The sequence below is a fragment of the Collinsella aerofaciens genome (genome assembly GCF_040910185.1).
Classification (GTDB): Bacteria; Actinomycetota; Coriobacteriia; order Coriobacteriales; family Coriobacteriaceae; genus Collinsella; species Collinsella aerofaciens_BF.
The window spans coordinates 1-57671 of the sequence record NZ_JBDGBA010000006.1; the positions used below are offsets into that span (position 1 = coordinate 1).

46 protein-coding genes (1 of these 46 running past the window's edge) are annotated in these 57671 nt (G+C 61.4%); 12 read left to right on the plus strand and 34 right to left on the minus strand.

The genetic code is table 11. The annotated features are described in order from the left end of the window. Window positions 1–305: metal-dependent transcriptional regulator (locus tag AB5Z54_RS03605; protein ID WP_368160260.1), on the minus strand; the 305-nt coding region annotated here is incomplete at its 3' end. A gap of 120 nt (window positions 306–425) precedes the next feature. Here AB5Z54_RS03605 and pepT point away from each other — a divergent pair. After that, window positions 426–1673 (plus strand): peptidase T, encoded by a 1248-nt coding sequence (gene pepT, locus AB5Z54_RS03610; protein WP_368160263.1) that lies wholly within the window; start codon window positions 426–428, stop codon window positions 1671–1673. A 336-nt stretch (window positions 1674–2009) separates the two neighbouring features. On the opposite strand, the gene AB5Z54_RS03615 is transcribed toward pepT, so the two are convergent. From AB5Z54_RS03615 to AB5Z54_RS03740, 26 genes are all read right to left on the minus strand, one after another. Then, window positions 2010–3245 (minus strand): LCP family protein, encoded by a 1236-nt coding sequence (locus tag AB5Z54_RS03615; protein WP_368160265.1) that lies wholly within the window; start codon window positions 3243–3245, stop codon window positions 2010–2012. A 12-nt stretch (window positions 3246–3257) separates the two neighbouring features. Next, window positions 3258–4541 carry a UDP-N-acetylglucosamine 1-carboxyvinyltransferase gene (murA, locus tag AB5Z54_RS03620; RefSeq protein ID WP_195503151.1) on the minus strand — a complete coding sequence of 428 codons (1284 nt, stop codon included), beginning with the start codon at window positions 4539–4541 and terminating at the stop codon, window positions 3258–3260. An 88-nt stretch (window positions 4542–4629) separates the two neighbouring features. Further along, window positions 4630–5022 (minus strand): ATP synthase F1 subunit epsilon, encoded by a 393-nt coding sequence (atpC, locus tag AB5Z54_RS03625; RefSeq protein ID WP_006235718.1) that lies wholly within the window; start codon window positions 5020–5022, stop codon window positions 4630–4632. A gap of 3 nt (window positions 5023–5025) precedes the next feature. After that, window positions 5026–6480: a F0F1 ATP synthase subunit beta gene (atpD, locus tag AB5Z54_RS03630; protein ID WP_006235717.1), complete on the minus strand. Its 1455-nt coding sequence runs from the start codon at window positions 6478–6480 to the stop codon at window positions 5026–5028. Beyond that, complete coding sequence (gene atpG / locus AB5Z54_RS03635) at window positions 6480–7388, minus strand: ATP synthase F1 subunit gamma (protein ID WP_368160267.1); 909 nt, start codon at window positions 7386–7388, stop codon at window positions 6480–6482. The genes atpD and atpG overlap by 1 nt, the downstream gene beginning before the upstream one ends. Window positions 7389–7393: 5 nt before the next feature. Next, window positions 7394–8992 (minus strand): F0F1 ATP synthase subunit alpha, encoded by a 1599-nt coding sequence (gene atpA / locus AB5Z54_RS03640; protein WP_035138794.1) that lies wholly within the window; start codon window positions 8990–8992, stop codon window positions 7394–7396. Further along, the gene (locus tag AB5Z54_RS03645) at window positions 8992–9468 is read right to left on the minus strand and encodes a F0F1 ATP synthase subunit delta (protein ID WP_368160269.1); all 477 of its coding nucleotides are present in this window, start codon (window positions 9466–9468) and stop codon (window positions 8992–8994) included. The genes atpA and AB5Z54_RS03645 overlap by 1 nt, the downstream gene beginning before the upstream one ends. After that, window positions 9458–10060, minus strand: a complete 603-nt coding sequence (gene atpF / locus AB5Z54_RS03650) for a F0F1 ATP synthase subunit B (protein WP_006235712.1) — start codon at window positions 10058–10060, stop codon at window positions 9458–9460. The genes AB5Z54_RS03645 and atpF overlap by 11 nt, the downstream gene beginning before the upstream one ends. A 15-nt stretch (window positions 10061–10075) precedes the next feature. Further along, entirely contained in the window at window positions 10076–10270 is a 195-nt protein-coding gene (locus AB5Z54_RS03655; protein WP_022094262.1) for an ATP synthase subunit C-like protein, read from the minus strand. 124 nt (window positions 10271–10394) lie between these two features. Further along, window positions 10395–11198 (minus strand): F0F1 ATP synthase subunit A, encoded by an 804-nt coding sequence (atpB, locus tag AB5Z54_RS03660; protein ID WP_022094263.1) that lies wholly within the window; start codon window positions 11196–11198, stop codon window positions 10395–10397. Window positions 11199–11201: 3 nt separating this feature from the next. Beyond that, complete coding sequence (locus tag AB5Z54_RS03665; RefSeq protein WP_022094264.1) at window positions 11202–11513, minus strand: hypothetical protein; 312 nt, start codon at window positions 11511–11513, stop codon at window positions 11202–11204. 281 nt (window positions 11514–11794) lie between these two features. Then, window positions 11795–12442, minus strand: coding sequence for a uracil phosphoribosyltransferase (gene upp, locus AB5Z54_RS03670; protein ID WP_040359658.1), 648 nt, complete (start codon window positions 12440–12442; stop codon window positions 11795–11797). Between the two features lie 123 nt (window positions 12443–12565). Beyond that, a complete protein-coding gene (glpK, locus tag AB5Z54_RS03675) occupies window positions 12566–14107 on the minus strand; it encodes a glycerol kinase GlpK (RefSeq protein WP_368160271.1) in 1542 nt (513 codons plus the stop codon). Window positions 14108–14120: 13 nt separating this feature from the next. After that, window positions 14121–14864 carry an L-threonylcarbamoyladenylate synthase gene (locus tag AB5Z54_RS03680; RefSeq protein WP_022094267.1) on the minus strand — a complete coding sequence of 248 codons (744 nt, stop codon included), beginning with the start codon at window positions 14862–14864 and terminating at the stop codon, window positions 14121–14123. Window positions 14865–15012: 148 nt separating this feature from the next. Beyond that, complete coding sequence (locus tag AB5Z54_RS03685; protein ID WP_006235701.1) at window positions 15013–15315, minus strand: helix-turn-helix domain-containing protein; 303 nt, start codon at window positions 15313–15315, stop codon at window positions 15013–15015. After that, a complete protein-coding gene (locus AB5Z54_RS03690; RefSeq protein ID WP_368144223.1) occupies window positions 15302–15697 on the minus strand; it encodes a type II toxin-antitoxin system RelE/ParE family toxin in 396 nt (131 codons plus the stop codon). The genes AB5Z54_RS03685 and AB5Z54_RS03690 overlap by 14 nt, the downstream gene beginning before the upstream one ends. Before the next feature lie 75 nt (window positions 15698–15772). Continuing rightward, window positions 15773–17023: a N5-glutamine methyltransferase family protein gene (locus AB5Z54_RS03695; RefSeq protein ID WP_368160273.1), complete on the minus strand. Its 1251-nt coding sequence runs from the start codon at window positions 17021–17023 to the stop codon at window positions 15773–15775. A 632-nt stretch (window positions 17024–17655) separates the two neighbouring features. Beyond that, complete coding sequence (prfA, locus tag AB5Z54_RS03700; protein ID WP_138113479.1) at window positions 17656–18723, minus strand: peptide chain release factor 1; 1068 nt, start codon at window positions 18721–18723, stop codon at window positions 17656–17658. Between the two features lie 748 nt (window positions 18724–19471). Beyond that, window positions 19472–26941, minus strand: a complete 7470-nt coding sequence (locus AB5Z54_RS03705) for a Spy0128 family protein (RefSeq protein WP_368160275.1) — start codon at window positions 26939–26941, stop codon at window positions 19472–19474. Window positions 26942–27060: 119 nt separating this feature from the next. After that, window positions 27061–27744, minus strand: a complete 684-nt coding sequence (locus AB5Z54_RS03710; RefSeq protein WP_368160278.1) for a hypothetical protein — start codon at window positions 27742–27744, stop codon at window positions 27061–27063. A gap of 186 nt (window positions 27745–27930) precedes the next feature. Continuing rightward, a complete protein-coding gene (locus tag AB5Z54_RS03715) occupies window positions 27931–29358 on the minus strand; it encodes a M20/M25/M40 family metallo-hydrolase (RefSeq protein ID WP_368160280.1) in 1428 nt (475 codons plus the stop codon). Window positions 29359–29430: 72 nt separating this feature from the next. Next, window positions 29431–30216: an amino acid ABC transporter ATP-binding protein gene (locus AB5Z54_RS03720; protein ID WP_368160283.1), complete on the minus strand. Its 786-nt coding sequence runs from the start codon at window positions 30214–30216 to the stop codon at window positions 29431–29433. A gap of 22 nt (window positions 30217–30238) precedes the next feature. Continuing rightward, window positions 30239–31387 carry an amino acid ABC transporter permease gene (locus tag AB5Z54_RS03725; protein WP_368160285.1) on the minus strand — a complete coding sequence of 383 codons (1149 nt, stop codon included), beginning with the start codon at window positions 31385–31387 and terminating at the stop codon, window positions 30239–30241. 9 nt (window positions 31388–31396) lie between these two features. After that, on the minus strand, window positions 31397–32323 hold the full coding sequence (locus tag AB5Z54_RS03730; protein ID WP_368160287.1) for a transporter substrate-binding domain-containing protein: 927 nt from the start codon (window positions 32321–32323) through the stop codon (window positions 31397–31399). 209 nt (window positions 32324–32532) lie between these two features. After that, window positions 32533–33426, minus strand: a complete 894-nt coding sequence (locus tag AB5Z54_RS03735) for an aldose 1-epimerase family protein (RefSeq protein ID WP_368160290.1) — start codon at window positions 33424–33426, stop codon at window positions 32533–32535. Window positions 33427–33505: 79 nt separating this feature from the next. Next, window positions 33506–34375, minus strand: a complete 870-nt coding sequence (locus AB5Z54_RS03740; RefSeq protein ID WP_368160292.1) for a hypothetical protein — start codon at window positions 34373–34375, stop codon at window positions 33506–33508. A 252-nt stretch (window positions 34376–34627) separates the two neighbouring features. On the opposite strand from AB5Z54_RS03740, the gene AB5Z54_RS03745 reads away from it, so the two are divergent. Both AB5Z54_RS03745 and AB5Z54_RS03750 read left to right on the plus strand, forming a co-directional pair. Next, a complete protein-coding gene (locus AB5Z54_RS03745; protein WP_368160295.1) occupies window positions 34628–35878 on the plus strand; it encodes an MFS transporter in 1251 nt (416 codons plus the stop codon). 45 nt (window positions 35879–35923) lie between these two features. Beyond that, window positions 35924–36370: a low molecular weight protein-tyrosine-phosphatase gene (locus AB5Z54_RS03750; protein WP_271759400.1), complete on the plus strand. Its 447-nt coding sequence runs from the start codon at window positions 35924–35926 to the stop codon at window positions 36368–36370. A gap of 140 nt (window positions 36371–36510) precedes the next feature. Here the strand turns inward: AB5Z54_RS03750 and AB5Z54_RS03755 are convergent, their stop codons facing one another. Next, window positions 36511–36840, minus strand: coding sequence for a TIGR04076 family protein (locus AB5Z54_RS03755; protein ID WP_212746010.1), 330 nt, complete (start codon window positions 36838–36840; stop codon window positions 36511–36513). Next, on the minus strand, window positions 36833–37657 hold the full coding sequence (locus AB5Z54_RS03760; RefSeq protein ID WP_368160298.1) for a PfkB family carbohydrate kinase: 825 nt from the start codon (window positions 37655–37657) through the stop codon (window positions 36833–36835). The genes AB5Z54_RS03755 and AB5Z54_RS03760 overlap by 8 nt, the downstream gene beginning before the upstream one ends. Window positions 37658–38081: 424 nt before the next feature. Between AB5Z54_RS03760 and AB5Z54_RS03765 the strand changes: the two genes are divergently transcribed. The 4 genes from AB5Z54_RS03765 (at window position 38082) to AB5Z54_RS03780 (ending at window position 43929) form a co-directional block, all read left to right on the plus strand. Then, window positions 38082–38585, plus strand: a complete 504-nt coding sequence (locus AB5Z54_RS03765; RefSeq protein WP_138340506.1) for a MarR family winged helix-turn-helix transcriptional regulator — start codon at window positions 38082–38084, stop codon at window positions 38583–38585. Continuing rightward, on the plus strand, window positions 38578–40392 hold the full coding sequence (locus tag AB5Z54_RS03770) for an ABC transporter ATP-binding protein (RefSeq protein ID WP_138340505.1): 1815 nt from the start codon (window positions 38578–38580) through the stop codon (window positions 40390–40392). Before AB5Z54_RS03765 ends, AB5Z54_RS03770 begins: the two co-directional genes overlap by 8 nt. Then, window positions 40385–42304, plus strand: a complete 1920-nt coding sequence (locus tag AB5Z54_RS03775) for an ABC transporter ATP-binding protein (protein ID WP_138340504.1) — start codon at window positions 40385–40387, stop codon at window positions 42302–42304. The genes AB5Z54_RS03770 and AB5Z54_RS03775 overlap by 8 nt, the downstream gene beginning before the upstream one ends. Before the next feature lie 533 nt (window positions 42305–42837). Further along, on the plus strand, window positions 42838–43929 hold the full coding sequence (locus AB5Z54_RS03780) for a GGDEF domain-containing protein (protein ID WP_212746009.1): 1092 nt from the start codon (window positions 42838–42840) through the stop codon (window positions 43927–43929). A gap of 43 nt (window positions 43930–43972) precedes the next feature. Here AB5Z54_RS03780 and AB5Z54_RS03785 read toward each other — a convergent pair whose 3' ends face one another. Next, window positions 43973–44851 (minus strand): LysR family transcriptional regulator, encoded by an 879-nt coding sequence (locus AB5Z54_RS03785; protein ID WP_368160303.1) that lies wholly within the window; start codon window positions 44849–44851, stop codon window positions 43973–43975. Window positions 44852–45083: 232 nt separating this feature from the next. On the opposite strand from AB5Z54_RS03785, the gene AB5Z54_RS03790 reads away from it, so the two are divergent. The 4 genes from AB5Z54_RS03790 (at window position 45084) to AB5Z54_RS03805 (ending at window position 50796) form a co-directional block, all read left to right on the plus strand. Next, the gene (locus AB5Z54_RS03790) at window positions 45084–45965 is read left to right on the plus strand and encodes an SDR family NAD(P)-dependent oxidoreductase (RefSeq protein WP_138340502.1); all 882 of its coding nucleotides are present in this window, start codon (window positions 45084–45086) and stop codon (window positions 45963–45965) included. A gap of 65 nt (window positions 45966–46030) precedes the next feature. Beyond that, window positions 46031–47287, plus strand: a complete 1257-nt coding sequence (locus tag AB5Z54_RS03795) for an MFS transporter (protein WP_195246940.1) — start codon at window positions 46031–46033, stop codon at window positions 47285–47287. 69 nt (window positions 47288–47356) lie between these two features. After that, complete coding sequence (locus AB5Z54_RS03800) at window positions 47357–48397, plus strand: Gfo/Idh/MocA family protein (protein WP_006235665.1); 1041 nt, start codon at window positions 47357–47359, stop codon at window positions 48395–48397. A 251-nt stretch (window positions 48398–48648) separates the two neighbouring features. Next, complete coding sequence (locus tag AB5Z54_RS03805; protein WP_368160306.1) at window positions 48649–50796, plus strand: Tex family protein; 2148 nt, start codon at window positions 48649–48651, stop codon at window positions 50794–50796. 381 nt (window positions 50797–51177) lie between these two features. Here the strand turns inward: AB5Z54_RS03805 and AB5Z54_RS03810 are convergent, their stop codons facing one another. Both AB5Z54_RS03810 and AB5Z54_RS03815 read right to left on the minus strand, forming a co-directional pair. After that, window positions 51178–51882, minus strand: coding sequence for a transaldolase (locus AB5Z54_RS03810; RefSeq protein ID WP_368160309.1), 705 nt, complete (start codon window positions 51880–51882; stop codon window positions 51178–51180). Between the two features lie 193 nt (window positions 51883–52075). After that, a complete protein-coding gene (locus tag AB5Z54_RS03815; protein ID WP_368160311.1) occupies window positions 52076–52903 on the minus strand; it encodes an HAD-IIB family hydrolase in 828 nt (275 codons plus the stop codon). Between the two features lie 75 nt (window positions 52904–52978). Here AB5Z54_RS03815 and rlmKL point away from each other — a divergent pair, with 75 nt between their 5' ends. Next, window positions 52979–55546 carry a bifunctional 23S rRNA (guanine(2069)-N(7))-methyltransferase RlmK/23S rRNA (guanine(2445)-N(2))-methyltransferase RlmL gene (rlmKL, locus tag AB5Z54_RS03820; RefSeq protein WP_368160313.1) on the plus strand — a complete coding sequence of 856 codons (2568 nt, stop codon included), beginning with the start codon at window positions 52979–52981 and terminating at the stop codon, window positions 55544–55546. 94 nt (window positions 55547–55640) lie between these two features. Here the strand turns inward: rlmKL and AB5Z54_RS03825 are convergent, their stop codons facing one another. Together AB5Z54_RS03825 and AB5Z54_RS03830 are read right to left on the minus strand one after the other, a co-directional pair. After that, window positions 55641–56354 carry a response regulator gene (locus AB5Z54_RS03825; protein WP_117648427.1) on the minus strand — a complete coding sequence of 238 codons (714 nt, stop codon included), beginning with the start codon at window positions 56352–56354 and terminating at the stop codon, window positions 55641–55643. Between the two features lie 4 nt (window positions 56355–56358). Next, window positions 56359–57671, minus strand: the 3' portion of a protein-coding gene (locus AB5Z54_RS03830; RefSeq protein ID WP_368160316.1) for a sensor histidine kinase. 313 nt of this gene lie beyond the right edge of the window; 1313 of the gene's 1626 nt are visible here — the last part of the coding sequence; the start codon falls outside the window, past its right edge; its stop codon occupies window positions 56359–56361.

Genomic DNA, 57671 nt, shown 5'->3' on the forward strand with positions numbered 1-57671 from the left:
CCGAGCTCCTGAACCAAAAACGTGCGGATGAGGCGATGACGGTACCAGATAGCCGTGCCAACCTCGCGGCCGCGATCGGTCAGGATCACCTTGCCGTAGTGCGATTGCTCGACAAGCTCGGATGCCTTGAGAGCCGAAACCGCTTTATTGACCGATGCCTTGGAGACGCCAAGGCGCTGCGCGATGTCGACCGATCGAACGCCGTTGGTTTCCCCCTCTTCGCTTTCAATGCGAACCATGCACTCCAAGTAGTCTTCGTTCGCCACCGTCAGATGTAGTTCGCGCGAGCTATTTGTCGTATCCATGATCTTCCGTCCCTTCTGCATTCAATGGCTGATTCTACCCCATCAAAGCGTCGCGGTATGCCGTGGCATACCGTGCTAGAGTTCTTGTTGCACACGACGACCAAGATTGGAGCGGTCTTTATGGAAAACACCACCACGAACCCCGATGTCCTCGAGCGCTTTTTGCGCTACGTCCAGATCAACACGCAGTCCGAGGATGCAAACTGCGACCAGGTACCCTCGAGCGCCGTTCAGTTTGACCTTGCCAACGTGCTGGCTGAAGAGCTGCGCGAGCTTGGTGCGGAAGATGCCCACGTGACCGAGCACGCCTATGTCTGCGCGCATATCCCCGCAAGTGCGGGCGCTGAGGACAAGCCCGCCCTGGGCCTGATCGCCCATCTCGACACCACCGAAGTTGCACCGGGTGCCGGCGTGAAACCGCACATCGTACACTACGAAGGCGGCGACCTGGTCTGCGGCACGGTTGACGGTAAGCCCGTTGCCATGAGTACCGCCAAGCTTCCCGCCCTGAACGACCTCGCAGGTGAGGACCTGGTCTGCAGCGATGGCACCACGCTGCTGGGCGCGGACGACAAGGCAGGCGTCGCCGAGATCATGTCGCTTGTCGCGCGTATCGCTCAGGACCCTTCTCTGCCCCATCCCGCACTCGGCATTTGCTTCTGCCCTGACGAGGAGATCGGCCACGGAGCCGAGCTGTTGGATATCGATGCCTTTGGCTGCAAGTACGCCTACACGGTCGACGGCGGCCCCATCGGCGAGCTGGAGTGGGAGTGCTTTAACGCCGCCGAGGCGACCGTCCGCTTTGAGGGCCAGTCCATCCACCCGGGCGACGCTAAGGGCCGTATGGTCAACGCAGGCAATCTGTTCTGCGACTTCAACGCGTTGCTCCCCTACGTGCAGCGCCCGGAGTATACGGAAGGCTACGAGGGCTTTTATCACCTTGAGGGTGTATCTGCGACCGTCGATCACGCCACAGCGCGCTATATCGTCCGCGACCATGACGCCGCCAAGTTCCAGCAGAAACTCGACCTTATTGATGCCGCCGCCTCGATGCTCAACCAGCGTCTGGGTGAGGAGCGCGTGACGGTCGAGATTAAGCAGCAGTATCGAAATATGGCCGAGATCGTTCGTGACTATCCCGAGCTTATTGATGTTGCCAAGGAAGCCTACCTTGCCTGCGGCGTTGAGCCCCAAGTGCTGCCGATTCGCGGCGGCACCGACGGCGCTCAGCTGTCGTTCCGCGGTCTGCCCTGCCCCAACCTTTCCACCGGCGGCTATTGCTACCACGGCGTCAACGAGTTCGTCCCGGTCAGTTCGCTCGTCAAGATGACCGACGTGCTCCAGGAGCTCGTCGCCCGCTTTGCATAAGCCTGGCTGCACAAGTCCAAAAGACGAATCGCCCCGTCCTCAACCAAGAACGGGGCGATTTTTTTTGCTGCAATGAGAACAGGTTGACGCACGCCAGCCTCTTAACGCAAGGAGTGTCCCAAACTGCCGGTACAAAAGGAACGTCCCCAAGTGCCAAGTGTTCCGGCAACGCCGATGTTTTGGCAACGACAGCGAGCGGGTCGCATTTGAGACAAGGTGACGTGAAGCGAAAGGGCGCTGACCTTCTGGTCGCGCCCTTGAAGTTGAACGTCAGATTGTCCAAATGCGGCCCGCGCAGCGTCGAGTCGTTACGGCGTTTGGTAAAACGCCGTAACTCTAGTAGTTGGCTTCGTAGCCGTTGCCGTCGCCGGTGGGCTCTTCGTAGTAGTCCGAATCGCTCGAATCGCTTGAGTCATCGGAATCGTCAGAGCTGACCGATGAGGTTGCGGTACCGTTTGCGTAGTCGTCAGACGTGTTGTTGTTCAGGTCGCCGATCGTAGAGCTGGAACCGTCGGAAAGGCCCATGGTGTTGGGACCCTTGGGGTCCTTGCCGGCGTCGACGCGCTCCATCATTTCCTTGAGCTCGTCCTCGTAGACAAAGACGTAGCTCACACCGTCGATCATGGTGCTGTCGTCGGCGTACGAGGGCAGGTTGGCCGAGTAGATACCGTCGACATCCATACCGCGCATGGCGTTGACCGTAGCCACGATATCCTGAACGCTCATATCGGTTACGAGCATATCGGACAGCGAATTAACCAGGCCAAAGATCTTCGTGGCATCGAAGTTATTGAGAATCTGGTTGGCAAGGGCGCCAAGCACCTGACGCTGGTGGCGCATGCGCGTGTAATCGCCGTCGGCATAGGTGTAGCGGCAGCGGGCATAGGTAAGGGCGGTGGCACCGTCCATATGCTGCTGGCCAGCGGTAATCTTAATATCCAGGTGCTCGGGGTCGTCAACATCATCGGTTGCGTTAATGTCGATACCGCCAACCGAATCAATCAGCGCCTGCATACCGTCGAAGCTGACCTCGGCATAGTGGGAAATCTGAACACCGCACAACTCGTTGACCGCCTCGACCATGGCCTCGGCGCCGCCAACGGTGTGGCAGGCGTTGATCTTCATGGTCTCGCCCTTGTACTCGACCTTGGTGTCGCGCGGAACGGAAATGAGCGTCGCCTGCTTTTGCGTGGGGTCGATGCGTGCCAGGATAATCGAGTCGGCACGATACGTATCCTCGCCCGGACGGCCGTCGGTGCCAAGAAGCAGCACGTAGAACGGATCCTTTGCCTCATCGGTGTCAACCAGAACCCGACGCAGATTGTCGGTAATGACATTAGAATCGCCGAGCTTGCCCATAATGGTGGCAAACCACAGGCCGGCAGCGGTAGTGGCACTCAGCAGCACGCCAAGCACGACAATGAGCGCGACGTGACGAATCGTGTGGCTACGACGACGTTGACGAGCGCGCTCGGAATAGCGAGCCACGTTATCGCGACTGTAGATCTTGGCCTGCGCACCAGTTGAGGGTCTTCGGGCGGTGGTATCCGCGAGGGGATTTTTATTAAACATAGGCAACCTGTATTAGTAGATGGCGGGATCGGGGACGGTAGCATGCTCGACATGCGCGCCGAGCGCCTGCAGCTTTTCGACAAACTGCTCGTAGCCGCGCTTGATGTGATGGATGGCCGAAACCTCGGTCGTCCCGTCGGCGATCAAGCCCGCTACGACGAGGGCCGCTCCGCCACGCAGATCGGGCGAGGTAACCTGTGCACCCGAGAAGCCCTTGACGCCATGAATCATGGCATGATGGCTCTCGATACGAATGTCGGCACCCATGCGCACCAGCTCAGAGGCAAACATAAAGCGATTCTCGAAGATGTTTTCGGTAATAACGGAACTGCCGTCGGCAAGGGCGGAGAGCACCATAATCTGCGCCTGCATGTCGGTCGGGAAACCGGGGAACGGAAGCGTCTGGATGTCGACCGGCTTGATACGCTCGGCACGGTTCACATGGACGCCATCTTCGACGCGCTCGCAGTCGATACCCATGAGCTCCATCTTCTTGAGCACCATGCCCAAGTGAATGGGGCAAAAACCCGTGACGTCGACACCGCGATCGTCGGCCATCAACGCACCGGCAACGATAAAGGTACCGGCCTCGATGCGGTCGCCCACCACGCGATGGGTAACGGGATGGAGCTCTTCCACGCCTTCGATAGTCACGACGGGCGTACCGGCGCCGACAATCTTGGCGCCCATCTCGTTGAGCATGTTAGCGAGATCGACGATCTCGGGCTCGCGGGCGGCATTATCGATAACCGTGGTGCCCTGTGCGCGCACAGAGGCCATGATGAGGTTCTCGGTCGCACCGACGCTGGCGAACTCGAGCGTGACGGTGGTACCGCGCAGACCTTGGGGCGCATTAGCGTTGATGTAACCGTGGGCGGTATCGAACTCAACGCCCAGGGCCTCAAGACCAAGAATGTGCATATCGATCTTGCGAGCACCCAGGTTGCAGCCGCCCGGCATGGCAATTTTGGCGCGATGGAAGCGGCCCAGCAGGGGTCCCATGACGGCGGTGGAAGCGCGCATCTTGGCAACGAGCTCGTAGGGGGCCTCCCATGAATCGACCTGAGAGGTATCAATCTCGAGCGTGTGCTCGTCGAGAACATCGATCGTAGCGCCCATGCCTTTGAGCACCTTGCCCATCACGTGGACATCGGAAATATCGGGCACGTTCTGCAGCGTCGTCTTGCCCGGCGCCAGAAGCGTTGCCGCCATGAGTTTGAGCGCGGAGTTCTTGGCGCCCGAAACGGGCACGGAGCCTCCGATGGCGTGGCCACCCTCAACGCGGATAATATCCAAGGTCTACCCTTTCAAAAAGCATGCCCGGAGTGGCTGGGCCATCCCGGGCATGATGTGTTCGCAAATGGTCGAACGCTAAATCGTTTGACTATTGGGCAAGCTTGAGCTTACACCATGCGATTTCATTATAGAGGTAGGCGCGGCGTGCATCATCCTCCGACAAATTACCCAGCTTCTCTTCAAAACCTTGAATATCAGCTTTAAGCTTGTCGGCATCGACGGTCGCCAAATCGCAAGCGCGCTCGGCGAGAACGGTCACGACATCGTCCGCAACCTGGGCATAGCCGCCGGCCACGGCAAACGTGTGGTCGACAGTGCCCATGGCCTTATCGGAAACGCGAACGTAACCGCGGTCGATCGTGCAAATCTCGCTGGAGTGAGCAGGCAGAACGCCAAACTCGCCATCCGTGGACGGAATCGACACAAACGCAGCGTCGCCCTCATAGGCGCAGCTCACGGGGCACACGATGCGGATACGCATAACCTACTTCTCCCCCATCTTGCGGGCGCGCTCGCGCACGTCCTCAATCGTGGAAGCATAGCGGAAAGCCTGCTCGGGCAGGTCATCGGCCTTGCCGTCGACAATCTCGGCGAAGGAGCGGACGGTATCCTCGACGCGGACGTAGACACCGGGGTTGCCGGTGAACTTCTCGGCAACGTGGAAGGACTGGGAGAGGAACTGCTGGATCTTACGGGCACGGTTGACCGTAAGGCGCTGCTCCTCGGACAGCTCGTCCATACCCAGAATGGCGATGATGTCCTGAAGGTCGGAGTACTCCTGCAGGAGCTCCTGGACCTTGACGGCGACACGGTAGTGCTCCTCGCCGACGATCGAGGGATCGAGAGCGTCGGAGGAAGACGCGAGCGGGTCGATAGCCGGGAACAGACCGAGCGACGAAATGCTACGCGAAAGGACCGTAGTGGCGTCGAGGTGCGTAAACGTCGTGGCAGGCGCCGGGTCGGTCAGGTCGTCTGCAGGGACGTAGACGGCCTGGACGGAGGTAATGGAACCCGTCTTGGTCGAGGTAATGCGCTCCTGGAGGTCGCCCATCTCGGTTGCCAGCGTGGGCTGGTAACCAACGGCGGACGGCATACGGCCCAGCAGTGCGGAAACCTCGGAACCTGCCTGGGAGAAGCGGAAGATGTTGTCGATGAACAGCAGAACGTCCTGGCCACGATCACGGAAATACTCAGCGGTGGTAAGGCCGGCCAGACCGATGCGCAGACGCGCTCCGGGCGGCTCGTTCATCTGACCATAGACCAAGCAGGTCTTGTCGATAACGCCAGACTCGCTCATCTCGAGGAACAGGTCGGTGCCCTCGCGGGTACGCTCGCCGACGCCGGTGAACACCGAAGTGCCGCCGTGCTCCTGGGCGAGGTTGTTGATGAGCTCCTGAATCAAAACGGTCTTGCCGACGCCGGCGCCGCCGAACAGACCCGTTTTGCCGCCACGGATGTAGGGCTCGAGCAGGTCAACGGCCTTGATGCCGGTCTCGAAGATCTCGGTCTTGGTGGTGAGCTCGTCGAAACGGGGCGCTGCATGGTGGATGGGGTAGAACTCCTCCACCTCGGGCATGGGCTTGCCGTCGACGGGCTTGCCCATGACGTTCCAAATGCGGCCGAGCGTCTTGGGGCCGACCGGCATCTTCATGGGCTCACCGGTATCGGTGGCGATGAGGCCGCGCTGCAGGCCGTCGGTCGAGGACATGGCGACCGTGCGGACGACGCCGCCCGGAAGCTGGCTCTCGACCTCGAGGATCGTGCTCAGATGACCGATCGGGGTCTCGGCCTCGACCGTGAGCGCGTTGTAGATCGGGGGCACCGCGCCGTCAAACTTGACGTCGACGACAGGGCCGATGATTCGCACGATGCGACCATCACCGGCAGTCGTCTTCTTGGTGGCTTCCTCGACCGCAAGCTTTACGGTGTTATTAGCCATTACTGTTCCTCCAATGCTGAGGCTCCGCCGACGATCTCGTTAATCTCGGTCGTGATCGAAGCCTGGCGCACGCGACTATACGTGCGGGTAAGGGTCGAGATGATCGCGGTGGCGTTTTCCGTCGCGGAGTGCATGGCCTTGCGGCGTGCACCCTGCTCGGCAGCCGCCGAATCGATCAGGGCCTGGTAGATGACCGTCAGGATATAAGACGGCACAAGCTTGCCGAGAACATGCTCGGGAGAGGGCACGAACTCGAACGTGGACGAGATGCGCTTAGGGGCGTCGGTCTCGTTCTTACGCGGACCGTGGGCCATAGCGATCATCTCGGGGTCGAGCGGCAACAGATGCTCGACGCGAAGCTCCTGATCCACGCGGTTCTTGGCGTGGTGGTAGACAAGCTCGACACGGTCAAGCTCACCGGCACGATACGCATCGCAGATATGAGAGGAGATCATGCGGGCCTGATTGAAATCGGGCTCAGAGGAGTTGCCCTCAAAGTGCATGACGACGTCTGCGCGGTCACGGAAATACGTGGCCGGTTTGCGCCCACACGCGATGATCTCGCACTCGATGCCGTCGTTCGCCCAAGAAGCGGCGAGCTTTTCGGCCGTGCGCTCCACCGTCGTATTGAAACCGCCGGCAAGGCCGCGGTCCGAGGCAATAACGACAATCAGGCCATGCTTGACGCTCTCATGCTTCTGCAGCATGGGATCGGTGCCCGAACAGGAGGCGTCGCCGGCGACCGTCAACATGACGTCGGTCAGCGCCTCCTTATAGGGCTCGGCCTGCTTGGAGCGATCGAGGGCACGACGGATCTTGGCCGTAGAGACCATCTCCATCGTGCGCGTGATCTGCTTGGTCGTGGTAACCGAGGAGATTCGCTTCTTAATGTCGCGAAGGTTGGCCATGGGGCTTAGTTCTCCTCTGATCCAGAAACATCCGAATGGTGCTTGGCCATGAACTGCTGCTTGAAGTCACCGATGACGCGCAAGAGCTCAGCCTTGGTGTCATCATCGATCTTCTTGGCGCGAACCTTGTCGAGCAGCGAGCCAAAGCCATTGTCCATGTACTCGATGAGCTCGGCACGGAAAGGCAGCACGTCGGCGATCTCCAGGTCATCCAGGAAGCCCTCGTTGCCAGCGAACAGCGTAACGATCTGCTCGCCAACCTCAAACGGCTTGTAACGCGGCTGCTTAAGGAGCTCAGTCATGCGAGCGCCGTGGGTAAGCTGCTTTTGCGTGGCCTCGTCGAGGTCGGAGCCGAACTGCGTGAAGCCGGCGAGCTCCTGGTACGAAGCAAGGTCCAGACGGAGGTTGCCGGCGACCTGCTTCATGGCCTTGGTCTGTGCGTCGCCACCGACGCGGGACACGGAAATGCCCACGTCGACTGCCGGGCGCTGGCCCTGGAAGAAGAGCTCGGACTGCAGGTAGATCTGACCATCGGTAATGGAAATGACGTTGGTCGGAATGTAGGCCGAAACGTCGCCGTCCTGGGTCTCGATGATCGGAAGAGCCGTCATGGAGCCATAACCGTTCTTCTTGGACATCTTGACTGCACGCTCGAGCAGACGAGAGTGCAGGTAGAAGATGTCGCCGGGATAGGCCTCGCGTCCGGGCGGACGATGCAGCGTCAGCGACATCTGACGGTAAGCCACAGCCTGCTTGGACAGGTCGTCGTAGATGACGAGCACGTGGCCACCGGGGTTGGTCTCGCTGGCGGGCTTGCCGTCCTCACCGTTGTACATGAAGAACTCGCCGATAGCGGCACCGGCCATAGGCGCGATGTACTGCATAGGGGCGGAATCGGCAGCGGTGGCCGAAACGATGATGGTGTAGTCAAGCGCACCGTGCTGAGCGAGGGTCTCGCGGATGTTGGCAACCGTGGAGGCCTTCTGGCCGATGGCGACATAGATGCAGACCATGCCCTTGCCGCGCTGGTTGAGGATAGCGTCGATGGCGATGGCGGTCTTACCGGTCTTACGGTCGCCGATGATGAGCTCACGCTGACCACGGCCGATAGGCACCATGGAGTCGATGGCCAACAGGCCGGTCTGAACCGGCTCGCACACCGGGGTACGGTCGATAACGCCGGGGGCCTTGAACTCGATGGGGCGACGGTGCGTGGCGACGATGTCACCCAGGCCGTCGATAGGCTGGCCGAGCGGATTGACGACGCGGCCGAGCATGGCGCGGCTCACGGGGATATCCATAATGCGGCCAGTGGTGCGACACTCGTCGCCTTCCTTGATGGAGTCGACGGCGCCAAACAGAACGGCGCCGACCTCGTCACGGTCAAGGTTCTGGGCAAGGCCGAAGACGGTCTCACCGGTATCGGAGCTCTTGAACTCCAGAAGCTCGCCTGCCATGGCGCTCTTGAGGCCGGAGACGCGCGCGATGCCGTCGCCTACCTCGTCGACCGTTGAAACCTCATGCGTATCGACCGTCGCGGAGAGGCTCGTGAGCTGCTCCTGCAGTTTCTTGGCGATATCCTGGGCATTGAGGGTTTCGGACATTAGGCTTCACCTCCGTACGAATTAGCAGAGTTTACGAGGGTCTCCTGCGCGATGCGCAGCTGCGTCTTGACGGAAATGTCACGACGCTCGCCGCGGGCCTCGAGCACCAAGCCGCCCACGATAGACGGGTCGACCTGCTCGATAAGGAATACCTTGCGGCCGAAGTCCTGCTCGCATTTCTTAGTGATGGTTTGACGCAGCTCGTCGTCGAGCGGGATCGCCGTGGTGACGGTCACGCCCACTACATCCTCGTCTTCCTCGGCAACATACTTAAAGGCAGCTGCCACCTTGGGAAGAAGGTCGAGCTGGTCGCGCTTGGACATGGTGTCGAGCACGGCGATGATCTCGGGGCTGGCAGAAGCCAGGCGCTCGATCATCTCGAGGTCCTCGAACACATGGTTCTCGGCCTTAGCGGCTTCCAGAAGGGAGCGCGCGTAGGTCTCGAGCACCTTGTCCTGATAGCGGCTAGTCGGCATTCAGGCTACCTGCTTCCTGGATGTAGCGCTCGATGAGCTTCTTCTGCTCGGCATCGTCCTCGAGTGCCTCGCCCACGATCTTGGTGGCGACGGCAACGGACAGGTCGGCAATGGAGCTCGCGGCACCGGCGTAGATGGACTTGCGCTCGTCCTCGACGGTCGTATGGGCCTTGGCGATGATCTCCTCGGCCTCCTTGTGAGCAGCCTCGATGATACGGGCGCGCTCGGACTCGGCGTCCTTACGGGCCTCGAGAACAATGTCGGCAGCCTGACGACGGGCGTCGGTGACGATCGAGTCGGACTCAGCGCGCTTGGCGATAGCCTCCTGCTTGGTCTTCTCGGCCTCGTCGAGGCTCTCCTCGATCTTCTTGCCGCGCTCCTCCATGGTCTTCATGATGCCCGGCAGGGCGACCTTGGCCAGCACGATCCAGATAATCAGGAAGGCGATAAGCGCCGGGATGAACTCCGCCATCTTAGGGATGAGGATGTCCGCACCGGCAGCGCCGTCCTCGGCGAACGCGGAAACCGGCATGAGCAGCGCGGCCGCGGACGCGGAGAGTGCGATCGCGCTCTTCTGGGATGAAAGATTCATACTTGACGCTCCGTGCTATTTAACGATCAGCGCGACAACGAAGCCGATCAGAGCCAGAGCCTCGCCGAAGGCGGAGCCCATGATGAAGACGGTGAACACGCGGCCCTGGACCTCAGGCTGACGGGCCATAGCACCCGTAGCACCCAGAGCAGACAGGCCGATAGCAAGACCAGCGCCGATAACACCGAGACCGTAACCGATAACTCCCACGATTCCTCCTTTGTCGTGCGTGTCTTATTTCACGCAGGATAACCTTTTTATAACTGCCGGGCTCCATGGGTACGGGCACCGGCGGTTTAACGAATTACCTTACCTTTAAGGCGCGAACGGAAGACTACTCCTCCTCCGCGACCTCCTCTGCCTCGGAGACATACACGGCGGTAAGGACCGTGAAGACGTAAGCCTGGATGGCGCCGACCACAAGCTCGATCGCATAGATCAGGATGAGGATGGCAAGCCAGGCTAGCGAAGGCAGGGCGCCGACGGCGTGGGCCGCGGAAACCTGCTGAAGCAGCGGCTGCATGAACATGCTCGCCATGATGGCGAACGAGCCCATGACCACGTGTCCTGCGAACATGTTGCAGAACAGACGGACGGCGAGCGTGATGAGGCGCAGGAAGGTCGAGAAAAGCTCGACGACCCACACGAGCACGTTCATCGGGAAGCTCACGCCCTGCGGGGCGAGGCTCTTGATGTAGCCGATCACGCCGTGAGCCTTGCATCCGTAGTAGATGAAGTACACAAAGGCGAAGATGGCGAGCGCGGCGGTGGAGCCGATTGCGCCGGTGCCGGGCTTCATTCCCGGGATCAGGCCGATCATGTTGTTGATCAGGATGAACAGGAAAAGCGAGCACAGGAACGGGAAGTGCTTCTTCCAGTTCTCACCCACGACGCCCTTGCCGATATCGTTCTCGACGTACTCGATGATGTACTCGAAACCGTTGACGAAGAAGCCCTTGGGAACCAGGGTCTGCTTCTTCTTGAACACGGCCAGGACGATCAGGAGCACGATCGTGGAGACGATCAGCCAAAACGAGTACTGCGTGATGCCGCAGCTCAGATCGCCCACGACAGGGGTGGAGCTGAACTCGCTGACCAGATGATTAATCTCATCAGGCAGCTTTTCAAAAATTTCCACGACTTACCTTTCGACCTCATGAGGATCTCGCAGCGCCTTGGCGACGCGAACCGTGCAGGCGGCCATAAAGGCCACGAAGCCGATCGCCTCGCCCAGGAGGAACATGCGAAATGCCTCTCCGAACAACACAAACACAACCAAGGTAAAGACGAGCAGGGCGATTGCCGAGACCGCCAGACTCACCATACCCTTGAGCATGTCCGCATTCTGTTTATCGTCAAGAACCGGCTTGAGCGTAAAGACAAAGGGAAGGAAGGCAATTGCGCCCGCGATGGCGCCTGCAACGATAGCGAGCAGATCGGCTATCTGAAACACTGGCGTCCTCACTTTCCTTTTTAACGCTTCACAGAACAGTTCCCGCCAAACATTGGTGACTATTGTACGAGCCAATCGCTAAAGTACAACCGAAAAAGCATCGGTTAATACGCACCTGTTCGTTTTCTTAAGACCTTCTTTATGCCGCAGGTACGGTAATACGTTTTTCTCGAACCCTGCAGGGCAAAACGTCCGTTAACAGGAGTGCGCGCGGTCGCCTTTTGTTCGTCCGCGCGCACCGTTTCTTCGTATTTGCAGCCGCGGCCATCTTAGCCCAGCGACTAGAGCGTGCCGTAGATGCGGTCGCCGGCGTCGCCCAGGCCGGGAACGATGTAGGCAGCCTCGTTGAGATGGTCGTCGATGGCGCAGGTATAGATATGCACATCAGGGTCCTTCTCAGTCAGCGACTTGAGGCCCTCGGGGGCCGCGACGATGCACAGCATGCGGATGTCCTTGACACCGCGCTCGCGCAGGTAGCTAATGGCCATCTCGGCCGAACCGCCCGTGGCGAGCATGGGGTCGACGACCAGGCAGATGCGCTGGTCGATATCCTTGGGCATCTTGCAGTAATACTCGTGCGGCTCGTGGGTGACCTCGTCGCGCTCCATGCCGATGTGGCCCACGCGAGCGGAGGGCACCAGGTCGAGGATGCCGTCGACCATGCCAAGGCCCGCACGCAGGATGGGCACGATGGCGAGTTTCTTGCCGGCGAGCTGTTTGAACGTGGCGGTAGTGATGGGGGTCTCGACCTCGACGTCTTCCATAGGCAGGTCGCGCATGGCCTCGTAGCCGTCAAAAAGTGCGAGTTCGCGCACGAGCTGACGGAACTGGTTGGTGCCGGTGTTTTTGTCGCGCAGGATCGACAGCTTGTGCTGGACGAGCGGGTGATCGACAAGCGTCACACGGGACGCATCGTAGGTGACGGTCATGGATTGATTGCCCCTTTCGTTGCGGCCGCAAAACGGCCTTGCTGACAAGGCGTGCAGCAATGTTGCCGCCGCACGCCATGCATTAGTTTAGCGGTTTGTTGTATCGAGCAGCCCATCGCAGCCCTACTGTGCGGTGCTGAGCGAGCGCCTGGCTGCATCACGCCAGCCCGCAAGGTTTTGCTCGCGGCGCTCGGCGGACATGTGGGGAAGGAAGGTCCTAACGATCTGGGCATTTTGCTCCAGCTCCTCCAGGTCTTCCCAATAGCCGACGGCAAGACCCGCCAAGTACGCGGCACCGATTGCCGTGGTCTCCACCGTCTCGCATTGCAGCACGGGGATATCCAGCAGGTCGGCCTGGAATTGCATGATGAACTCGTTGCGCGAGGCACCGCCATCGACGGACAGGCGCTCAATCGAAAGCCCCACGTCCTGCTCCATGGCGCGCAGCACGTCGTAGCTCTGATATGCCATGGATTCGCAGGCGGCACGTACGATGGTCGCACGGCTCGAGGCGCCGGTCAGACCGCACACAATACCGCGGGCATGCGGGTCCCACCAGGGAGCACCCAAACCCGCAAAGGCGGGAACGAAGTAGCAGCCCTCGTTGTCGCTAATCGAAGCGGCGAGTTGTGCCGACTCGCTCACGCTCGAGATGATGCCCATGTTGTTGCGAAGCCAGTTCATCGTTGAGCCGGCGGCAAAAATAGAGCCCTCGAGCGCATAGCTGACTTTGCCGTCCGCAGCGATACCGATGGTGGAGACCAGGCCATTCTTGGATTCGACGATCTCGTCGCCGGTGTTCATGAGCATAAAGCAGCCCGTGCCATAGGTGTTTTTGGTCTGGCCGGGACGGAAACAGCAGTGACCGAACAGCGATGCCTGCTGGTCGCCCGCCACACCCATGATGGGCGGCATGTTGGTCATGATGTCGCTCGCGACGCGGCCGTAGTCGCCCGAGCTCCAGCGAACCTCGGGCATCATGGAACGTGGAACGTCAAAGAGCGCCAGCAGGTCGTCGTCCCAATCGAGCGTATGGATATTAAAGAGTGCCGTGCGGCTGGCATTGGTGTAGTCGGTGGCAAAGACCTGGCCGCCGGTGAGGTTGTAGATGAGCCAGGTGTCGATGGTGCCAAACATGAGGTCGCCCGCCGCCGCGCTCTCGCGTGCGCCGTCGACGTTGTCGAGAATCCACTGCACCTTGGAGGCCGAGAAATACGGGTCAAGCGTAAGTCCCGTGCGGGAGCGCACCAGCTCCTCGCAACCCTGTTCAACCAACGCGTCGATCGCCGGCGCGGTACGACGGCACTGCCATACGATGGCGTTATAGATGGGCTGGCCGCTCACGCGGTCCCAGACCACCGTGGTCTCGCGCTGGTTGGAGATGCCGATGGCGGCGATGCGGTCGGAATGGATACCGCTCTTAAACTGAACCTCCATCATCACGCCGATCTGGCTGGCAAGCACCTCCGTGGGATCCTGCTCCACCCAGCCGGGGCGCGGGAAGCTGGTTTTGACGCTACGACGCGCCTGGGCAACGATGCAGCCGTATTCGTCGACAATGGCCGCGAGTACCGAGGTAGTGCCGCAGTCGAGCGCCATGATGTAGGAACCGCCAAAGTTAAACGAGGCATCTTCCATGCCCAGGCTGCCCAGATTCAAAGACATCGCTTACACCCTTCTATTGCATCGGGTCGGACAGGACCCGCTCGATCTCTGATGCGGGAAGTGCGCCTTGGCGCAGGATCTGGAGCCCGCCGTGCTGGAACGACACGATGGTCGAGGCGTCGCGACACGGGGTCTCACCGGCGTCGACGGCAACATCGACCCCCTCCAGGATGCGACCCTCGACGGCGGCAAAGCTTGCCGGCGAAGGCGCGCCGTGCGTGTTGGCGCTCGTGCAGGCAAGGGGACTGCCGCAGGCGCGGATGAGCGCTTGGACCACGGGAGAGGCCGAAGCGCGCAGGGCCACGGTGTCGTCGGCAGCGCGCATAAAGGTCGGCACGCAGGGGGCTGCCTTGACCACGATAGTCAGGGCTCCCGGCCAGCATCGTCGCGCGAGTACGCGGGCATCTTCCGGGATATCCACGCCATAGCGGTCGAGTGCTTCGACGCCATCGACCAGCCAAGCGACGGTTTGCGTGAGCTCACGTTGCTTGAGAGTGAAGATACGGCGATAGCCGGTGCCGAGCGCAGGAACTGCGGCGCCATTGACGGCAGCCTGCGGATCGCGCGGCCACGATGGGAATTCGCTTGTATCTTGGGGCACGGCGTCCGAGAAGGCGTTGACTGCCACGGCAACACCGTAGACGGTCTCGGTCGGAATCAAGGCCAGGCCGCCGCGGCCGAGCACCTCGGCCGTGCGCTCGACGGCAAGCCGATGCGGCTCGCGCGTTCCCTCGTATACCCGATAGACCGTCTGCATGTGTATGCCAGCCCCTTACGCTCCGGTGCAAGTTTGTTTACTGTGGGGCATTCTCGCACGAAACATTCAACCTATTTGCCCAGAGCGCATGTTGGTTTGGTGAGCGGCTCTAGTAGTCGGTGAAAGTGAGGGGGTTAATTGAAGATTTTTAGCGCGCAAGCGTAACGGTACGATCGGGAAACTCGATGCTTGCAACCAGTTTTCCGCCGAGGCTCTCTGCGTACCTGCTCAGCGTGTCGAGCCTCATCGAACCCAACTCCCCACGCTCGAGCTCGGATACACGTTTTTGAGAAACGCCCATCGACTGGGCGACCGACGCCTGTGTTAGATCTTTTAACCTGCGAATCTGAGCAAGCTTATAGGCTTCGATACGATCGCGAGTCCTCTCCTGCTCGGCGGTAATGGAGTCGCGTGTTATCCCGCGAGATTCCATATACTCATGCAGTTCCATCTCGATCGAGCCTCCTTACGTGGCGACGGTATATTTGCTCGGCCCTTGGAATGTTGATCGCATACCAACCGTTCCATTTTGCCCTTGACGATCCCGCTCGCGACTTATCACCCGCCAATAGCAATACCGCCTGGCGCTTGGGGTCAAAGGCGAAGAGGATGCGAATCACCTGCCCACCACACGACGTCACTCTCAGCTCCTTTAAATGATGAAGCTTCGAGCCCTTTACGCGGTCAACCAGCGGACGACCAAGGCTGGGACCTTCCTTCTCGAGCACCAAAAGGTCTGCATAAATCTGCTTCAGCGTAGCTTCATCCTGCTCATCAAGCCAAGGTTCAATGTAATCAAGCACGATACGGTACCGATACAGCTGATTTGACATACCTTTCTCCTTCTATAGTAGAAGTTTTACGGTATATTGCAAGGACAAATTTGCGCAAATGTCTATTTGTTCAGCTTAAATACGCTGTTTGGGCTCGGTGACGATGGCTCGGACGATGCGGGGGCGATCGGTGAGGTCGCGGACGATGCGCACGTCCGAGAGACCCGCCTGGCGGCAGAGCTCGGCGGCGGCGTCGAGGGCACCCTCGTAGAGCTCGCAGGCAAACAGGCCGCCGGCGCGCAGCATGTAAGGCGCCGCATTGAGCAGGCGGCGGAAGATATCGAGGCCGTCGGCGCCGCCCTCAAGCGCCAGGTCGGGCTCGAAGTCCTTGACCTCGTGCGGCAGCGAGCGCATGACGTCGGTCGGAATGTAGGGCGGATTGGAGACAAGCACGTCGAACGTGCCCCACTCTTCGCGGGGAATGGAACTCACCAGGTTGGTGAGGCTGAAGGCGACCTCGTCGTACGTGAGGCCAAGCGCATCGCGGTTTTTGGTGGCCAAATCGATAGCGCGCGGCTCGATATCGGTGGCGGTGCAGGTAACGTGGCCGCGGCGCTCCCAGGCAAGGGAGAGCGAAATGCAGCCCGTGCCGCAGCCGACCTCGAGAACGCGGGCGATGCGGGGCTCGGCTGGGGCAGGCGAAGCGGCATCCTGAGCTGAAGCCGTCTCCTGGTCGGCACCCTCGATGGCGATGCCGTATTCGTCGAGCTCGGGCTCGGCGGCTTCCGCGGCTTCGGCTTCTGCTGCCTGCGCGGCGGCTTCCTCGGCCTCGCGGTCGGCCAGTTCCTCGGCATAGGCGCGACTGCCCAGCACATCGCCGCCCAGCGCCGCCTCGTCGGCGGCCGTCAGGTTGGCGGCACGGCGCTCGGCGGTCGCGCGTTCGTCTGCCAGCGCGGCCTCAGCCTTGCGTGCCTCCTCGACCTCATCGTTCCAAGGCAGCTCAACACGCTGACGGGCAGCAGCCTCGGGGCTCAGCACCTCGGCATCCAGATAATTGAGGACTTCCTCGACGAGCATCTCGGTCTCGGGACGCGGAATGAGCACGCCGGGGGCGCACGTGACGTCGATCATGCGAAACTGCGTGCTGCCGGTGATGTACTGCAGCGGTTCACCTTTAGCGCGACGAACAACGGCCGCGTGCATGGTCTCGAGCTGAGCCGCGTTAAGCGTCTCGTCCATGCGCATATATAAGTCGATGCGTGCCAAACCCGTGGCAGCGCAGAGCAGCCACTCGGCAGAAAGACGGGGGTGCTCCTCGCCGCGCTCGGCCAGGTACTCCTTGGTCCACTCGAGACAACGCTTGATGGTCCAAATCTCGTTTGCCATGGGGCCCTCCCCTCTTAAGCGCCGGACGGCGCGCGAATGTCGGAGCAGATTGTACGCGAGGGCGGCACGCGGCAAGGGACGATTGGAAGCGATTATCGAGAATCAGCCCAGAATTTTGCTTGAATCGCAATCGAAGTGTTCATTCGTCGACGTCTAAATCTGCATCCGTCAAGCTTTTGGCAAGGTTGACCCAAAACTGACCAATATCTAACCAAGAACTTGCCACATCACTTGACGCGCGACGCATCAAAAAATGACACGCGACTTCTTGGACGATTTTTTGAGCATTATTTTCGATAGCAGATGAATGCCGCTAATTTCTTTGAGCAGGTAGCCGGCTTAATGGCCATCAAAGCCGATTAAATAACATCTCAAAGCAATGTACCCAACCTAGTCATTTAAGAACGTCCCCAATGACTACATCTAAGGCGCCGCAGGTTGAGCATACCGCATCCGGAGCAAGGCAACACCGCAGGTAGAGGACGGACAGCGAGCGGGTCGCATTTGAGACAAGGTGACGTGAAACGAAAGGGCGCTGACCTTCTGGTCGCGCCCTTGAAGTTGAACGTCAGATTGTCCAAATGCGGCCCGCGCAGCGTCGGCTGGTCCGCCGTTCGGTAGAACGGCGGAACCTACACAGCCTGCGCCAGCTTCTCGGCTCGCTCGGCGGCGGCGAGTGCCTCGATCACGGTGCCGAGCTGATCGCCCAGAAGGACGCCGTTGTAGGTGGAGTTGAAGCCGATGCGGTGATCGGTCACGCGGTCCTGGGGCTGGTTGTAAGTACGGATCTTCTCGGAACGGTTACCGTGGCCGATCTGGCTTTGGCGCTCGGCACCGAGCTCGGCCTGCTGCTTCTCGAGTTCCATCTCGTACAGACGGGCACGCAGCATCTGCATGCAGACCTCGCGGTTCTGGATCTGGGAACGTTGCTCCTGCGACTGCACCACGGTGTTGGTGGGCAGGTGGGTGATGCGCACGGCGGAGTAGGTGGTGTTAACGCACTGACCGCCAGGGCCGGAGGCGCAGTAGGTGTCGATGCGCAGGTCGGACTGGTTGATCTGGACGTCGATTTCCTCGGCCTCGGGAAGCACGGCGACGGTAGCCGTTGAAGTCTGGATGCGGCCCTGGGACTCGGTCTTAGGGACGCGCTGGACACGGTGCACGCCGGACTCGTACTTCATAACGGAGTAGACGCGGTCGCCCTCGACCTTGAACTCAATGGACTTAAAGCCGCCGGCCTCGCTGGGGCTGGAATCGAGCACGGTAGTCTTCCAGCCGCGCGACTCGCAAAAGCGCTGATACATCTTGTACAGGTCGCCGGCGAAGATGGCCGCCTCGTCGCCACCGGCGGCGGAGCGAATCTCGACGATGGTGTTCTTGTCGTCGTTGGGGTCACTCGGGATGAGCATGTACTTGATGTCTTCCTCGAGCTGGGGAAGCTTTTCCTCGTTCTCGGAGATGTCCATCTGGAGCATCTCCTTCTCGTCCGCATCGCTGGTGTCGCGGAGCATCTCCTTGGCGGCCTCGATGTCATCGAGCGCGCCGATATACTCGCGCGAGGCAGCGATGAGGTCGGACTGGTGTGCGTACTCCTTGTTGAGACGCGTGAACTCCTTGATGTCGGAGGCGACGGCCGGGTCGGAAAGCTTCTTCTCGAGCTCCTCGTAGGCCTTGATGATCTTTTCGAGCTTGTCGCGCATGGCGGGACTCCTTTATGTGCGTGAAGGCGAAAATCGGCAGAGTTGATGGGGCGCGCGGCGCCACTGCGGGGGTAAGCCCAGCTAGAACATGTCGATCTTCAGATACATGCGCATCCCTTCGCGTATGAGGTACATAGTTGCGGTCTAACTCATACATGATAGCGTGCGCAGGCATACCTGCATATAACCCGCACGGAATGCGACAAAGGGTCAGTCTCTTTCCTTGAATACAACTTCATCCGAACGCCTCCCGCATTCATCCGCACATATACGGATAAATTTGGGAATCCGATACCCTGAGGGCCGGATCGGCCGGCCCCGGGAGATCGGAGGACGCCATGTCCGGAAAGGGCGGGAAGGGCGCCGCGAGGGCGGTCCCGAGGACCCACGGCAGGCTCACCGGGTACGAGCGGGACACGGTCCAGAGGATGCTGAAGCGCAGGGTTCGCTCGGCCACTTCCTCGAGAGGTTCAAGGGCGTATCGACCCGCAGGCTCCACAGCTGCCTGATGTGGTTCAGATGGCTGCGCGAGGCCGCACGCGTCGGGGACAGGACGTCGCTCATGCGCGAGCAGCTCGACGACGGGCGCTACGAAAAGATCCGGAAGAAGATGATGGAGCCGGAGTACGAGTTCCATCTGGAGCCGGACGTGCAAACGGCGGGTTAACATAGCCTTTCACCAAAAAGGGCGAGCGGCCGCGCCCTGCGACCACCCGCCCTCAATCAAAGCCCTTCTCGGCCGCCGTAGCTACCGGTTCCGGCGCCGCAGGATAACGCCTGCGGCGATCAGCACCACCGCGCCGCCCGCGATGCCACCCAGGGCCATCGGCGACAAGCTGGTATCGCCCGTATACGGCAGACCCGGCTTCTCCTCCTTCGGCACCGGTGACTTGCTCGGCGGATTGGTGGGCGGCTCCGTCGGCGGGGTGGTCGGCGGCGTGTACGTGTTCTTGAACACCGGCGCCACGGCGCCGTCATAGGTTACCGTCGCCACCAGATGGCCCGCACCGTCGTCCGTCACCGTCACCGTTACCCGGTGCTCGGCCGCGTCGTACGTCACGTTCTTCTGACCGTCGTCCACCTCGGAGATGCTGTAGGCGTACGTTCCGGGCTTGTCGTACGAGATCGCCTCGAAGCCCACCGTGCCGTCCGCCGCGTTCTTTGCGGTCTGCAGCACCTTGCCGTCGGCATCCTTCAGCTGGAAGGAGAACTGCCCTTCCTTCAGGTCCTCGCCGCTCAGCACCTTGGAGGCCCCCAGCTTCACCTCAGTCGCGGCCGGCGCGTAACTGTTGCTGAACGCCACCGCATCCGCAGCCTTGCCGCCCTTGCTGTAGGCAACCTGCGCCTCCAGCGCGTGCGTCTCCGCATTCTCCGTCACCGTCACCGTCGCGGTAAAGACCGTCGTGTCGTAGGTGACGCCGTTCGCCGTCGCCCCTGCCCGCTCGGACACGGTGTAGACGTACGTCCCCACCTTGTCCAGCTGCAGCGGCGCGAAGCCGAACGTGCCGTCGGCGCCGTTCTGCACCGTCTGCACCACGTTACCGTCGGCGTCCTTCAGGTCGAAGAAAAACTCACCCTCGGCCAGGTCGCGGCCGGTCAGAGCCTTCGTTCCGGTAATCGTCGCCGTCGTTGCCGTCGGCGTGTAGGTGTTGGTGAAGGTCAGATCCGCAGCCGTCTTGTTCGCCGTCGCGGTCAGCTGGCCGCTGCCGTCATCGGTCACGTTCACCGTTACGTCCAGCACCGCATCGCTGTAAGTGATGGTGCCATCTTGGCCCGCAACCTCCTTCACCTGGTACGCATGCGAACCAGTTGCGGTGTACGAGATGGCCTTGAAGGTAAACGCTTTACCCACGTTCGTGGTCCGGTCGATCTCCTGCCCGGTGGCCACGTCAATCAGCGCGAATGTGAACTCGCCATCGGCGGGCGTCCGCGTGGTGGCCGGGTCGGCATTCTCAAGCACCTTGGTGCCAGAGATCTGGTAGGAGGTCTGACCCGGCTGGTAGCTGTTCGCAAACGTCATGGTATTGGGGGTGACGCCGTTCTCGGTGCCCTCGCTCGGTTTCACCGTAGAGCTCTCTACCACCAGCTTGCCGTCGTTGTTGTCCTTCACCACGTAGGTCAGGGTGTACGTCTTGCCGGTGTAGGTCACGCCCGGCACGCCCGGCGCGTCGTCCGTCGGCTGCACCTCGCGGACCGTGTAGGTAAAGGTGCCCGCATGGTCGAAGGTCAGCTTGTCGAAGGCAACCTTACCGTCGGCATCGTTCTTCTGGGTCTGGATCACCGAGCCGTCAGACCCCATCAGCTCGAAGGCGAAATCTCCCGCCTTTAGCTGATAGCTGCCGTCGTGCACGTCAACGCTCTTGGTGAGGGCGATCGCACCGGAGTCCGTCGCCCGTGCCTCGTAGGTGTTGGTGAAGGTGGGCTTCGTGGCGTCCGTACCGTCGTAGGCGACACTCGCCTGCAGCGTGCCGGCATTGTCCGCAACCGTCACCACGGCATGGTGCACCGCGGCGTCGTAGGTCACGTAGGCCAGATCGCCCTTCCGCTCAACGATGGTGTACTCGTGCGTGCCCGGCTTCGCGTAAGAGAAGGCGTCGAAGTTAACGCTTCCGTTCGCGCCGTTGATCGCGGTCCGGACGGGCTTGGCCCCGGCAAGCTGCTCAGCCGTCAGGTTGCCCTCGTACACATCGAAGGTGAACTCGCCGCCCTTGAGTACGATCGGCGTATTGTCGTCCTTCTTCACGTAGCTCTTCTGTGCACCGAGGGCCAGGCCGGTCGCGGCCGGCTGGTAGGTGTTGGTGAAGGTCTCCGAGCCGGATGTACTCGTCACGATCGCCTTCGCATTCAGTGCTCCGGTCCCGCCGTCTGTGACCGTCACCGTATAGGTGAGGGCATGGTTGTCATAGACCATGCCGGCCTCCGCGCCCTTCTGCTCCACGATGGTGTAGGCGAAGTCCTTGCTCGCGGCGCCGCCCAGGTCGGCGAGCTTGAAGTCGCGCGTGAAGCTGACCTTGCCGTTTGCATCGTTCTTCGCGGTGTCGAGCACGTTGCCGGCAGCGTCCTTCAGGTCGAAGGTGAACTCGCCGTCCGCGGGCTTCGTCGTGTGGTCGAAGCCGTCCGCAACCTTGATGGTCTTGGTCGCCGTCAGGATTACGGAACCCTTTGCGTCGTAGGTGTTGTTGAAGGTGGGAGCCGTAGCGGCACCGTCATAGGTGACGGTCACCTTCGTCTTGTTGTTGTCGCCCTGGTTCTGCTCTACCTTGACGTGGACCTTGACTTCCTTGGCGTCGTAGGCCACGCCGTCGACGGACTGGCCGGCCTTCTCCTCCTTGAGCGTGTAGTCGTACTCGCCCAGGTTCAGGCCCTTGACGGTCAGCTTGACCTTGCCATTCTTATCGTTGGTGCCGCGAGCGTCCTCATTGCCGTCCTGGTCGTACAAGCCGAAGGTGAACGCATCGGCCGTCAGGTCCTTGCCCGCGAGAACTTTCGTGGCCTCAACGGTGACGTCCGCCGTCGGCTTCGTGTTGGTGAAGGTCGGCACGGCCTTCTCACCGTCGTAGGTGACGGTCGCCTTCAGCTCGCCCTTTTCGTCGGTGACCTTGACGTGGACCTTCACGCCCTTCGCGTCGTAGACGACGGTCGAGTCGGCGCCCTTCACCTCCTTGATGGTGTAGTCGTGGTCGCCCGGCGTAGCGTAGTCGATGGCTGCAAAGGCGACCTTGCCGTCCTTCTCGTTTTGGACAGTCTGGGCCACGCTGCCGTCCTTGTCGAGCAGCTGGAACGTGAAGTCACTCCCCGCGAGCTCACCGCCCGTGAAGCGCTTCGTCGCCTTGAGCGTTACCGAGGTCTCCTTCGGGTGGTACGTGTTCGTGAAGGTCTTGTCTCCACTCGTTACCTGCGGTGTGGCCGTCAGCGTACCGGCGCCATCGTCTGTGACCGTCACCGTATAGGTGAGGGTATGGTTGTCATAGACCATGCCGGCCTCCGCGCCCGGCTTCTCCGCGATGGTGTAGGCGAAGTCCTTGCTCGCGGCGCCGCCCAGGTCGGCGAGCTCGAAGTCGCGCGTGAACTTCACCGTGCCATCGGCCTCGTTCTTCGCGGTGTCGAGCACCTTGCCGTCGGCGTCCTTCAGCTCGAACGTGTACTCGCCGCCCTTCAGCTTGGTGTCGTGCGTGAAGCCGTCCGCGACCGCGACGACCTTGGTCGCCGTCAGCTCCACGGATCCCTTTGCGGTGTAGGTGTTCGTGAAGGTGGGGGCATCGGCCTTGTCACCATCGTAGGCAACGGCGGCGTCCAGCTTGCCAGCTTTGTCCATGACCTTCACCGCGGCATGGTGCACCGCGTCGTCGAAGGTCACGTGGGACAGGTCGCCCTTCTTCTCCACGATGGTGTACTTGTACTCGCCGGCCTTGGTGTAGTTGATGGCCGGGAAGGTGACGGTGCCGTCCTCGCCGTTCTTGGCGCTCCGGATGGGTTGCTTGCCCTTCAGCTGCTCGGCCGTCAGATCGCCCTCGTACAGGTCGAAGGCGAACTCGCCGCCCTTGAGCGCAGCCGGCGTGCTGTCGGACTTCACATAGGCCTTCTTCGCCGCGAGCGTCACCGAGGTCTCGGCGGGCTGATACGTGTTCTTGAAGGTCGGGATATCGTTCTTGCCGTCGTAAGTGACGGTCGCCTTCGCCTTGTCGCCCTCCGCCTTCACCGAGACGTGAACCCTCACCTCCGTGGAATCGTAGGTGATGGTCGAATCGCTGCCAGCGACCTCCTTGAGCGTGTAGTCGTACTCGCCCAGGTTCAGGCCCTTGACGGCCAGCTTGACCTTGCCACCCTGGTCGTTGGTGCCCTTCTCAACCTCGTTGCCAGCCTGGTCGTACAGGCCGAAGGTGAACGCACCGTCCGTCAGTTTCTTGCCCGTGAGGGTCTTCGTCGCCTCGATGGCGGCATCGGCCGTCGGCTTCGTGTTGGTGAAGGTCGGCACGGCCTTCTCGCCGTCGTATGTGACGGTCGCCTTCAGCTCGCCCTTCTCGTCGGTGACCTTGACGTGGACCTTCACGTCCTTCGCGTCGTAGACGATGGTCGAGTCGTTGCCGGCAACCTCCCTGATGGCGTAGTCGTGCTCGCCCGGCGTAGCGTAGTCGATGGCTGCAAAGGCGACCTTGCCGTCCTTGTCGTTTTGGACAGCCTGGAGCTCTTTGCCGTCGCTGTCGAGCAGCTGGAACGTGAAGTCACCGCCCGCGAGCTCACCGCCCGTGAAGCGTTTCGTCGCTTCGAGCGCAACCGAGGTCTCCTTCGGGTGGTACGTGTTCGTGATCTTGGCGATTTTGTCAGCGACCTCGATCGGATTGTCCTCATGGCTCATGCCGTCGTCGGTGTAGGTCTGCTCCATCTTGACTGCCGGCTGCGACAGCGTGCCGTCGCCGTTATCGCTCACCGTCACCGTGACGCGGTAGGAAGCGCTCGAATACCCGAACCCGGGCAGCCAGTCAGCGTCGTTTTGAGACGGCGTGGCCTCGGCAATGAGATAGGTGTAGGTGCCGGGCTTGGCGTACTCAATCTTACCGAAGTCGAACTTGTCCCCGTTCTCGACGGTCTTCACAACCTGCTTCATATCACTCACGGGCGCATCCCCGGCACCGTCAGGCATCGGCGTGCCCTTGTCCGCGCGCAGGTAAATCTTGAAGCTATCGCCATCCTTCCAGTCACGGCCCCGGAGCACCTTCTGCGCCCAGAACGCATTGGTGAGCGTCACCGGCGGCTTTACGCTGTAGGTGTTCGTGAATACCAGCTTGTTGGCTTCGGCCAACGTGCCGTTGGCGTTCTGCTTCGCAATCGTGCCGGAGATGCTGGCGCCCTCGCCGCTCAGGGCGTTGCCGCCCTGCTCGCGCTTGGTCAGCGTGTAGCCGGCCGGCATCTTATCCGTACCGGTCAGCTCCTGCACCGTGTAGGCGTCGTGCTCGTCGAGACCGTACACGCGGATCGTCTGGCCGGCCGTGATGGTCTGCTCGCGGCCGTTCGTCAGGTCGAACATATCGCCGACCTGCTTCTCATCGGCCGCGCCCGCCTTCTCGAAGACTGCAGCCTTATACGTCTTCCCATCAGGCACGGTGAACTTGAAGGTGAACCCCGCATCCGGTTTGCTCGTCAGCCCCTTCGGCACCACGACACTCTTGGTCACCTCGAAGCTTGCCTCGCGCTTGTTCGCCACGCGCACGCAGGTGGCGCCCGTGAACAGGGCGTTCAGGTTCATGCCACGCAGATCGGCACGGGCACCTTTCGACTTGGTCCCCTTGGGCTGCTCGTCCTGGGTGATACCCATACGTATCCAGCCCGTCTCGGTCTCCAAGCGGTAGGGTTTGCCCTCCTCGGTGGGCCCATACTGGTAGACACGTCCGTTGGCGCCGTACTTGAGGCGCACCTCATCCTCGCCGCCCTTGGCGTCATTGTTCCAGGAAAGGTTGCCGTTGCCGTCGAGCCTCCCGTCGGACGTCTGCCGCGCACCCTTGATCCACGTGAGCGTGTTGTCGATGTCGCCCTCTGCGCCAAACTGGCCCAGACTCTTCATGAGCGCGCCCGTGCCCACGAACGTCGAAACGCCGTCATCGTCCGTACCGGCATCGGCATGGACGCCGTAATCGTCCACAATCACCTTGGTGAGCGTGTCGTTAAGCAGGAAGCCCTTGGGCGCCGAGACCTCCTTTAGGAAGTAGGTTCCATTCACGAGCGGCCTGTTATCATCGCTCGTATTCGGGAATATGCCCGCACCTTCGAGCGGGACCGGGTTGTCGACCGACCCCGTCGTCAGGGTGTCGTAGGGGATCTGCTCGCCATCGAGCACGACCTTGCCGTTCTCCGTAGTCACCTGTCCGGAGGTGTACAGGGCGAACTTCGCCCCGTCAACGGGCTTACCCTCGGTATCGGTCTTCTGCACGAACAGGCGATTCTGGATGTTCGTGACGAGCAAGCGCATGGCGAACTGTCGCTTGAAGTTCGTGCCGTCTGCGATGTCGTCGCTGTACACGTGGACGGTGTTCTCGGGCGTCGCGTCGCCGATCGAGCTCGCCATTGTGTGGTAGATGGCCACCGTGTACTCGGCATTCTTGCGGTCATTACCGCTCAGCAGGTAGTAGTACTTGGAGATGTCACCGGGCAGATACGGAATCTCTACCTGGTACTGGCCGCTCGTGTTGAGCGTGAAGGCGTGCAGGTCCTTCTTCGCCGCCTCGATAGCGCCGGCCATGCTCGGCTTCTTGGCGAGGGTGTATCCCGCTCCCGTCGATGGGTCGCCCGACACGGCGTACCAACTGTTCGGATCGTTGATATCTGTGTTTGCGCTTTTATCGCGCTTGAGCACCACAGCGAACAGTATGCCGGAGTCCAGGCTGACGGTCTTGTCGGACTTCGTCTGGCCATCGTTCGCCTTGTACACGATCGACGGCGCGGTGATGGTCTCCTTCGCGCCGGCGAACGCACCCGTCTGCCACACGGCGCTGTCCGCGTCCATACCGCCGCGGTTAATGATGACGCCGCCCGCGGCGTCCTTGTCGTCGCTCGCGGGCACGTACTCGAGCTGCATGCTGCCATGCGTCGCCGTGAGACTCGAGCGGTAACCGTTAGGCGCCTTTGTTTCCTTCAGGAGGTAGTACTGGTAACCATGCTCTTTATAAAGGTCATCGAAGTTGATAACGCCGTTGTCCACGTCATTCGTGAGCGTCAGTTGTCCATTCGCGTTCGTGGTGCCGGAGCCAAGTAGGTTTTCTGGGTTAGTGGTCGTGTCAGCGAACCACTCGTCTGTCTTGTACAGCGCGAACTGAGCACCCTCCACCAGACCGCCATCCTGGTCGAACTTGATAATGTCGGACTCGGGAACCGTCACGAGGTTGAACTTGAGCCTCATGTTGGAGTCGGTGGCGCCACGCTCCAAGTAGAAGAACTTGAGCGTGTGGTTGGTGCCGTCAGCGAAGGTGTTGCCGTTGAAGCCCGAAATATCCCGCCCCGCATCCTTGAACTTGCTTTTCAGCGTGCCATTTGCGGAATTGTTAACGCTGATGTCGCCCGTTTGGAAGTTAATGGTCAGATCAGCACTGGTGTGGATACCGCCAATGTCGCCCACGAGGACATCGTCAATGAACACCCAGACGTCGTCGTCTCCGGCGAACTCAAAGGTCATGGGCTTGTCAGCGTTCGTTTTGCCATCCTTCGGCTGCACGAAGCGCGACGACATGGAGAGGCCGAAATAATGGTTGAGGGGTCCGTTGTTCTGCGACGTAATGCCGTTCGGGACGAGTTTGCCGTCCTCTTCCTTGAATACCTCATCGGCCGCATCGAAGGGGAAGAACTGGCCTACTGAATGAGGCTCAGCCCCGTTTGCATAACGCCGGCAGCATTGTAGACATCAAATGCATTCTTATTGGCGTTGTACGCCGCGTAGTTCCGCGAGCTGTCATACTCGTAGTAGCCACCCTTGGCCTGCAACAGACCCGTCACACCCATATGGGATATCTTGCCCGTCTGGACGGAGGAATCAAACAGGTAGCCGAGGGATTCTCCCTCCCAGCGGTCGGTGAGTTTCGGGTAACCACCGGCAAGAACATTGTTCACGATGCCGGTGCGGACCCGGGAGCCACCCGTATACTGGTTAAGTTCCTCCCTGGCTCCTTGATCCTTGAACTGGAAGCGGTGGTTCTTGTTGATGCCGCCGTTGCCGGAAACCGACAGATGGTTATCGGGATTCACCCAGTAATCAAACAGGTTGATTGTTGTCCCCGAAGGCGAAATTGTCGGAACCGTGTGGTCCGAAATTGCCGCCTCGGCACGAAGCGGCAGGAAGAAACTCGCCGTCAGCGCGATGGCGAGGGCCAGAACAATCGCATATGGCGAGACCGAGCGCAGCCCGCGACGACGGCCACAAGACATGACGGACCACCGCTCGCGCGGCCGGTGTTCACCAGGAAGTTCCCTGCTTAGACACCCCCCCCCGGTAGCAATATTCACGAGTCGAGACGTCATCTCTCTGAGCTCCTGCATAATTTCCTCCCCAGTCACACGGCGACCTGCCCGGGCGCTCCCCGGGGGCCGAGGCGGTCTGGCACATGCCCGCGGTCGTTCAAGGAATACCAACCCTAGCATATGTCTCTTAAGATATCTTAGCCTTTTTCTATTACAGTTTTTGTCTCATTACCGATGAAATCGGCTCAGTCCCTTTGTCACATTCTAGAGCGTGCGGAGCAGGGCGATGAGGAAGCGGGTGCCTTGGAGGTAGGCGCGACGGGTGATGCGCTCGTTGGTGCCGTGGACGCCGCGGTCGCATTCGTCATCGTCGACCACAAAGGCGGAGAAGCGGATGCACTCGCGGCAAATGCGCTGGTAGTTGGCGGCATCGGTTGCGCCAATCACGGTCGAGGGCACGATGCTCATCGGCTCTTGACCCACCGCAGACGATCCGTTTTCCTCCGTCCCCTTGGGATCACGGAAATAGCGGGCGGCGATGGCGCGAACGGCCTCGAGCCCCGGACCGCCCACGCGCGGGGACGGCGAGGGCTCGGAGCTGCCGGGGCCCAGCTCGACCTCGACTCGGCCAGCGAGCCCAGCGGTGGCAACGGCCTCGCGGCAGCAGGCCACGACATCGGCCACGCTCGTGCCCTCGAGCATGCGGAAGTTGATATTGGCCCACATATCCTGCGGCATTACGTTGGCACCGGTACTGCCGCCTTCGATTTGCGTGGGCGCGCAGGTGGTGGTTACAAGCGGGTACAGCTTTTTGCTGGCGAGGCAGTCGCGCACGATGGCATCCTTGCTGGCAGCAATCTCGTCTGCGGTATAAAGCCCCAGCTCGACGAGCTGCGCGGCAAGCAGGTCGGTCACACGCGCCGGCCACTCGATATCGCAAATCGCGGCAATAGCGCGGCTGAGCACTTCGAGCGACGTGCCGCCGTAAGGGTTGGAAGAATGCCCGCCTTCGCTCTTCGTCCTGAGCACGATATCGGCATAGCCCTTCTCGGCAAGATCGGCATGCATAAGCCAACCCTCACCTGCGCTGTACTCGGCAGCCGCAACGATACGATAGTCGCCCTCGTCGATCAGGTACTCAAGCTCAACGCCACGCTCCTCGAGCGCGCGACCAATGGCACCCGCGCCGTACTGCGTGGTCTCCTCATCCTGGCCAAAGGCCAGCAGCAGCGTTCGTTCGTGTTGCCAGCCGTGCGCCAGCGCATACTCAACGGCCTCCAAGATGCCCGCAACCTGGTCTTTCATATCGATGGCGCCGCGACCCCAAATATAGGTGTCGTCCACGTGCCCGCTAAAGGGATCGTGCGTCCAGTCCGTCTCGGTGCCCGGCACCACGGGAACCACGTCCATGTGGCCCATGAGCATGACCGGCTTGAGGGCGGGGTCGGTGCCGGCAAGCGTCACGAGCAGCGAATGGTCGATGAGCTCGACCTCGCCCGTCGCAAACACGCGCGGCCAGCCCTGCTGCATATAGGCGCGCAGGTCGTCAAACGCCTGCCAGTCCACCGTCTGGGCATCCATGCTCGAAATCGTCGGAAACGACAGCACACGGCCCAGGCGCTCGCACGCGCCGACCTCATCGATATCGGCAAAATCATCCTCGTGCGCAAAGAAGCGCCAAACCTCGGCCATGACATCCTTTCGATTGTGATGACGAGGGCCGCCCCACCGGAGCGGCCCTGCCACGTACGCGTTTGCGGTCGGTTATTTGTCCTCGAGATAACGCGAGAGGAACTCGCGGGTACGCTGGTGTTTGGGGTTGCCAAAGAGCTCGGCCGGCGCGGCATCCTCGAGCACCACGCCCTTGTCCATGAAGACCACGCGGTCGGACACCGTGCGGGCAAAGGCCATCTCGTGCGTGACGACGACCATGGTCATGCCGTCGGCAGCGAGCTTGCGCATGACCTCGAGCACCTCGCCCACGATCTCGGGGTCGAGTGCGGAGGTCGGCTCGTCGAACAGCATGATCTGCGGGTTCATGCATAGAGCACGAGCGATGGCCACGCGCTGCTTTTGACCACCGGACAGGCGACCCACGGCGGCGTGCGCGAATTTTTCGAGTCCCACACTCGTCAGATGCTCCATCGCAATTTTTTCAGCCTCGGCCTTGCTCATCTTTTTGAGCGTGACGGGCGCGAGCGTGCAGTTGTCGAGCACATCCATGTTGTTGAACAGGTTAAAGCCCTGGAACACCATGCCGATGTCCTCACGCAGCTTGTTGATGTTGCAGCGCTCGGCCGTGAGGTCCTGGCCGTGGAACCAGATGCGGCCCGCGTCCGGGGTCTCGAGCAGGTTGAGGCAGCGCAGGAAGGTCGACTTGCCCGAGCCCGAGGCACCGATAATGGTGACGACCTCGCCGGGGTTAACGGACAGGTCGATGCCCTTGAGCACCTCAAGCGAGCCGAAGCTCTTACGCAGGCCCTCGACGCGGATGAGCGGCTCATTGGTCTGTGCGGCGGCCGCAACGCCGGTAATGGCGGTATCTGCCATGATGATTCTCCTCGTCTTGAGCCTAATTGGAGCTGGGCAGCGTGACCGGAGCCTCGGCGCCGAGCTTTTTGCCAAAGGCCTCGAGCAGGCGGCTCGCCACAAGCGTCAGGATCAGGTAGACCACGAGCGCCACGCAGTAGACCTCCATCTGGCGGTAGTACACGCCGGCGACGGTGGTGGTGGCGTACATGAGGTCAAACACGCCGATGACCGAGAGCACCGACGAATCCTTGATGTTGATGATGAGCTCGTTGGTGAGCGCCGGAATCGCGTTTTTAATGCCCTGGGGGAACACGACTTTGCGCATAGCCTGCCACTGCGACAGGCCCAGCGAACGTGCTGCCTCGGCCTGGCCGGGATCGATGGACTCGATGCCGCCGCGCAGGACCTCCATCATGTAGGCGGTGGAGTTGAGCGAGATGGTGACGAGGCCGGCGGTGAAGGTGCTCCAAATCTGGTTGGCCTGAGCGGTCTCGAAGCCCATGCCGCGCAAAACGGTGAAGCCCGCGTAATAGATGAGCAGACCCTGGACCATCATGGGCGTGCCGCGCACGATGGTGGAGTAGACGGTCGCAAAGCCGCGGCCGATACTCTTAAAGAAGCGCACCAGGTCGTTGTCCACGCGATCGAAGGTCTGAATGCGCAGGAACACGAAGAGCAGCGCCAGGAAGAATGCGATGACGGTGCCGAAGGTGGCAAGCGCGATGGTGATCTCGATACCGCGAATGAAGAAGTCGCCGCTCTTGTAGGTCATGTAGACCAGGCTCGACAAAAAGTCGCTGGGGTTGGAATCCGAGACAATGCTCACCTGCACCAGGTCGATAAACGACATGACGCAGCGGTCGATAAAGAAGATCGCCGCAACGGCAACGACGACATAGCTGCCCAGGCGCGCGCCGTGACGGAAGCGCTCGGATGCGAACGGCGACGTTTCGCGATAGTCGCTCCAGTGCATAAGCTTAGTGACCAACGCCGCCGCCGACACGACGAGCCAGGCCCAAAGAATCGCCCAAAGGCAATCCTGGAAGATACCGGTGGGGGCCAAGAAACTCATCGGCGTGGGGTTGCGCTGGCTAAACGCCAGGCCGAGCGCCGCGATGACGCTCGTGCCCAGGTATACACAACGGTGGTCGGCCTTGATAAAGGAGGCCAGACGATTGATGGTTTTCATGCTGCCTCCCTATGCCGGCTGACGGTCGAGGCACGCTTCCCACATTTGGTCGCGTTCCTCTTGGCTAATGCCCTTGAGTGTCTTGTCGATGAGCTTAAGCAGCTTGTCCGAGCCCTTGCGGCAGCCGACGTTTGCCGCGACCTCCTGCTTAAAGCCCTCGCCCTCGGCAAAATGAATAGGGACAATGCCCGGATTTTGGGCCATATAGCCTTTCTCGTTCTCGGTGTTGTAGGTCACGGCGTCGCACGTGCCCTGCAGCAGGTTCGAAAACACCGTGGGAACCGAATCGACCGGGTTCTTGTGGACAACGCCCGGGATCTCGTCGATGACGGTGTCGAGCATGGTGTCCTTTTGGCCGAGTACCGTGGCACCGCTGAAGTCGCTGAGCTTGGTGGCGTTCTGGTAAGGCGAGCCCTCTTTTACGAACAGGCCAAAGTAGCCGATAAAGTACGGGTCGGAAAAGCCGACGGACTCCTCGCGCTCGGGCGTAGCGCTCATACCGGCGATGATGAGGTCGATCTGGCCGTTGTTGAGCGAATCGATAAGGCCCGAAAAGCTCTGCTTGACGGCGACGGGCTCGCCACCGAGGGCCTTGCAGACGATCTTGGCGATCTGCACGTCGTAGCCATCGGCGTAGGCTCCCTGCACGTTGTCGATGGGAATGGTGAACTCGCTGGCTTCGGAGACCTGCCAGTTGTACGGGGCGTAGGCCGCCTCCATGCCAATGCGGATCTTATCCTTGCCGATCACGGAATCGGACAGGTCGTCGCGACCGCCACCCGTCGTGGGCTGGACCACTTTGAGCGTGGACGGGCGCTGGCAGCCGGCAAGTGCGCCGGCGACGACAGAAGCGCTCGCAGCGAGGGCGCTACCCAAAAAGATGCGACGGCTGCATACCGGCTGGGTCTGCATGCCGCGCTGTTGCCGAGGTTGCATCTGGTGCCTTCCCTATTTTGCGTTACTGACAATAAGACAGGATATACGCCCGCAACCAGCAGCGCGGCATGTGCGCGAAAAATTAATAGACACACAGTAGTCGTTTAAAAACGTCCCCAATGACTACCTACCAAAAAGCCTCCCTGCCGGATGTGGCAGGGAGGCTTAGCGGACGGGAATGTGACAAAGGGACTGTCCCTTTGTCACATCTAGAGCAGCGTTACGCTAAAGCTACGTTTATCGGTAGCGCCGGGAGCCAAGGTGATGGTATTGACCTTGTGCTCAAAGACGTCGTCCTCGGTGTCCGTGGTGGTATGACCGGTCCAGGGCTCGAGCGCCACAAACGGGGCGTCGTTGGCGGCAGACCACACGCCGATGTACTTAAAGCCCTCAAAGTCGATCTTGACGCCGTGGCCCGACTTGCGGCCGCGCAGCGTGAGCGTGGAGCCCGGGGTATCGGTGAACATGATGGCGTCGTTATCGAAGCTGCGGTGCGTGATGGGCAGCACGTCCGAGTTATCGGGAGCCTTGTAGCTACCCTCGAACGTCATGAGGCCATCGGGCGTGATGATGGGGGCCTCGTTGGTCCAAGCCTCGGTAAATGCCAGCTCGTAATCCTCGAACGCCTCGTCCTCGGCACCGGGAGCAGGTACGTTAAATGCGGGGTGGCCGCCCACCGAGAACGGCAGGTCCACGTCGCCGGTATTGGTGACGGCAAAGGTCTGGGTAAGTGTGGCGTCACCAGTCAGGGCATAGGTCATGTTGAGCTTAAAGTGGAAGGGGAAAGCCTTGAGCGACTCAGGCGTGTCGGTGATCTCGTAAGTTACCGAGGAGCCGTCCTCCGAAACCTCGACCAGCTTGTGCTCGACGATGCGCGCGAGTCCGTGGCGCGGCATCTCGCAGGTGCCGGCCGCAGACGTCGCCGCGTTGTTGCGCAGCGAGCCCACGATGGGGAACAGGATGGGTGCATGCTTGCCCCAAAAGGCGGGGTCGCCCTGCCACAGATACTCGTTGCCGTCGAGGGCAAGGCTCGTGAGCTGGGCTCCCATGGAATCGATGGCCGCGGTGAGGCCGCCGCGCTTGATGGTAGTGACGGTGGACATGCTACTTCCTCCAAAAGTAAACAATAGTGTCGAGGGCTATTGTCCCACTCTTGGCGGCGGGGTTGAGCGACAGGCGCAGTTATTGAGCAATAGCGTAAAGGTCAAACCCGCCCTGCGGAGTGCTATCGACCGTATCGGGCGCCTGCGAGTTAAAGCTCACGGGAACCATGCGCTTTGAGGCGCGGAAGCGCGTGCCGTCGGTGGCGACGGGCGGTTCATCGACGGTGAGCTCGTAGTCGCCGGGCTTGAGCTCGATGCCGTCACCAGCGGAATTGACGTATTGATACTCGTCAATCGTCTGCCCTTTGAGCGTGCGCCCCACGATATGGATGAGCATTTGGCTGTCGCCGCGCGCGGTGTCCCACGTCGCGCCGTCCTTGACCTCGACCGACACATGTACCGAGCGCGTGCGGCTGAGCGATTGCTCGACAGACATCTCGACCTTGGCGGCGTCTTTTCGCTGTTGTTCGACATGGCTCCAGACGTTTCCAATTACCGAGCATGCGATAACGCCGGCCATAAAGGCGATAAGGATGGGGCCAAGCGGCGAGCGACGTCCTGCATCTTCCTCGCGAGACAGATTGGGGCGACGTGTGGGTGCGGGCGCCTGAGCGCCCTGCGAGGGCACGTCGAGAATACTGAAGGATGCCGTGCTGTCGGGGTCGATAGTGTGACGCGGCTGCGGGGTCTTTGCCGGCGAGATCGACATGTCGGCTGGCTCGCCGAGCGTGGCCGTAGCGTCGGCCTTGGCCTCGTCTGCCTCGGCCTGGGCCCAGGCTTGTTCGAAGGTCAGAGGCTCGACGGGGTCGAGGGCGGCGTCCGAGTCGGCGGCGACGTCGTTGCCGGTCTCGTCCTCGTCGCTCGACACGTCACGCGGCGTGGGTTCGTCCCACTCCTCGTCCGGAGCCTCACCCTCGCTATACCACCATTCAAAGTTATCGATATCCATACGGGGCGCCCCTTAGGCCTCGCAAATAAACACTTGCTAGCCTTATACCCTCAGATGACGCGGAAGCTCACCCGCGCCAAACACGAAAACCGTCACAACATTCGACGCTTTTCTTCGATTTCGAGATTTTCATCGAATGTTGTGACGGTTTGGGCGACTGGCCGGCAGCGCAATGTGACAAAGAGACTGTCCCTTTGTCACATTCTGTTAGAGTTGCAGGGATTGAATCCCGCTTATTCATGCGACATTGGAGTGACAACCTTGACCGCCGCAACCACGCCTAAAAGTAAGCCAACCGCCGCCGCGCTCTCCCCCGCGCGCACCAAGCTCTGCCTGGCGCTGCTCGTGCTGTTGGGATTCTCGCTCGGCTGCTCCGAGTTCGTGGTCATCGGCATCGAAAGCGACTTGGCAACGGAACTCGGCATATCACTTGCCACTGCGGGCCAGCTCATCAGCGTGTTTGCGCTCGTCTACGCTATCGCGACGCCGGTGCTCGCGCTCAGCACGGGGCGATTCCGCCGCTACCAGCTGCTCGTGTGCTATAGCGTCGTCTTTGTGCTCGGCAACCTGGTCATGGCGTTGGCCCCCAACTTCCAGGTGCTGTTTATCTCACGCATTGTCCTGGGCTCTGTCTCGGGTGCGCTGCTCGCCGTGGGCGTGACGTACATCCCTGAGCTGCTATCCCCGCAGCAAACCTCACTTGCCATCTCGGTCGTGTACGGCGCGTTTTCCGTGGCGATGGTCTTTGTGACCTCGATTGGCAAGTTTGTGGCCGACACACTCGATTGGCACGTGGCCATGTACGGCACGCTGACCTTTGCCGTTTTGATCTGTAGCGCGCTCGTGGCGTTTATGCCGCGCGCCGGGCAGACCGATGAGCCCGCCACCTTCCGCGAGCAGGCGGGGCTACTACGCGAGCCGAGTATCATCACCGGCATGCTTATCTTTTTGTTTGGCGTGGGCTCGGTCTATGTGTTCTACGGCTACGTGACGCCTTATCTTGAGCAGGTGCTGGGCATGGGCACGGTCGAAGCCAGTACCACGCTTATGGCCTACGGCGTGTTCTGCCTGATCTCGAACATCCTGGGCGGATGGATCGATGCGCGCTTTGGCATGAAGGCGCTGCTTGTGACGTTTGTGCTGCAGGCGGTGGCATTGTTTGGGCTGTTTGCCGTAGGCGCTGCCATGCCGCTCACACTTGTCTTTGTCTTTAGCCTGGCGATGCTCATGTACCTGTTCTCGGTGTCGTGCATCACGCACTTTATGGACGTGGCTCGCAGCCGCCATCCCAAATCGATGGTGCTCGCGAGCTCGGTAGAACCCATGGCGTTTAATGTCGGCATTTCGTTTGGCACCGCAGTGGGCGGCGCCGTGGTAAGCAGCATTGGTATTGCGTACGTGGGCGCAGTGGGCGCCGCGTTCTCGCTTGTGGCCTGGGCGCTCACGCTGGTGACGATTAAGTTGGCTCGCTGGGAGCGCAAGCGGGCGAGGGTGCAGGCGTAGATGCGATACTCGAGCTCGATGATGGCGATCGAAAGGAAACCACATATGCAACGTGTACTGTTTATCTGTTATGGAAATATCTGCCGCTCGACGATGGCTGAGTCCGTGTTTACCGAGCTCGTGCGCCGCGCTGGGCGCGAGGCGGAGTTTGCCATTGATTCCGCCGCGACATCGACCGAGGAGATCGGCAATCCGCCGCATCGTGGCACCGTTGCCAAGCTGCGTGAAGTCGGGATTCCCGTCGTTGCGCACCGCGCCCGCCAGGTGCATCGCGCAGAGTATGGTGACTGGGACCACATTGTCTATATGGATGCCGAGAACGCGCGAGGTCTGCGTCGCATTTTTGGCAGCGACCCCGATGGCAAGATCTCGCGTCTGCTCGATTGGACCGATCGCCCCGGCGACGTGGCCGATCCCTGGTACACCGGCAACTTCGATGCCACCTACCGCGATGTGCTCGCCGGCTGCATGGCCATGCTCGAGCAGTTATAGGCAAGCGAGCACGCGGACGCACGTGCCACGCCATCGGCATAAAACGAGCGTTGATAATCTCCCACTTTGAGCGTTCAAGCGCGCTCTAAACGGGAGATTATCCACGCTCGTTATCTTTGAGGGAGAAAAACCTCGCTCGATTACTCGTCGACGATCTCAGCAAGCCAGACGTTCAGCGTATCGACCTCGGGACAGCAGAACTTTGCCGTGCCGGGCTCGTTACCGGGCACGGTTCCGCCGTAGCGCAGGATGTCGATATAGGGAAAGCCCACGTGACATGCCATGGAACACATCTTGCCGCGGTCGCGGTCGAAGTCGAAGACGTCACCCGGCTTGTGCCCGTGATGGCAGCGGCATGTGCCCAGCTGGTCCACGCAGCTAATGCGAATACGTGGGCGCCTGCCGCGCGGGGCACCGAGCGGCTTGTTCTCGCCCGCCGCCTCGGTGCTGCTCTCGTCGGCGTTACTCATGGTCAACCACATCCAGGCAGGCCTCGATGGGAAGGCCGGCCGACTTGTCCTCTTGGACGGCATTGCGCTCGATAAGCTCCGCCACCACGCGCATGGCATCGCCCGTCGCGCGCTGCAGGCTCCAACCGGCCATAACGCGGCCGACGAGCACCGCCGAAAACGTGTCGCCCGTGCCCGGGAAATACACCGGAATGAGCTCAAAGGGAATCGTGAAGTACTCCCCCGCTACATGGTCGTAACCGATAACCGCGTTCGTGCCATTGACCACGGCGCTCGTAATGACCACCGACTTGGCACCCAGCTCGCGCACGGCGTCCACAAGGGCGCGGGCCTCATCGGGCGTAATTTGCTCGGCGATAGGCCTATCGGCAAGCAGGCACGCCTCAGTATAGTTGGGCACCGCGTAGTCTGCGCACTCCAGCAGGTGCTGCATAAGGCCAATCGTGGACTCGGGCACACCCGCATAGAGCCTGCCGTTGTCGCCCATGATGGGGTCAACGAACACCTTGGTGCCCTTTTGCGCGCGACGGTGGCAAAAGTCCGAGATGACGCGCGTCTCTTCCTCGGTCACGATAAAGCCGGTCGAGATGGCGTCGAACTCAAAGCCGAGCTCCTCCCAGATGGCGAGGCTCTGGCGCACGTACTCGGTGGTGTCGTGGATGTAGAACTTGGGATAGTTGAGCGTATCGGAAACGAGGGCCGTCGGCAGGTTGTGGATGCGATAGCCCATGTGCGACAGCACCGGCAGCATGGCGGAAAGCGCAACCTTGCCGTAACCGCACATATCGTTGATCAGCAGCAGCTGAGTGTTCTTCATGAGAGTCTCCCTTGGTTCGGGCACGGCGCGGCGGCGCCACAATGCGACTAAGTGTAGCGCAGGGAGCGCTGCGGACGGAAGTTTGCACCAAAGCCTTGACAAGGAGTGTCCCTAGGTGCCGACAGAAAAGGAACGTCCCCAAGTGCCAACAAGGGCAACGCCGCAGGTTGAGGACGGACAGCGAAAGCGTTCCTAAGCGAGCAAGGTGGCGTGAAAGAGGAGGGCATAGGCCTTGTGGCCATGCCCGACGATTGAACGCCAGATTGCCGCCTAGGAACGTTTGCAGCGTCGAGCGGTTACGGCGTTTGGCAAAACGCCGTAACTTAATAAGTTTGGTACCTTGACATTGATTTCTCACGCTCCTAAATTGGTTAGGCACAAAACAATTCCACTACCTAACTAAAGAAAGGAGCGAAGCTTAGATATGTGTGTTGAACCACTCGCCTATCCGCATGAACCCGGCGGCGACCCGTCACAGCCGGCTGATGTACCCGAAGCGGTTAGCTCGGAAGACAAGCTTGCCAAGCGCATCCTCAATAACCTGGGCTTTTGCGGCCATTACATGCACTTTCATGGTGGTGGCGTATCCGGCAAGGCGCCCATTATCTGCCTGCTGGCCAAACAGCCCGGCGGCGAGATGTCGCAGCAGGAACTCGGCATGCACTTTGACCTCAAGCCAGGGTCGCTTTCCGAGATCCTGTCCAAACTCGAGCTCAACGGCCTCATCGAGCGCAGCCGTAACCCCAAGGATCGACGGCAACTCACCATTCGCCTGACCGAAACCGGCCGGGAAAATGCCCGCATCGACCAAGCGGCCCGCATTCGCTTTAGAGAGCAGGCCTTTAGCGCCCTCACACACGACGAGCGCGAGCAGCTCGCCGAAATGCTCGAGAAGATCCGTGTAACTTGGGAGGAACTGGATGATTAAAACCCTCATGGGAAGCATCCGCGACTATATGAAGGTCGCCGTTGCCACGCCGCTGCTCGTGCTTGGCGAGGTGCTCTGCGAGATGCTGATTCCATTTATCACCGCCAACCTGATCGACGCCATCAAAGACGGCGCTACCGTAGCCGAGATGCTTCCCACCGCAGGCTTTTTGGTGCTCATCGCGCTGACGTCGCTTGCTTTTGGCGCCGCTGCCGGCGTCACCTGCAGCCATGCGAGCTGCGGGTTCGCCAAGAACCTGCGTCACGACCTGTTCTACAAGATCCAGACGTTCAGCTTTGCCAACATCGATGAGTTCTCGAGCTCCTCGCTCGTCACGCGCCTGACCACCGATATCAACAACGTGCAGCAGGCCTTTATGATGATCATCCGTATCGCCGTGCGCGCGCCGCTGGTATTGATCTTCGCCTTTACCATGGCATTTATCATGGGCGGCAGCGTCGCCATGGTCTACCTGGTCATCATTCCACTGCTGGGCTTTGGGCTGTTCTTTATCATCTTTAAGGTGCGCCCCATCTTCTCGCGCGTGTTCCACAAGTACGACGCCCTTAACGAGTCCGTCGAGGAAAACGTCACCGGCATGCGCGTAGTTAAGAGCTATGTGCGCGAAGACTTTGAGAAGGAGAAGTTCGCGACCGCTGCGCGCGACGTCCAAATGGACTTCACCCGCGCCGAGAAGCTGCTTGCCTTTAACAACCCCATGATGAACATCTGCGTCAACGGCGCGTTTGTCGTCATCATCTACCTGGGCTCCAAGCTCATCATCACGAGCCAGGGCACGCTGTTCGACGTGGGCCAGCTCTCCTCGATCTTTACCTATGGCTTCCAAATCCTCATGAGTCTGATGCAGCTGTCGATGATCTTTGTCATGGTGACCATGGCCGACGAATCGGCGCACCGCATCACCGAGGTGCTGGCCGCCGAGCCCACGATCGCCGATCCCGCCGAGCCCGTGCTCGAGGTCGCCGATGGCTCCATCGACTTTGACCACGTGAGCTTTAAATATTCCGCGCATGCGAAGCGCCAGGCGCTCGACGATATCGACCTGCACATTAAGAGCGGCGAGACCATCGGCATCATCGGCGGCACCGGCTCGGCCAAGTCCACGCTTGTAAACCTCATCGCCCGCCTGTACGACGCCACCGAAGGCACCGTGCGCGTGGGCGGCGTGGATGTGCGCGACTACGACTTGGACGCCCTGCGCCACCAAGTGGCCATGGTATTGCAGAAAAACGTGCTGTTTAGCGGCACGATTGCCGAGAACCTGCGTTGGGGCGACCCGAACGCCACCGACGAAGAGGTCCGCGAGGCGGCACATCTGGCCTGCGCCGATGAGTTTGTCGACGGCTTCCCCAAGGGCTATGACACCTGGATCGAGCAGGGCGGCTCCAATGTCTCGGGCGGTCAGAAGCAGCGCCTGTGCATTGCGCGTGCCCTGCTGCGTCGCCCCAAGATCTTGATCCTGGACGACTCCACCAGCGCCGTCGACACCAAGACCGACGCCAAGATTCGCGCAGGGCTGGCAAGCTATCTGCCCAACACGACCAAGCTCATCATCGCCCAGCGCATTAGCTCCGTGCAGGATGCAGACCGCATCATCGTCATGGAGGGCGGCCGCATCGCGCAGATCGGCAACCACGATGAGCTGCTCAAGACGAGCGAGATCTACCGCGAGACCTTTACCTCGCAGAACAAGATGTCTGCCGAGGGCGAAGAGGCCGTCGAAGCCGACACCGAGGCATCCGCAACACAAGCTCAGACCCAGGAAGGAGGCGAGGCACATGAGTAAGGCAACGACCGCCGAGCGTGCGCTCAACCGCAAGGGTGGCACCATGTCGCGCCTCATCAAGACGCTCTTTGGCTTCTACCCCGTGCTTTTGCCCCTCGTCGTCGTCGGCGTGGTGCTCTGCGCCATCATCAACTCCATCGGCGCGACCTTCCTTCAGAGCGCCCTGCAGATTATTAGCGAATCGTGGCAGTCGGGCGATTGGGAAGCTGCACAGCCCAAGATCGCACAGCTCGTGACCACCCTCGCCTGCATCTACGGCGTCGGCATCCTGTCCTCGCTGTTCTGGAACCGCGCCATGGCCATCGTCACGCAGGGCTCGCTTGAGAAGCTGCGCGAGAAGATGTTCAACCGCATGCAGGACCTGCCGATTCGCTACTTCGACACGCACCAGCGCGGCGACATCATGAGCCACTACACCAACGACATCGACACGCTGCGCCAGATGATCAGCCAGTCGCTGCCCAACCTGCTCATGACGACCATCGTCATCGTCACGGTGTTCTTTATCATGCTGTACTACAGCGTTTGGATGTGCCTGGTCATTGTGGCAGGCGTCGCCTTTATGACCTTTATGACCAAGCTGCTCGGCTCCAACTCCGCGCGCTTCTTTATTGCGCAGCAGGCCGAGCTCGGCGTGGTCGAGGGCCACATCGAGGAAGTCATGAACGGCCAGAAGGTCGTCAAGGCATTCTGCCATGAGTCTGCCGCCGAAGCCGATTTTGACGAGCGCAACGAAAAGCTCTTCGAGGTCTCGCAGAAGGCCAACATGTACGCCAACATCCTCATGCCCATCCTTATGAACCTGGGAAACCTGCTCTACGTGCTGGTCGCACTGGCAGGCGGCATTTTCCTGGCGCTGGGCGTGCCCAACCTGAGCATCTCGGGCATGGCACTGTCCATCGCCGTCGTGGTGCCGTTCCTCAACATGACCAAGCAGTTCTGCGGACAGATCGGCCAGATCTCGCAGCAGATCAACGCCGTGGTCATGGGCCTCGCCGGCGCCGACCGTATCTTTGAGCTCATCGACGAGGAGCCCGAAGCCGACGAAGGCTATGTGACGCTCGTCAACGCTCAGGTGAACCCCGACACCTGGCAGCTCGAGGAGGCCGACCACCACACCGGCATGTGGGCGTGGAAACATCCGCACCGCGCAACCGGCGAGATCGAGTACGTGCCGCTGCGCGGCGACCTGGTCATGGACAACGTCGACTTTGGCTACACGCCCGACCACGAGGTGTTGCACGGCGTGTCCGTGTTTGCCAAGCCGGGCCAGAAGGTCGCGTTTGTCGGCGCCACCGGTGCCGGTAAGACGACCATCACCAACCTCATCAACCGCTTCTACGACATCGCCGACGGCAAGATCCGCTACGACGGCATCAACGTCAACAAGATCCGCAAGGCCGACCTGCGCCGCTCGCTGGGCGTCGTGCTACAGGACGTGAACCTGTTCACCGGCACTGTGATGGATAACATCCGCTACGGCAACCTGGACGCTACCGACGAGGAGTGCATCGCGGCGGCCAAGCTCGCGGGCGCGGACGACTTTATCACCCGCCTGCCCGACGGCTACGACACCATGCTCACCGGCAACGGCGCGCAGCTGTCGCAGGGCCAGCGCCAGCTGATCTCGATCGCACGCGCCGCCGTCGCCGATCCGCCGGCAATGATTCTGGACGAGGCCACGTCGAGCATCGACACCCGCACCGAGGCCATCGTGCAGGCGGGCATGGATAAGCTCATGGAAGGCCGCACGACGTTTGTCATCGCGCACCGCCTGTCCACCGTGCGCAACTCCGACGCGATCATCTGTCTGGACCACGGCCGCATTATCGAGCGCGGCAACCACGATGAGCTGATCGCCAAGCGCGGGTATTACTACCAGCTCTACACCGGAGCGTTTGAGCTGGAGTAGTTCGGCCCGCCGAGATGGCCGATTTGCCGCTCATTCGTCGGGCATGACCCTAAGGTCAATGCCCTCCTCTTTCGGGGCAAATCGACTCATCTCAACGACCCAAACACAATGCGCCGCAACGCATAAGCCCCCGCAGTTCATATGAGCTGTGGGGGCTTTTTTCATGCCAGCCGGAAACCGTATCCCACTTTTCGGGCTCAGAATGGGATGCCGTTTCCCGCTGGGCCCCCTCCGGGAAACGGCATCCCATTTCAAGGGCATAAACCGGGATGTGGTTTCCCCTAACGGCACCTTTGGGAAGCCGCATCCCACTCTGTACGCACAAAACGGGATGAGCTTTCCCATGGTGATCCAAGACCAGAAGCATGTCCGATAGCGCGGCCAGGTCAAGAACAACAAGGCAAGCGTCACGCCAATTTGGACGAGCGTCTGCTGCAGTTTGAGGCTGCTGGCCCATATGGTAGAGTTAACCACCCATGAATTTCAGCACACTGCGTGCTACCTGTTCTTTTGTCATTTAGGGGAGTGAACTTGTGAATACTTCTGTCGCCAAGAAGGCCGGCCAGGCGGTGCGCCTGCTCATGATGGTGCTCACGGCAGTTCTCATCTTCTTCTTCATCAATGTTATGCTGCTCGTCTCCGATATCCAGGGCACGGCGCGCGTGGTCAACTACGCCGGTCTGGTTCGCGGTACCACGCAGCGAATCGTTAAGCTCGAGGACGCGGGCCAGCCTCAAGATGACCTGCTTAAAGCCGTGGATTCATACATCAACGGTTTGCGTTACGGAAGTGACGACCTCAACCTCGTCCGTCTCGACGACGACGAGTATCAGGCAAAGATGACCGAGCTTGCAAATTATTTTGATGAGCTTTGCGTCGAGATCATCCGTGTGCGCGAAGTCGGCTACGAGAACACCGACATCATCTCCATGAGCGAGGAATTCTTTGGCATTTGCGACGATGCTACGCGACTCGCAGAGGACTACTCTCAGGAGAAGGCGTCGGCGCTCAACTATCTCGAGGGCTTGGTGATCATCGACATCGTGGGCTTGGTGGCGACCTTTGCGGTCGAACTTGTTCGCGCGGTGCGCACCGCCGCGCTCAATCGCGAACTGCAGAGCAAAGTCTATCTCGACGAAGCCACGGGACTGCCCAACAAGAACAAGTGCGAGGAGATCTTGGGGCAGGAGCAGCCTGTCTCCGCGGAGGAGCCCGTTGCGGTGTGCGTCTTCGACCTTAACAATCTGCATGTGGTCAATAACAACTTCGGCCATGAGAAGGGCGATGAATACATTCGCTCTTTTGCCCAACAGCTGGGGCGCGTGGCGTCGGAGACCTGCTTTGTGGGCCGCGACGGCGGCGATGAGTTTATCGCGGTGCTGCGAGATACCGATCGAGCTGCCGTGGAGTCCTGTCTCGCTCGGGTTCGTGCGAACTTGAACGAGTATTCCGAGACTCATCCCGACATGCCTATCAGCTATGCGGTGGGCTATGCGCTTTCCAGTGATTTTGATGAACCGCCTACGATGCGCGAGCTCTTTTCCCAGGCCGACAAGAACATGTACGTCGATAAGAACCGCGTAAAGGCAGTCGAGACAGCCGGGCCGCAACGCGAGGACCGCTAAACCCGTAGCAAAGGGTAGCTAATTTGGGACGGGACTCTTTTGGCTATTTGAGAAGTTGTGCCATGGCGTTGACAAATTTTTGGACTTGGAGGGTGGGCTCGAGCGGGTAGTGCAGAAAGACCGGCACCTCGCGACCGCACAGGAACGGCACGCCCACAAAGGCTGGGTGCACCCCCGACCACGCTCCGCAGGTGAGCACCGCGTCGCCCTTTTCCTCCGCCTCGTTAAAGAGCGCAAAGTCGAAGCTGTCCACATCGATCACGTCAACGCCGCCGTCTGCCAAAAGATCGATGCGCAGGCTGTCCATAGCGTCGTTGCCGTGGCGGAGCACGCGCAGACGCATACCCTCCAAGTCGGCGACCGTAATGCGATTCTTGCGCGCCAGCGGGCTCGTGCGCGGCAGGTCGATATAAAACGGCACGTTAACAATGCGGAGCTTTTGGCAGGCGTCACCCCAGCGCGGGGTCGAAAAACTCGACTGCACCACATCGATCTCGCGGCCCAAGCTGCGCATGACGGATTCGCGTTCGTCGTAGAGGTCGCTCACCGGCACGATCTCGAAGCGCAACGATGGCTCCAGCTCGTGTACGCCCGTCCACATCGACAGCGTCTGGCGCCCCGGACACATCATCGACACGCCCAGACGCACGGCCCCGCCATCGCCTGCCGCGCGTCGGGCACGGCGTAGCGCGTCCTCGGACTGCCGCATGATCGAACGCGCATCGTCCACCAGCAGGGCACCTGCCGGCGTCACCTTAACACCAGAATGCGAGCGCTCGAACAACGTGATGCCAAACTCGGCCTCAAATCCCGACACCTGCTTGACGAGCGCCGGGGTCGACACGCGCAATTTTGCCGCCGCACGCGAGAAGCTTCCCAGCTCCGCGGCGGCCGATATGGCCTCAAGTCGTCGATCGTACACGTCAATCTCCCGTTTTCGTGTCTGTGGCCACATGGTGCCACAGGGGGTTGTTTTCGCAGGTCACGCGCTCAATTGAGAAAAACTGCATCGCACGGTGTAAACCTACGGTTAACGCCATTCTAACAAATATGCAATTCACCTGCGCAAATGCAAAGCATACGATAACCAGCGAAAACCACGTGGGTCGGTTAATGGGAGCGACCCACCGGGAGGCACAAGAAGGGAAGTTCCTATGAGCAATTGGCTTAAGCTCGAGGGCGATGTCTGCGCCGTGACTGGCGCGCTCGGCGGTATGGGCGTCGAGATTTGCCGCGAGTTCGCCCATAACGGCGCCAACGTCGTCCTGCTCGACCTGGACGAGGAAAAGGTCAAGGCCGCTGCCGCCGACCTCGCCGCTGAGTTTGGCATCCACGCCGAGGGTTACAAGATGAACGCCACCGACGAGGCCGAGGTTCAGGCTGCCGTCGACGCCACCATCGCCGACTTCGGCCGCGTCGACGTTCTCGTCAACACCGCCGGCATCCTGCGCTTCGCCGCCATGGAGGACCTGCCGCTGAGCGACTGGGAGCAGGTGCTCAACGTCAACCTCACCGGCTACTTCATCACCTCGCAGCGCTTTGGTCGCGAAATGATCAAGGCCGGCCAGGGTCGCCTGGTGCACATCTCGACCGTTGCCAGCCACTCCCCCGAGACGTTCTCGGGCGTGTACAGCTCCACCAAGGCCGGCGTCAACATGATGTCCAAGATGCTCGCCGCCGAATGGGGCCCCTACGGCGTCCGCTCCAACTGCGTCGAGCCTTGCTTCGTTAAGACCCCGATGTCGGCCAATTTCTACGCCGACCCCGAGGTCGAAAAGAGCCGCAGCCGCCTCATCGCCACGCGCCGCATCGGCGAGGTCAGCGATATCGCCAACGCCGTCATGTTCCTGGCGTCCAAGCGCTCGGACTTTACCACCGGCGACGCCATCAAGGTCGATGGCGGCTTCTCCAACATGATGGGCGACCTCACCGCCAAGCCCGGCGGCCGTCGCGCCTATGCCGACAACTACCTTAAGAACAAGGGTGTCGAGCTTTGGTCCGATGAGTCCGGCGTCGCCAAGCCGACTGACCAGTAAGCCAACCTAACAGGGAGGTCCGCGAATACGCCCGCTCCTCCCCCGTATCGATCAGAAAGAGTCCAATGGCTTCCACCAACTCCAACAAGGGTCGCGCCGTCGTGCTTTCCGCCGCATGCGTCACCATGTTCTTCATCAGCTCCATCGCGCTGTATTCCGTCGTGAGCAAAAACCTGCTCGCCGTCTACCCCGAGTGGTCCAGCGCTCTTACCTGGGCCTTCCCGGTCTTTCAGACCATCATGGCCGTGACGGGCATCTTCGCCGGCCGCATCTCCGATAAGATTGGCCCGCGCAACGTCGTGATCGCCGCCGCCGTGTGCTACGGCCTGGGCTGGTTCATGTCCGGCACCGTCACCGAGCCGTGGCAGTTCTACCTGTGGTTCTCGCTTGTCGCCGCCGTCGGCAACGGCCTGGGCTACAACCCGGCGCTCACCACCGGCCAAAAGTGGTTCATCGACAAGAAGGGCCTCGCCTCCGGCATCACCCTGGCCGCTTCGACCGCCGGTCCCGCCGTGCTGTCCCCGGTTCTCGCCTCGTTGCTCATCCCGAGCCTGGGCATCTTCGGTGCCCTTAAGGCACTCGGCGTCATCTTCTTTGTGATGATCGCCGCCTCCGCCCTGTTCCTGAAGGCCCCCGAGGCCGGCTGGCTGCCCGAGGGCTTCGAGGCCCCCAAGGGCGGCGCGCACGCCGGCACCTTCGGCGACCTCACCCCGGGTGAGATGGTCAAGACCCCGCGCTTCTGGGTCCTCATCATCACCTTCGCCTTTGCCGCCACCGCCGGCACCCTGCTCGTCGGCAAGGTTGCTTCCATCGCCGCCGTCCAGCTCTTCGCCGATCCCACGAGCGCCGCTGCCGTCGCCCTCGGCGGTGTGGTCGTCTCCGTCAACACCTGCGCCAACCTGGTCGGCCGTCTGTCCTTTGGTCAGATCATCGACAAGCTCGGTGCCTACAAGTCGCTGCTCATCAGCCTTGTCGTCACCATCGTCGCGCTCGTCATCATGTCGATGAGCTTTACGCAGAGCATGTTCTTCGTGGCGCTCGCCCTGCTCGGCTTTAGTTTTGGCGCCCTGCTCGTCATCTACCCGCCGCTCACCGGTGGCGCTTTCGGTACCAGCAACATCGGCGTCAACTACGGCATCATGTTTTTGGGTTACGCCGCTTCCACCTGGATCAGCCAGCCCATCACTGCCGTGCTGTATCACGCCGAGGCCGGCAGCGCCGCCTACCAGCAGTCCTTCTACGGCGCCATCGTGATCGCCGCCATCGCCGTCGTGCTCACCGTCTACATGATGGTCTCCGACAGCAAGAAGAAGTCCGCCTAGTTTTACCGACGTGACAAAAGGACTGCCCCTTTGTCACATTCCACCGGCCACCAGTATTAAGGAGTCGAAATGTCTGAGCTCAACCCCGTCCGCATTGCCGTTATCGGCGCCGGCGCCATGGGCCGCAACCACATCCGCTTTGTCACCGAGGAGCCCGAGGCCGAGCTCGTCGCCATCGCCGACGCCTTTGAGGGCGCCCGCGCCACGGCCGAGGCCGCCGGCGTGCCGTTTTACACCGATCCCGCCCAGATGATGGACGAGGTCAAGCCCGAGGCCGTCATTATCGCCACCCCCAACGACCTGCACCTGGGCGTTGCTCGCGAGGCTGTGAAGCGCAATATCGTGCCGTTGGTCGAAAAGCCGATCTCCAACGACCTGGAGGATGCCCAGGCTTTCGCTGCCGAGGCCGAGACCGCCGGCGTGCCCGTGCTCGTGGGCCAGCACCGTCGCCACAACCCCTTCGTCAACAAGGCCAAGGAGATCATCGAGTCCGGCGAGCTGGGCAAGCTCACCGTGTCGAGCTTCCACTACATGATCTATAAGAATGACGAGTATTTCGATGTCGAGTGGCGCCGCAAGAAGGGTGCCGGCCCGATCCTGGTCAACCTGGTGCACGACGTCGACCTGCTCCGTTACCTGCTGGGCGAGCCCGTTGCCGTCCAGGGTATGCAGTCCAGCGCCGCCCGCGGTTTTGAGACCGAGGACTCCGCCGTGGTCAACGTCCGTTTTGCCGATGGCGCGCTCGCAAGCATGACCATCTCCGACGCCACCGCCAGCCCCTGGAACTGGGAGGCCACCGCCCGCGAGGATCCGCAGTACCGCCCCTTCGACGCCGACGCCTACTTTATCGGCGGCACTAAGGGCGCCCTGTCGCTGCCCCGCCTGCACCAGTTCTCCTACGACGGCGCCTCTAACTGGCACAAGCCGCTGCAGATGGAGATTCCGGCCGTCGACCCGGCACTGCCGCACAAGATGCAGCTCAAGCACTTTGTGAAGGTTGTCCGCCGCGAGGTCGAGCCCGTCGTGACCCCCGCCGATAACGTCAAGACGCTCACGCTTCTCAACGCCATCAAGGAGGCCGCCGAGACCGGCCAGCTCGTCGAGCTGTAATGCCTTAAAAGCGACCGCGGCAGAAACCCCATGCCAAGCCCCTCGGTCCGCTACCAACAAGCCCCTCTTCTTTGCCCCGCGAGCAGCCTCCTGCCCGCGGGGCATTTTGCTACCTTGCCGACGATTTTTCTGGGACGGGGCGGCAAAAGTGGCTAAAAGAGCCCCGTCCCAAAATGACTACTTGGGTGGAGTGGCGGGTGGTATCCTTGGTAGCCCTGTGCTGCAAACGCACCTTAAACGCAAGGAGTCCCATGGATCTTATCGCCCAGCTCGCCCACGAGCTCAACCTTAAGGCCGCCAACATCGAGGCGGCCGTCAAGCTCATCGACGAGGGCAACACCATCCCCTTTATTTCGCGCTACCGCAAGGAAGCAACGGGCGGTATGGACGACGTCGCCCTGCGCGCGCTCGACGAGCGCCTGTCCTACCTGCGCAATCTTGAGCAGCGTAAAGAGGACGTCATCCTGCTCATCGACGCCCAGGGCAAACTCACGCCCGAACTCGAGCAGCAGATTCGCGAGGCCACGCAGCTCCAGCGTGTCGAGGACCTCTACAAGCCCTACCGCAAAAAGCGCATGACTCGCGCGCAGAAGGCCCGCGAAGCCGGCCTGGAGCCGCTCGCCAACATGATCATCATGCAGGCCTCGGCCAAGGGCAGTGCACTCGACGCCGCCGCAGCATACGTCAATGAGGAGGCCGGCTTCGACACGCCCGAAAAGGCGCTCGCCGGCGCGGCGGACATCGTGGCCGAGACGGTGGCCGAGGACCCCGAGAACGTCGCCGACCTGCGTGCCTTTACGCAAAACACCGCAGACATCGTCGTCGAGGCCACCGACCCCACCGAGAAGACCCCCTACGAGCCGTACTACAGCTATGATGAGCCGCTGCGCCGTATACCCAACCACCGCGTGCTGGCTATCGACCGCGGTGAGCGCGAGGGCAAGCTCCGCGTGCGCGTGAACGTCGACGGCGCCGCCGCCACGGCACGCCTCGGCAGCCGTTGGCCCCGACGCCAGGGCGTCTTCGCGCCCGTCTTTGACGCCGCCATCGCCGACGGCTACAAGCGCCTCATGGCCCCCTCGCTGGAGCGCGAGGCCCGCGCCAAACTCACCGTCCGTGCGCAGACCGAGGCCATCAATGTCTTTGCCAAGAATCTCGAGGGCCTGCTCTCGGCACGCCCCGTGCGCGGCGCCCGCGTGCTCGCGCTCGATCCGGGCTACCGCACCGGCTGCAAGGTCGCCGTCATGGACGAGACCGGCAAGCTGCTCGACCACGGCGTGGTCTATCCCACCAAGCCGCGCCACGACGTCGCCGGCACCAAGCGCGAGCTCGCCCGCCTCGTCAAAAAGGACAGCGTCAACACCATCGTCATCGGCAACGGCACCGCCAGCCGCGAGACCGAGGAAGTCGTCTCGGAGTTCATCGCCGAGCAGGCGCCTGAGCTGCGATACACCATCGTCAACGAGGCCGGCGCGTCGGTGTACTCCGCCTCCGAGCTCGCCAGCCAGGAGTATCCCGATCTGGACGTCACCGTGCGTGGCGCCATGAGCCTGGGCCGCCGCCTGCAGGACCCGCTGGCAGAGCTCGTCAAGATCCCGCCCCAGTCTATCGGCGTGGGCCAGTACCAGCACGACCTTGACCAGGCCGAGCTCTCGCGCACTCTGGGCCACGTGGTGGAGGACGTCGTCAACCGCGTGGGCGTCGACGTGAATACCGCGAGCGCAAGCCTGCTGGGATACGTATCGGGCATCACGCCGAGCGTGGCCAAAAACATCGTGGCCTACCGCGAGGAAAACGGCGCCTTTACCGATCGCCGTCAGCTTAAGAAGGTCCCCAAGCTGGGACCCAAGGCATATCTCAACGCCGCGGGCTTTTTGCGCATCAGCGGCGGCAAGAACCCACTCGACGCGACAAGCGTCCACCCCGAGAGCTACGAGGTGGCGACGGCCGTCCTGGAACGCGCCGGCGTTGCCGCCAGCGAACTCAGCCGTGGCGGCGTACCCGATATCGAGCGCCGCCTGGGCAGCATCTCGGCGCTGGCAAGCGACCTGGACTGCGGCACCCTCACGCTCATCGACATCGTTAACGAACTCAAAAAGCCCGGCCGCGACCCGCGCGACGACGCGCCCGAGGTAGTCTTTAGCCGCTCGGCGCTTTCCATCGACGACCTGGAGCCCGGCATGGAGCTCAAGGGCACGGTGCGCAACGTCGTCGACTTTGGCGCGTTCGTCGACGTGGGTGTGCACCAGGACGGCCTCGTGCATATCTCCAAGCTGGCCAACCGCTTTGTCAAGCACCCGAGCGACGTGGTGCGCGTCGGTGACACGGTCAAGGTGTGGGTCGAGAAGGTCGATCGCGACCGCAAAAAGATCTCCCTCACCATGGTACAGGGCAAGTAAACCGCCAAAGCAAAGGTACCCCCTGTAGCGATGTGCAAAATCGCGAGTATTCTGCAAATTCCACCGTTCCGGATGCCCCTCAGAGACGAAAAAGCAAAAAACAGCCCCCGTTTTAGCGTCGTCAGAGCCAAAACGGGGGCCGTTCCATGCTTCGGTCAACTGATAAAGACCTTTACCTTGCTGAATACTCTCAATTTTGCACGGCGCAGGCGGGGGTACCTTTGCCCACGGCAGGATATGGAAGCCAAGCGCCAACTTGCTGGCAAGCTCGTACCGGCAGCCCCGGCCTTTCCTTTGCCTAGCGCGACCCTCGCGGAGCGCGTGAGCGATAGGGGAAGGAAAGGCCGGAGCGAACAGCCCACGGTACAGTCGGTGTTCGCGCTACGGCAGGATATGGAAACCGAGCGCCGCGATATCCTTGGCAAAGCCGCGCACGGTGTCGAGCGAGACCTCGTACGGGTCGCGACCAATGTTCTTGCGCTTGGCCAGGATGCTGTTGGGCACCGTGATGATCTGGCAACCGCAGGCCTCGGCCTGGTAAATGTTGATGAGCTCGCGCGTGGACGCCCACAGGACCTCGCAGTTGGGCTTGGCGGCGGCCTTCTTAACCGACTCCGTCACAAACGGAATGGGGTCGACGCCGGTATCGGCGATACGGCCGGCAAAGAGCGAGATGATGGACGGCGTCTCGGCGTCAACGGCCTCGACCATCTCGTCGACCTGCTCGGGCGTAAAGATGGTGGTGACGTTGACCTTGATGCCATCGGCCGAAAGCTTGCGGACCAGCTCGGCGGTGGACTCGCCCTTGGTAGTCACGCACGGAATCTTGACGTAGACGTTGTCGGCCCAGGTAGCGATCTCGCGCGCCTCGACCTCCATGGTCTCGACGTCGTCGGCAAAGACCTCAAACGAGACGGACACATCGGTGATGTGGGTCAAGACCTCCTTGGCAAACGCGCGGTAATCCGTCACGCCGCCCTTCTTCATAAGGGACGGGTTGGTCGTGAAACCCTGAACGTTGCCGTTCTCGTACATGTCGAGCATGCCTTCGAGGTTTGCACCGTCAGCGAACACCTTGATTGCCATCTGCCTGATTCCTTTCGTTAGCATACGGCCGATAAACTGCTAAACACTTTACCTACGTTTATCAAGGCGTGAACTGCGGTTTTTTATCTTCTCGGCGAACGGTATAAACACCTCAGTGTTTGGATTGATAAATCGATTGAGCATGCAAAAGCAAAGAGTCGCAGTTTGAGCAAACGTCAGAACGCGGGATTCATTAGATGAGGCCGAAATGCTGCATCGCTGTGACGGTGCCGTCGTGTGCGACATCGTCGGTCACGTAGTCGGCGACCGCCTTGACCTCGGGCATGGCGTTGCCCATGGCGACAGCCGTCTCGACCGCAGCGAGCATGCCCAGGTCGTTACCCGAATCGCCAAAGCCAAAGGTGCGCGCATTTCCCTCGCGGCCCAGATACGCCAGTGCTCGCGCCACGCCCACGCCCTTGTCAATGCCCTTGGGGCTCAGCTCGCGATTCTGACCACCGGTATTGCACAGCTCAAACTCGCAATCGATAAAGCCGTCATCGTTGGCTACGCGAGCCAAACTGGGCGCAGTGAGGCCCACCTTGCCCACGCGCAGACTGCCGTCGACGCGCATCTCCTCGGTGCTGTGCGCCACAGAAGTGCCGATCAGAGACGACTGCTCAACACCCGCGGGTTCCAGGGCAAAAGTAGCCACGTTGGTCTCGAAAAAGGCCTCAATCCCTGCCGCGGCCATACGGCGTGCAAGCTCCTCGATAACGTCCTCGCCAAAGCAGTCCTCGTGTACCACGCGTCCCTCGACCTCGAGCGTGGCTCCCGCCATGGCAACGATGCCCGCGGGGTCGAGCGCACGCAGGCTATCGGCGATAAGCCACAGGGGGCGGCCCGTGCAGATAAATGCCTTGTGCCCTGCATCGCGCAGTGCACGGAACGCCTCAACCACCGTCTGCGAGGGACGAACCGCCGAAAAGTCCTTGTCGGTCATGTTGTCGGGATCGAACGACGTCAGCGTGCCGTCCACGTCAAAAAAGAGCACGGCGGAATCGGGGCACGCATCAATCATATGGGTTCCTTTCGAGGATAAGGGCAAACGAAGCATCCATCATATAATGGAGCGACGCAACCAGAGAGGTCACCCATGGAATTTTACGCAAGCTGCCCCGAGGGCTTTGAGTCCGCACTCGCCGATGAGCTTAAACGCCTCGGGCTTTCGCATGTTCGCCGGCTGAAGGGCCGCGCTACATTTGAGGGCGAGCTCGAAGAAGGCTACCGCGCCTGTCTGTGGTCGCGCCTAGCGAGCCGCGTGTTTGCGGTGCTCGGGCGCTTTGAGGCGCAGGATGCCGACGAGCTGTACGATAGCGTTTACGACATCACCTGGGAGACTATCATCCGCCCCAGCGCCACCATCGCCATTACCGCCCGCGGCGTGACCGAGCAGCTGCGCAACACGCGCTTCTCGGCCCTGCGCGCCAAGGACGCGCTGTGCGACCGTCTGGCCGAGACCACAGGACGTCGCGCCGATGTCGACGCCGCCGATCCCGACGTTCACCTGCTACTTTCGCTGCGTCAGCGCCGCGCGAGCATAAGCCTGGACCTTTCGGGCGATCCGTTATTCAAGCGCCTGCCGCCCGCAGCGACCCGCGCCGGCGAGGGTGCGCACGTGCTGCGCCCCGACTACGCCGCTCTGGTGCTGGCGCAGGTCGGCTGGACCGCGCTGTGCGAGCGCGAGCTGACGGCCGATGATTACGAAAACGAAGCCCTGCCCACGCTGGTCGACGCCTCGTGCGCCGGCGGCGGCCTGCTGCTGGAGGCCGTGAATATTCTGACCGACCGCGCCCCGGGCGCCGCACGCAAGCGCTGGGGCTTTGAGGGCTGGCAGCTGCACGACGCCGCCCTGTGGGAGCAGCTGCGTGCCGAAGCGCGCGAGCGCGAGACGGCGGCACGCGAGCGCCAGGCGCGCATCGTTGCCGTGGATGTTGACCCCGCCGCCCGCAAGACCGCTGAGCGCATGGTTAAGTGCGCCGGCTATAAGCGCTTTGTCGATTTTTGCGCTGCCAAATCTGCCGCCGTACTGGACCACGCGGGCGCCGTCGCCGGCGCCGCCGTGGTCGCAGACACCACCGAGACCCCGCTTTCGCTCATGCATGACGCCATGACGTTGGTCGGTGAGCTGCGCCGCGCGCCTGAGCTTGCCGCGGCGCCGGTCGCCGCGCTCACCCGCGACGGATTGCTGGCCCGCGCGCTCCACGCCGAGCCCGAGCGCTCGATTGCCGTCATGCCCAACAACGAGGAAGCAGCTATTGAGGTCTGGCCTTCGCTCGACCATGCCGCCGCAGCGTTTGAGGCTGCGACCAGCGCGGATGCCGAGGCCGAGGTCACAGATGCCGACGAAGTCAACTACAAAGCCGCAGCTTCCGCCATGCCCGAGCCTGCCGCCACACTCGACCTGGGCGACGGCAAGCCACTGCCCGTGCTCATCCCCGAGTCCGAGCAGTTCGCCAACCGCCTGCGCAAGAATGCCCGTCTGCGTCGCAAGTGGGCCAAGCGCGAGGGCGTGAGCTGCTACCGCGTCTACGATGCCGACCTGCCCGATTACTCCGCCGCCATCGACCTGTACGAGGGCTGTCCGCAGACGCCGGGCCGCTGGCTCGTCATCGCCGAGTACGCCGCGCCTAAGACCATCGATCCCGCGCTAGCCCAGGCCCGCATGCTCGACATCTTGGCCATCGCGCCGCGCATCCTAGATGTTCCCGCCGAGCATGTGCACGCCAAGGCCCGCATGCGTTCGCGCGGCGGCTCGCAGTACGGCAAGCAGGGCGCCGGCAAGGGCGGATCGGGCGAACGCGCCAACATCGCGCGCCGCCGTCTGCCGCTCATCGAGGAGGGCGGGCTCACCTTTGCCGTCAACTTTGACGACTATCTGGATGTGGGTATCTTCCTGGATCACCGCGTAACGCGCAACCTGGTGCGTGAGCACGCCAAGCAGGCGCGCCGCTTCCTCAACCTGTTCGCCTATACCGGCACCGCCACCTGCTATGCGGCCGATGGCGGCGTCGAGGAAACCGTGACGGTCGACCTCTCGAACACCTATCTGGACTGGGCCGAGCGCAACATGCGCCAGAACGGCTTTGTGGGGCCTCAGCATCATTTTGTGCGCGATGACGTGCTCGCCTGGATTCGTGACCAGCGCCAGACGCGCAACCGCTGGGACCTGATCTTTGTCGACCCGCCCACGTTCTCGAACTCGTCCAAGATGGGCCGTCGCACCTGGGACGTCCAGCGCGACCATGTTGAGCTTTTGGCTGGCGTATCGCGCCTGCTCGCGCAGGGCGGCCATGCCATCTTTAGCTGCAACCTGCGCGGCTTCCGTCCCGAGACGCGCAAGCTCGCACGCGCGGGCGTCGTGCTACAGGACATTACGGCGCAGACCATCCCCGAGGACTTCGCGCGCAACCAGAAGGTGCATCATTGCTATATCGTGCGCCGCCTGCCCATCGAGGACGCCATGGCAGAAGTCGGCTTTAGCGCCGAGGAAATTGCCGAGCGAACCGAGGAGCTGCGCAACCCCGAGGTCCGCAAGCCCCGTGCAGCAGTGCCCGCGCACGCGCAGACCGGCAACGGCAAGTCCAACTTTGCCGGCAAGCCCTCCCCCGCCGGCAAGCTCAAAAAGAAGAAGTTCTACGCCAGCAAGCCCAAGGGCAAATAACAAAGTTGCGGTGGAATACGGACTGCTTTGCCTGGAATTAGGTAAATTTAGACCGTATTTCACCGCAACTCATATTGGGATGGCGGACGCCGTCCTACCCTTGGGTGACCAGGCGATAGCCGATACCCACGTGCGTTTGGATATAGCGCGGATGCGCGGGGTCGGACTCGATCTTCTTGCGCAGCGTGCCCATAAAGACGCGCAGGCTCGCCAGGTCGCTCTTAGTTGCCGTGCCCCAAATCTCGTGCAGGATAAACTGGTGCGTCAGTACCTTGTCGGCGTTATGTGCCAGCAGGCACAGGAGCTTGTACTCAATCGGCGTCAGATGCAGCTCCTCGCCATCCATCGTGGCGATGCCGGCATCAAAATCGATATGCAGCTCGCCGGTATCGAACGAGCCCTCGGAGGCAACGCCGCCCGTTTGCGCATACGAAAGGCGCCTGAGCGTCGTGCGAATGCGCGCGAGCAGCTCCTCGACCGAAAACGGCTTGGTCAGGTAGTCGTCGGCGCCGGCATCGAGTGCGCGAATCTTGTCCGCATCCTCGCTGCGCGCCGAGACCACAATGATCGGCATGCCCGACCATGCGCGCACCGACTCCACTACCTTGACGCCGTCCATATCGGGCAGGCCCAGATCGAGCAGCACGATGCTCGGTGCCTGCGATGAGGCGGCGGCGATGGCGGCATGGGCGGTCTCCACGGCCATATGGCGCAAGCCGTGCGCCTCGAGCGCGGCAACGATTAAGTTGCGAACGGCGGGGTCGTCCTCAACGACCAAGATGAGCGGTTTCACGGCAGAGTTCGGCACAGCGTTACTCCTTATCAAACGAAACGTCGGCGGCGGGAAGTTCAATCGTAAAGACTGAGCCGTGCGGATCCGCCGCGGCAACCTCTATGCTACCGCCATGTGCCAGCGCAATGGAGCGGCAGAGCGAAAGACCCAGGCCCACGCTGCGATGGCTGTCGGCCAGACCATGGTTGGCGGTATAGAACGACTCAAAGATCCGCTCGCGGTCCTCGGGTGCGATGCCCGGACCATCATCGGCCACCGAGCACGCCACGCGTCCATCGTCGATGCTAATCGAAATCATGATATGCGAGCCTGCGGGCGTATAGGTGATGGCGTTGTTCACCAGATTGACCACCAGCTGCACCATCAGGCGCGCATCGACGTTGACGAGCGCCGGCTCATCGCACGCCACCACCTTAAGGTCGTGCTCGCGCACGGCAGGGTTCACGTGGCGCAGCGCCTCCTCAACGATATCGTCCATGAGCTCGAGCGTGGTCGACAGGCGCATACCGCCGCCCTCGAGCTTGGTGATGGCGAGCAGGTTCTCGACGGTGGCGTTGAGCCATTGCGCATCCGAGCGAATGGACAGAAGCATGCCGCGGCGCGTCTGGCTATCGAGCACGGCGGTGCCGGTCGAGCCCTGGTCGAGCAGCACATCGGCATTGCCCGAAATACTGGTGAGCGGCGTGCGCAGGTCGTGCGAGATGGAGCGCAGCAGGTTGGCGCGCAGCTGCTCGTTTTTGGCGAGCACCGCCGCCTCCTCGCGGGCCTCCATGGCGCGGGCGCGATCGAGTGCCAGCTCGCCTTCGCTCACGATGGCATCGGCAAGTGTCCGCTCCTCGTGCGTCAGCACGTCGGGCTCGGCAACGATAGCCAGCACGCCCACCACCGAGGCGGGGTCGCCCGAGCGCACGAAGCCGTCACCTGTGCGGACCGTCAGGTAGATGCCATAAAATGCCGAGCCGCCATAGGTGGCATCGAGCGGCGTTCCCACATAGGCGGACGCCGAGAGCCGCGGCGGCATCTGCGGCGCCAGCTCGTGCACCGGCGCGGCATCGCCCACGGCCGTGTACGTCGCACGCGGCAGCAGGTCATCGCCCTCGGCGTCGGCGCTATACCACACGACCGGACGGCCCGAAAGACGAGCCAGCTGCGTGGCCATGGCATGGACAATCTGCTGCTGATCGGCGCACCGCTGCAGCATGCGGTTGGTCTCGAGCACCATATGCGTACGGCGGTCGCTAGCGGCAGCCTGTGCCAAGGCGCGGCGCAGGGCCAACGCAATCGAGCTCGACACAAGCGAGACCACAAACATGATGAAGAACATGCCGGGAT

Coding starts and splice junctions, on each gene's coding strand:
- pepT (WP_368160263.1), top strand. CDS start 426: ATGGAAAACACCACCACGAACCCCGATGTCCTCGAGCGCTTTTTGCGC.
- AB5Z54_RS03615 (WP_368160265.1), bottom strand. CDS start 3,245: ATGTTTAATAAAAATCCCCTCGCGGATACCACCGCCCGAAGACCCTCA.
- atpC (WP_006235718.1), bottom strand. CDS start 5,022: ATGCGTATCCGCATCGTGTGCCCCGTGAGCTGCGCCTATGAGGGCGAC.
- atpD (WP_006235717.1), bottom strand. CDS start 6,480: ATGGCTAATAACACCGTAAAGCTTGCGGTCGAGGAAGCCACCAAGAAG.
- atpG (WP_368160267.1), bottom strand. CDS start 7,388: ATGGCCAACCTTCGCGACATTAAGAAGCGAATCTCCTCGGTTACCACG.
- atpA (WP_035138794.1), bottom strand. CDS start 8,992: ATGTCCGAAACCCTCAATGCCCAGGATATCGCCAAGAAACTGCAGGAG.
- AB5Z54_RS03645 (WP_368160269.1), bottom strand. CDS start 9,468: ATGCCGACTAGCCGCTATCAGGACAAGGTGCTCGAGACCTACGCGCGC.
- atpF (WP_006235712.1), bottom strand. CDS start 10,060: ATGAATCTTTCATCCCAGAAGAGCGCGATCGCACTCTCCGCGTCCGCG.
- upp (WP_040359658.1), bottom strand. CDS start 12,442: ATGACCGTCACCTACGATGCGTCCCGTGTGACGCTTGTCGATCACCCG.
- glpK (WP_368160271.1), bottom strand. CDS start 14,107: ATGTCTTTGAATCTGGGCAGCCTGGGCATGGAAGATGCCTCGTTTAAC.
- AB5Z54_RS03680 (WP_022094267.1), bottom strand. CDS start 14,864: ATGCAGACGGTCTATCGGGTATACGAGGGAACGCGCGAGCCGCATCGG.
- AB5Z54_RS03685 (WP_006235701.1), bottom strand. CDS start 15,315: ATGGAACTGCATGAGTATATGGAATCTCGCGGGATAACACGCGACTCC.
- AB5Z54_RS03690 (WP_368144223.1), bottom strand. CDS start 15,697: ATGTCAAATCAGCTGTATCGGTACCGTATCGTGCTTGATTACATTGAA.
- AB5Z54_RS03695 (WP_368160273.1), bottom strand. CDS start 17,023: ATGGCAAACGAGATTTGGACCATCAAGCGTTGTCTCGAGTGGACCAAG.
- prfA (WP_138113479.1), bottom strand. CDS start 18,723: ATGCGCGACAAGCTCGAAAAGATCATCAAGGCCTACGAGGAGCTCGAG.
- AB5Z54_RS03705 (WP_368160275.1), bottom strand. CDS start 26,941: ATGTCGTCGCGCTTCGTGCAGCCGAAGGATGGCAAAACGAACGCTGAC.
- AB5Z54_RS03710 (WP_368160278.1), bottom strand. CDS start 27,744: ATGCAGGAGCTCAGAGAGATGACGTCTCGACTCGTGAATATTGCTACC.
- AB5Z54_RS03715 (WP_368160280.1), bottom strand. CDS start 29,358: ATGGCCGAGGTTTGGCGCTTCTTTGCGCACGAGGATGATTTTGCCGAT.
- AB5Z54_RS03720 (WP_368160283.1), bottom strand. CDS start 30,216: ATGGCAGATACCGCCATTACCGGCGTTGCGGCCGCCGCACAGACCAAT.
- AB5Z54_RS03725 (WP_368160285.1), bottom strand. CDS start 31,387: ATGAAAACCATCAATCGTCTGGCCTCCTTTATCAAGGCCGACCACCGT.
- AB5Z54_RS03730 (WP_368160287.1), bottom strand. CDS start 32,323: ATGCAACCTCGGCAACAGCGCGGCATGCAGACCCAGCCGGTATGCAGC.
- AB5Z54_RS03735 (WP_368160290.1), bottom strand. CDS start 33,426: ATGTCCACCGTCACTACCATCAAGCGCGGCGGCCTCACCGCGGCCATC.
- AB5Z54_RS03740 (WP_368160292.1), bottom strand. CDS start 34,375: ATGGATATCGATAACTTTGAATGGTGGTATAGCGAGGGTGAGGCTCCG.
- AB5Z54_RS03750 (WP_271759400.1), top strand. CDS start 35,924: ATGCAACGTGTACTGTTTATCTGTTATGGAAATATCTGCCGCTCGACG.
- AB5Z54_RS03755 (WP_212746010.1), bottom strand. CDS start 36,840: ATGAGTAACGCCGACGAGAGCAGCACCGAGGCGGCGGGCGAGAACAAG.
- AB5Z54_RS03760 (WP_368160298.1), bottom strand. CDS start 37,657: ATGAAGAACACTCAGCTGCTGCTGATCAACGATATGTGCGGTTACGGC.
- AB5Z54_RS03765 (WP_138340506.1), top strand. CDS start 38,082: ATGTGTGTTGAACCACTCGCCTATCCGCATGAACCCGGCGGCGACCCG.
- AB5Z54_RS03770 (WP_138340505.1), top strand. CDS start 38,578: ATGATTAAAACCCTCATGGGAAGCATCCGCGACTATATGAAGGTCGCC.
- AB5Z54_RS03775 (WP_138340504.1), top strand. CDS start 40,385: ATGAGTAAGGCAACGACCGCCGAGCGTGCGCTCAACCGCAAGGGTGGC.
- AB5Z54_RS03790 (WP_138340502.1), top strand. CDS start 45,084: ATGAGCAATTGGCTTAAGCTCGAGGGCGATGTCTGCGCCGTGACTGGC.
- AB5Z54_RS03795 (WP_195246940.1), top strand. CDS start 46,031: ATGGCTTCCACCAACTCCAACAAGGGTCGCGCCGTCGTGCTTTCCGCC.
- AB5Z54_RS03800 (WP_006235665.1), top strand. CDS start 47,357: ATGTCTGAGCTCAACCCCGTCCGCATTGCCGTTATCGGCGCCGGCGCC.
- AB5Z54_RS03805 (WP_368160306.1), top strand. CDS start 48,649: ATGGATCTTATCGCCCAGCTCGCCCACGAGCTCAACCTTAAGGCCGCC.
- AB5Z54_RS03810 (WP_368160309.1), bottom strand. CDS start 51,882: ATGGCAATCAAGGTGTTCGCTGACGGTGCAAACCTCGAAGGCATGCTC.
- AB5Z54_RS03815 (WP_368160311.1), bottom strand. CDS start 52,903: ATGATTGATGCGTGCCCCGATTCCGCCGTGCTCTTTTTTGACGTGGAC.
- rlmKL (WP_368160313.1), top strand. CDS start 52,979: ATGGAATTTTACGCAAGCTGCCCCGAGGGCTTTGAGTCCGCACTCGCC.